46 protein-coding genes and 1 CRISPR repeat array (1 of these 47 running past the window's edge) are annotated in these 57,671 nt (G+C 35.7%); of the genes, 36 read left to right on the top strand and 10 right to left on the bottom strand.

The genetic code is table 11. The features are described 5' to 3' along the window. Positions 1-526, bottom strand: the 5' portion of a protein-coding gene (locus LACWKB10_RS03595; RefSeq protein ID WP_034978851.1) for a class II fructose-bisphosphate aldolase. 338 nt of this gene lie to the left of the window's left edge; the window shows 526 of its 864 coding nt (coding positions 1-526); the start codon lies at positions 524-526; its stop codon lies beyond the left edge, outside the window. 156 nt (positions 527-682) lie between these two features. On the opposite strand from LACWKB10_RS03595, the gene LACWKB10_RS03590 reads away from it, so the two are divergent. Further along, positions 683-1,429, top strand: a complete 747-nt coding sequence (locus LACWKB10_RS03590) for a DeoR/GlpR family DNA-binding transcription regulator (RefSeq protein WP_034978849.1) — start codon at positions 683-685, stop codon at positions 1,427-1,429. 171 nt (positions 1,430-1,600) lie between these two features. Here LACWKB10_RS03590 and LACWKB10_RS03585 read toward each other — a convergent pair whose 3' ends face one another. The 4 genes from LACWKB10_RS03585 to LACWKB10_RS03570 form a co-directional block, all read right to left on the bottom strand. Then, positions 1,601-2,404 carry an ABC transporter ATP-binding protein gene (locus LACWKB10_RS03585; protein ID WP_034978847.1) on the bottom strand — a complete coding sequence of 268 codons (804 nt, stop codon included), beginning with the start codon at positions 2,402-2,404 and terminating at the stop codon, positions 1,601-1,603. Further along, complete coding sequence (locus LACWKB10_RS03580) at positions 2,382-3,296, bottom strand: ABC transporter permease (protein WP_369792483.1); 915 nt, start codon at positions 3,294-3,296, stop codon at positions 2,382-2,384. Before LACWKB10_RS03580 ends, LACWKB10_RS03585 begins: the two co-directional genes overlap by 23 nt. 33 nt (positions 3,297-3,329) lie before the next feature. After that, positions 3,330-4,298 (bottom strand): ABC transporter substrate-binding protein, encoded by a 969-nt coding sequence (locus LACWKB10_RS03575; protein ID WP_034978844.1) that lies wholly within the window; start codon positions 4,296-4,298, stop codon positions 3,330-3,332. Between the two features lie 473 nt (positions 4,299-4,771). Continuing rightward, on the bottom strand, positions 4,772-5,695 hold the full coding sequence (locus LACWKB10_RS03570) for an ABC transporter substrate binding protein (RefSeq protein WP_369792482.1): 924 nt from the start codon (positions 5,693-5,695) through the stop codon (positions 4,772-4,774). A gap of 504 nt (positions 5,696-6,199) precedes the next feature. Between LACWKB10_RS03570 and LACWKB10_RS03565 the strand changes: the two genes are divergently transcribed. From LACWKB10_RS03565 to rpoN, 8 genes are all read left to right on the top strand, one after another. Then, complete coding sequence (locus LACWKB10_RS03565) at positions 6,200-8,761, top strand: sigma 54-interacting transcriptional regulator (RefSeq protein WP_034978840.1); 2,562 nt, start codon at positions 6,200-6,202, stop codon at positions 8,759-8,761. A gap of 128 nt (positions 8,762-8,889) precedes the next feature. Continuing rightward, positions 8,890-9,306, top strand: a complete 417-nt coding sequence (locus LACWKB10_RS03560) for a PTS sugar transporter subunit IIA (RefSeq protein ID WP_034978838.1) — start codon at positions 8,890-8,892, stop codon at positions 9,304-9,306. Positions 9,307-9,317: 11 nt separating this feature from the next. Continuing rightward, positions 9,318-9,815, top strand: coding sequence for a PTS sugar transporter subunit IIB (locus tag LACWKB10_RS03555; RefSeq protein ID WP_034978837.1), 498 nt, complete (start codon positions 9,318-9,320; stop codon positions 9,813-9,815). A gap of 10 nt (positions 9,816-9,825) precedes the next feature. Next, entirely contained in the window at positions 9,826-10,656 is an 831-nt protein-coding gene (locus LACWKB10_RS03550; RefSeq protein ID WP_034978835.1) for a PTS sugar transporter subunit IIC, read from the top strand. Further along, positions 10,653-11,480 (top strand): PTS system mannose/fructose/sorbose family transporter subunit IID, encoded by an 828-nt coding sequence (locus LACWKB10_RS03545; RefSeq protein ID WP_034978833.1) that lies wholly within the window; start codon positions 10,653-10,655, stop codon positions 11,478-11,480. The genes LACWKB10_RS03550 and LACWKB10_RS03545 overlap by 4 nt, the downstream gene beginning before the upstream one ends. A 1-nt stretch (position 11,481) precedes the next feature. Next, entirely contained in the window at positions 11,482-13,629 is a 2,148-nt protein-coding gene (locus LACWKB10_RS03540) for a hypothetical protein (protein ID WP_034978832.1), read from the top strand. Then, on the top strand, positions 13,630-14,745 hold the full coding sequence (locus tag LACWKB10_RS03535; RefSeq protein WP_052060268.1) for a glycoside hydrolase family 172 protein: 1,116 nt from the start codon (positions 13,630-13,632) through the stop codon (positions 14,743-14,745). A gap of 62 nt (positions 14,746-14,807) precedes the next feature. Continuing rightward, positions 14,808-16,079, top strand: coding sequence for an RNA polymerase factor sigma-54 (gene rpoN, locus LACWKB10_RS03530; protein ID WP_034978830.1), 1,272 nt, complete (start codon positions 14,808-14,810; stop codon positions 16,077-16,079). 61 nt (positions 16,080-16,140) lie between these two features. Here the strand turns inward: rpoN and LACWKB10_RS03525 are convergent, their stop codons facing one another. Continuing rightward, positions 16,141-17,082, bottom strand: coding sequence for an aldo/keto reductase family oxidoreductase (locus LACWKB10_RS03525; RefSeq protein WP_034978828.1), 942 nt, complete (start codon positions 17,080-17,082; stop codon positions 16,141-16,143). A 187-nt stretch (positions 17,083-17,269) separates the two neighbouring features. Between LACWKB10_RS03525 and LACWKB10_RS03520 the strand changes: the two genes are divergently transcribed. The 7 genes from LACWKB10_RS03520 to LACWKB10_RS03490 all read left to right on the top strand — a co-directional run bounded on the left by LACWKB10_RS03520 (position 17,270) and on the right by LACWKB10_RS03490 (position 28,710). Beyond that, entirely contained in the window at positions 17,270-18,178 is a 909-nt protein-coding gene (locus LACWKB10_RS03520) for an L-lactate dehydrogenase (RefSeq protein WP_034978826.1), read from the top strand. A gap of 126 nt (positions 18,179-18,304) precedes the next feature. Further along, entirely contained in the window at positions 18,305-22,495 is a 4,191-nt protein-coding gene (gene cas9, locus LACWKB10_RS03515) for a type II CRISPR RNA-guided endonuclease Cas9 (protein ID WP_034978824.1), read from the top strand. Between the two features lie 224 nt (positions 22,496-22,719). Next, positions 22,720-23,631 (top strand): type II CRISPR-associated endonuclease Cas1, encoded by a 912-nt coding sequence (cas1, locus tag LACWKB10_RS03510; RefSeq protein WP_034978823.1) that lies wholly within the window; start codon positions 22,720-22,722, stop codon positions 23,629-23,631. Beyond that, positions 23,609-23,914: a CRISPR-associated endonuclease Cas2 gene (cas2, locus tag LACWKB10_RS03505; protein ID WP_034978821.1), complete on the top strand. Its 306-nt coding sequence runs from the start codon at positions 23,609-23,611 to the stop codon at positions 23,912-23,914. The genes cas1 and cas2 overlap by 23 nt, the downstream gene beginning before the upstream one ends. Beyond that, a complete protein-coding gene (gene csn2 / locus LACWKB10_RS03500) occupies positions 23,911-24,579 on the top strand; it encodes a type II-A CRISPR-associated protein Csn2 (protein ID WP_034978819.1) in 669 nt (222 codons plus the stop codon). Before cas2 ends, csn2 begins: the two co-directional genes overlap by 4 nt. Positions 24,580-24,611: 32 nt before the next feature. Beyond that, positions 24,612-26,099: direct repeats of the CRISPR family, unit length 36 nt; unit sequence GTTTTAGGTGGTTGTTAGATCAATGATGATTAGAAC. Between the two features lie 47 nt (positions 26,100-26,146). Next, positions 26,147-27,388 (top strand): MFS transporter, encoded by a 1,242-nt coding sequence (locus LACWKB10_RS03495; protein WP_081945340.1) that lies wholly within the window; start codon positions 26,147-26,149, stop codon positions 27,386-27,388. 164 nt (positions 27,389-27,552) lie between these two features. Continuing rightward, positions 27,553-28,710, top strand: a complete 1,158-nt coding sequence (locus LACWKB10_RS03490; RefSeq protein WP_034978817.1) for an FAD-dependent thymidylate synthase — start codon at positions 27,553-27,555, stop codon at positions 28,708-28,710. Positions 28,711-28,846: 136 nt separating this feature from the next. On the opposite strand, the gene LACWKB10_RS03485 is transcribed toward LACWKB10_RS03490, so the two are convergent. Further along, positions 28,847-30,094 carry a glycosyltransferase family 2 protein gene (locus LACWKB10_RS03485; RefSeq protein ID WP_052060266.1) on the bottom strand — a complete coding sequence of 416 codons (1,248 nt, stop codon included), beginning with the start codon at positions 30,092-30,094 and terminating at the stop codon, positions 28,847-28,849. Positions 30,095-30,531: 437 nt separating this feature from the next. Then, complete coding sequence (locus tag LACWKB10_RS03480) at positions 30,532-31,446, bottom strand: proline-specific peptidase family protein (protein WP_034978815.1); 915 nt, start codon at positions 31,444-31,446, stop codon at positions 30,532-30,534. A 496-nt stretch (positions 31,447-31,942) separates the two neighbouring features. Between LACWKB10_RS03480 and LACWKB10_RS03475 the strand changes: the two genes are divergently transcribed. The 17 genes from LACWKB10_RS03475 (at position 31,943) to LACWKB10_RS03395 (ending at position 51,886) form a co-directional block, all read left to right on the top strand. Further along, on the top strand, positions 31,943-32,392 hold the full coding sequence (locus LACWKB10_RS03475) for a DUF3290 domain-containing protein (protein ID WP_034978813.1): 450 nt from the start codon (positions 31,943-31,945) through the stop codon (positions 32,390-32,392). 13 nt (positions 32,393-32,405) lie between these two features. After that, positions 32,406-33,041 (top strand): DUF421 domain-containing protein, encoded by a 636-nt coding sequence (locus LACWKB10_RS03470; RefSeq protein ID WP_198214002.1) that lies wholly within the window; start codon positions 32,406-32,408, stop codon positions 33,039-33,041. A 13-nt stretch (positions 33,042-33,054) separates the two neighbouring features. Beyond that, positions 33,055-33,876: a hypothetical protein gene (locus LACWKB10_RS03465; protein WP_034978808.1), complete on the top strand. Its 822-nt coding sequence runs from the start codon at positions 33,055-33,057 to the stop codon at positions 33,874-33,876. 9 nt (positions 33,877-33,885) lie between these two features. Continuing rightward, entirely contained in the window at positions 33,886-34,839 is a 954-nt protein-coding gene (locus LACWKB10_RS03460; protein WP_034978806.1) for an exonuclease domain-containing protein, read from the top strand. A gap of 102 nt (positions 34,840-34,941) precedes the next feature. After that, a complete protein-coding gene (locus LACWKB10_RS03455) occupies positions 34,942-35,814 on the top strand; it encodes a DNA/RNA non-specific endonuclease (RefSeq protein WP_034978804.1) in 873 nt (290 codons plus the stop codon). A gap of 327 nt (positions 35,815-36,141) precedes the next feature. After that, entirely contained in the window at positions 36,142-37,227 is a 1,086-nt protein-coding gene (locus LACWKB10_RS03450) for an ABC transporter ATP-binding protein (RefSeq protein ID WP_034978802.1), read from the top strand. Next, complete coding sequence (locus tag LACWKB10_RS03445; RefSeq protein ID WP_034978800.1) at positions 37,227-38,093, top strand: carbohydrate ABC transporter permease; 867 nt, start codon at positions 37,227-37,229, stop codon at positions 38,091-38,093. The genes LACWKB10_RS03450 and LACWKB10_RS03445 overlap by 1 nt, the downstream gene beginning before the upstream one ends. Continuing rightward, positions 38,094-38,918 carry a carbohydrate ABC transporter permease gene (locus LACWKB10_RS03440; protein WP_034978798.1) on the top strand — a complete coding sequence of 275 codons (825 nt, stop codon included), beginning with the start codon at positions 38,094-38,096 and terminating at the stop codon, positions 38,916-38,918. It abuts the gene before it with no gap. Further along, positions 38,902-40,197 carry an MBL fold metallo-hydrolase gene (locus LACWKB10_RS03435; RefSeq protein ID WP_034978796.1) on the top strand — a complete coding sequence of 432 codons (1,296 nt, stop codon included), beginning with the start codon at positions 38,902-38,904 and terminating at the stop codon, positions 40,195-40,197. The genes LACWKB10_RS03440 and LACWKB10_RS03435 overlap by 17 nt, the downstream gene beginning before the upstream one ends. Before the next feature lie 48 nt (positions 40,198-40,245). Further along, positions 40,246-41,556 (top strand): extracellular solute-binding protein, encoded by a 1,311-nt coding sequence (locus tag LACWKB10_RS03430; protein WP_034978794.1) that lies wholly within the window; start codon positions 40,246-40,248, stop codon positions 41,554-41,556. Positions 41,557-41,821: 265 nt separating this feature from the next. Next, positions 41,822-43,123, top strand: a complete 1,302-nt coding sequence (locus tag LACWKB10_RS03425) for an extracellular solute-binding protein (RefSeq protein WP_034978791.1) — start codon at positions 41,822-41,824, stop codon at positions 43,121-43,123. 135 nt (positions 43,124-43,258) lie between these two features. Beyond that, positions 43,259-44,176, top strand: coding sequence for a magnesium transporter CorA family protein (locus LACWKB10_RS03420; protein WP_034978790.1), 918 nt, complete (start codon positions 43,259-43,261; stop codon positions 44,174-44,176). Between the two features lie 14 nt (positions 44,177-44,190). Continuing rightward, positions 44,191-45,114 (top strand): serine hydrolase, encoded by a 924-nt coding sequence (locus tag LACWKB10_RS03415; RefSeq protein ID WP_034978788.1) that lies wholly within the window; start codon positions 44,191-44,193, stop codon positions 45,112-45,114. 161 nt (positions 45,115-45,275) lie between these two features. Next, on the top strand, positions 45,276-45,863 hold the full coding sequence (locus LACWKB10_RS03410) for a TetR/AcrR family transcriptional regulator (protein ID WP_034978786.1): 588 nt from the start codon (positions 45,276-45,278) through the stop codon (positions 45,861-45,863). Next, the gene (locus tag LACWKB10_RS03405) at positions 45,856-48,888 is read left to right on the top strand and encodes an MMPL family transporter (RefSeq protein WP_034978784.1); all 3,033 of its coding nucleotides are present in this window, start codon (positions 45,856-45,858) and stop codon (positions 48,886-48,888) included. The genes LACWKB10_RS03410 and LACWKB10_RS03405 overlap by 8 nt, the downstream gene beginning before the upstream one ends. Positions 48,889-49,211: 323 nt before the next feature. Then, positions 49,212-50,771 carry an ATP-binding cassette domain-containing protein gene (locus LACWKB10_RS03400; RefSeq protein ID WP_034978782.1) on the top strand — a complete coding sequence of 520 codons (1,560 nt, stop codon included), beginning with the start codon at positions 49,212-49,214 and terminating at the stop codon, positions 50,769-50,771. Positions 50,772-50,866: 95 nt separating this feature from the next. Further along, the gene (locus LACWKB10_RS03395) at positions 50,867-51,886 is read left to right on the top strand and encodes a zinc ribbon domain-containing protein (RefSeq protein WP_034978780.1); all 1,020 of its coding nucleotides are present in this window, start codon (positions 50,867-50,869) and stop codon (positions 51,884-51,886) included. An 81-nt stretch (positions 51,887-51,967) separates the two neighbouring features. Here LACWKB10_RS03395 and LACWKB10_RS03390 read toward each other — a convergent pair whose 3' ends face one another. Further along, positions 51,968-53,344, bottom strand: a complete 1,377-nt coding sequence (locus tag LACWKB10_RS03390) for an NAD-dependent succinate-semialdehyde dehydrogenase (protein WP_034978778.1) — start codon at positions 53,342-53,344, stop codon at positions 51,968-51,970. Positions 53,345-53,467: 123 nt separating this feature from the next. Further along, complete coding sequence (locus tag LACWKB10_RS03385; protein ID WP_034978776.1) at positions 53,468-54,250, bottom strand: alpha/beta hydrolase; 783 nt, start codon at positions 54,248-54,250, stop codon at positions 53,468-53,470. A gap of 196 nt (positions 54,251-54,446) precedes the next feature. On the opposite strand from LACWKB10_RS03385, the gene LACWKB10_RS03380 reads away from it, so the two are divergent. The 3 genes from LACWKB10_RS03380 (at position 54,447) to serS (ending at position 57,221) form a co-directional block, all read left to right on the top strand. Continuing rightward, complete coding sequence (locus LACWKB10_RS03380; RefSeq protein WP_034978773.1) at positions 54,447-55,052, top strand: TVP38/TMEM64 family protein; 606 nt, start codon at positions 54,447-54,449, stop codon at positions 55,050-55,052. Continuing rightward, positions 55,052-55,582, top strand: a complete 531-nt coding sequence (locus LACWKB10_RS03375) for a GNAT family N-acetyltransferase (RefSeq protein WP_034978771.1) — start codon at positions 55,052-55,054, stop codon at positions 55,580-55,582. The genes LACWKB10_RS03380 and LACWKB10_RS03375 overlap by 1 nt, the downstream gene beginning before the upstream one ends. A gap of 331 nt (positions 55,583-55,913) precedes the next feature. Beyond that, positions 55,914-57,221, top strand: a complete 1,308-nt coding sequence (serS, locus tag LACWKB10_RS03370) for a serine--tRNA ligase (protein ID WP_034978769.1) — start codon at positions 55,914-55,916, stop codon at positions 57,219-57,221. Positions 57,222-57,671 lie beyond the last annotated feature (450 nt).

The raw sequence follows: 57,671 nt of genomic DNA, 5'->3' as shown, positions 1-57,671 counted from the left end.
TAGCCATTGCGTCTATTCTGGTTTCTTCATAAAATTGTTTTGCTTCACTTACAGTAGTGTAATTGTCAGTCAAATTATTATAGTCGGGCTTTCCTTTACCGGCATCTGTTGTCATAACACCAATTTCACCTTCTACGCTTGCACCTAACGCTTGGGCAAAATCTACAATCTCTTTTGTTTTACTAATATTTTCAGCAAGAGGTTTTTTTGAAAAATCGAGCATTACAGAACTAAAACCCATTCTTAATGCCTTAATACAGGTTTGCATATCAGTACCATGATCAAGGTGAACAACAACCGGAATGCTTGAATTCTCAGCTAAATCTAAAGCTAATTTGCCACCTTCTCTTAAAGGCAAATAAGGAAAATGTGATTCAGCAATTTGCAGCACAACAGGTGATTTCTCTTCTTCAGCAGCGGCAATAATTCCTCGAGCCGTATTCATGTCCGCATAATTAAATGCACCTATTGCATATCCTTCTTTTTTTGCTTTTGGTAAAATATCATTTAAAGTTACTAAAGTCATTTTTTAACCTCCATTTTGTATTCGCTTACAAGGTTAATATTAAAGTGTTAAATAGCTTTTTCAATAGATGGTAGCTTTATTGAAAAAACGTCAAATATTTGGTGATTAATTTCCAAGTTTTGACACTTTTTAGTCATTTTGATCTGGAGGTTTATAATGAAAGATAGACAAAAATTATTATTAACAATATTAAAGGACAAAAACTTTTTGACGATTAGTGACCTTGCGAAACATATGCATTACAGTGCCAGTACTATTAGACGAGATTTAAAAGAACTTGAAAATAATGGACTCGTACAAAGAATTCATGGTGGTGCACTGGTTTTAAAACCAAATGAGATTGAAACTCCGACAACAATTAAGCAGCACCTTAATTTAAATGAAAAAAAATATATTGCTGCATTAGCTTCAGGGTATGTTGAAAACAGACAAAATATTTTTTTAGATAGCAGTAGCACGGCGAATATATTAGCTAAAAATCTTGCTGCTTTTAGCGACTTAAACATTTCAACTACTAATTTAGAAACTGCAATCTATTTAAATTTGCATACGCAAAATAAAATTAATGTAATTGGGGGGAGGATGATTGATACGTATTCCAGTAGTATGATTACTGCCAGAAATTTACGTGATTATGTTTTTGATATTTCTTTTATGTCATGTAGAGGATTTAGTTTGGAGTATGGTGTTACTGATAAGGTTGAATCCGAATCTAGTCTAAAGCATACTTTAATTGAATGCAGCAAAAAATTGGTTTTATTGATTGATAGTAATAAAATGGGTCTTATTTTTCCATATAGAGATTGTAAATTAAGTCAGATTTATGCTGTTGTAACAGATAAAAAGCCTGCTAAAAAATACAGTAAGTTGTTTGAAAAGAATAATGTTGAGGTAGTTTACTAATCTAAAATATCAATTTGTAATACTTGGTTTAGGAGACATAAACAAAAAAGCCTGCTGTTGATTTTCAATCATTAGCGGGCTTTCTTATTTTCACAATAAAACTCAATTTTCCTTTTTGATACGAAATTGCTTTAAAAAACAGTGAATATGTTTTTTAAAGTAATATTTCCTTTATGCCAGTAAAATAGCATCGTCTTCAAGCCCAGAACCAACGTGCTTTTGGAATAGTTCCATCAGTTTAGGCACCGTCAAGTTTTGTTTATCTTCACCGGCCAAGTCAATTGCCACACGACCTTGATGCAACATAATCAATCGATTACCATATTGTATAGCATCTTCCATGTTGTGGGTAACCATAAAAGCTGTTAAATGCTGTTCGGATATTAACTTTTCAGTTAATTGCATGACTGTAATCGAGGTTTGCGGATCAAGAGCCGCAGTATGTTCATCTAGTAAAATCAAGTCTGGCCTCTGCAAAGTCGCCATTAGAAGCGTAATGGCTTGTCTTTGACCACCAGAAAGAAGTCCAATTTCAGTTTCCAGACGATTTTCCAAATTTAAGTTAAGTTGTGCCAACTGTTTTTTGAAAAATTTTCTATCTTGTTTTTTAACGCCGGGGCGAAAACCGCGTCGTTGGCCTCGTTTCATGGCTAAAGCCAAATTTTCTTCAACTGTTAATCTGACCGCTGTTCCCATTTTAGGATCTTGAAATACACGACTAATATTTTTGGCTCGTTTAGTAATAGGCATTTTTGTAATATCAGTACCTTTTAAAATAATCTGACCCTCTTGAATAGGCAGCGTACCAGCAATACTATTGAGCAGGGTAGACTTACCGGCTCCGTTACTACCAATGATAGTCACAAAATCCCCGGCTTCTAAATTAAGGTCAATTCCGCGTAAAACCCGGTTTTCATTGACAGTTCCTTGTTCAAAAGTTTGATGCAAATTTTTAATTTTTAGTACTTCTGGCATTTTGCTTTCCTCCTTTAAGATTGTGTGGTAAGTGGAAATTCGGCAAAGTTAAGCACACAACTAAAACTAAAGCTGAAGCTAATTTTGCATCAGATGGTTCTACATTCATCTGGAATACCAGGGCTAAAATCAGCCTATAAATGATGGCACCTACAACTAAAGTAAGTAAACGACCACCAATTGGCAGATTCCTGATAAGTACTTCTGCAATAATAATTGAAGCCAACCCGATAACAAGAGTACCAACACCAGAGTTAAGATCGGCAAAGCCGTTATTTTGTGCTAAAAGTCCACCTGACAGGGCAATGCAGCCGTTAGAAATCATATAGCCTAAAATTTTCATTCCTTGAGTTTTGATACCATTTGCGGCACTCATTTGAGGATTGTCGCCTGTAGCTCTCATAGCCAGGCCAATTTCAGTTTTGAAAAAAACAACTAATAATAGTATAACCAAAAGTGCAATTATCAATCCCATCGCAATTACTGCATTGTTACGACTTAATCCCCAATTTTGCGCAATTGTAAAAACCGTATCTTTGCCCAGCAATGAAACATTAGCAGCGTTTTGCATTACTCTGGAAGTAATGGAGTACAAGCCAGTCATTGTAATAATTCCTGCTAGTAAGGAAGGAATACGCAATTTGGTGTTCAAAATACCAGTAACTAAGCCAGCAATCAAACCACCAACAAAGGCGGCAATAGTTGCTAAAATAGGATTAATTCCCTTAATAATGCACATCGTTGCAATGGCTCCCCCTAATGGAAAGCTGCCTTCAGCTGTCATGTCGGCTAGATCTAATATCCGAAAAGTTAAGTAAACACCGATTGCCATTAATGACCAAAGTAATCCTTGAGAAGTAGATGAAAGTAATAACTCCCAAAATGTATTCAACATAACTATTGATTCACGCTGCCTTTCTTTAATTTACTTAGGTGCTTTAATTGAAGCAGGATCAATTCCAAGTGCCTTTGCCATTTTCTTGTTAACCACCAATTTCAAATCAGTTGCCCTTTCAACAGGCATATCTTTAGGTTTAGCTTTACCGTCTAAAATCTTAGCAGCCATTTTGCCGGTTTGTTTACCAAGCGCCTCATAATCTATTCCGATTGAAGCCAAGCCTCCAGTTTTAACCTGGTCAGTTGAACCGGCTACTAGAGGGATTTTCTTTTCCTTAACAACTTTACCAATAATTGAGGAAGCAGAAGCAAATGTGTTGTCTGTTGGTACGTAAATTCCTTGTACTTTTCCAGCTAAAGTTTCAGTGACTTGCTGGACATCATTAGTAGTGTTGGCTGTCTTAATTAAAACTTTAACACCGGCTTTTTTAAGTGCTTTGACAGCTAGATCCGCTTGAATTTTAGAATTGGCCTCACCGGCATTGTACATGATGCCAATTGTTTTAGCTTTAGGCACTATTGATAATAACAATTTTATTTGTTTATCAATTGAAACCATGTCAGTAGTTCCAGTAACATTTCTGCCAGGTTTTGCATCTGAATTTACTAATTTAGCAGCTTTTAGATCAGTCACTGCAGTTACTACAATAGGAATATCTTGGGTTGCATTTGCTACGCTTTGCGCTGCCGGTGTAGCAATTCCTAAAATTAAATCTGATTTTTCATTAACTAGTTTTTCACTCATACTTTTCAGATTGTCTTGGCTATTTTGGGCATTTTGATAATCAATTTTTAGATTCTTGCCCTTAACGTAGCCATTTTCTTTCAAGCCTTCTTTGAAACCTTTGTTAGCCTCATCTAATGAGGGATGCTGTACCACTTGCAATATACCCACATGTTTGACAGTTGCTGTACTTCCTGATTTCTTGTTGCTGCAGCCACTAAGCAGCAACAGACTAGTTAAAGCCATTCCCATAATAATTTTCTTGATTCGCATTTTCGTTCCTCCGTAATCCTGCTGACCGTAAAAAATATCCACTTATTTCTAAGTGGATATACAAGAATTATTAGTAATAATCATTTGTGATTAGCCACTTAGAAGCCATGTGGCTAACCGCAATTAAAGGACTTTAGCCATCATAGATAAATTCAAAACTTGAGTCTGGTTTGAATTCATCTAGATGAACCCAAACCTTATCTAAAATAGCTAAAGTAATAACGGTTATTCAGTTGTGAGACTCGTATTAGATTACATTTCATAAAACTTTACCTCCAACCTTAATGAGAAGATTATAAAAAATAAAGAAGAAAAAGTCAAGAAATAATAAATTTAGCTTGTAAAAATAATAATATTTATGATCACTTAAAGCGAGACAAAATAAAAAGGTCACCCGTTTGAAATAAGCAGAAAAGCTTTGCGCTTTTGCTATTTATTTCACTTTTCAGTGGCCTTTTTATATCAACTTAAAATTATTTAGGTGCTTTGATTGATTTAGGATCAATTCCCAGTGCTTTTGCCATGCTCTTGTTAACAACTAATTTCATATCATGTGCTTTTTCAACCGGCATGTTAGCTGGCTTAGCTTTTCCAGATAAGATTTTTGCAGCCATTTTGCCCGTTTGTTCTCCTAATAGTTCGTAATCAATTCCGATTGAGGCCAAACCACCTGTTCTAACTTGATCAACGGAACTTGCTACCAGGGGAACTTTCTTTTCTTTGACTACTTTTCCAACTACAGAAGCAGCTGAATCGAAAGTATTATCGGTAGGAACAAAAATACCGTCAACTTTAGACGCAAGCGTTTCAGTTACTTGCTGGACATCATTAGTTGTATTTGCGGTTTTAATCAAAACTTTCACTCCTGCTTTTTTCAGTGCAGCCGTAGCTAAATCGGCCTGTATTTTAGAGTTTGATTCACCAGCGTTGTACATGATACCGATAGTTTTAGCCTTCGGAACAATTGACAGGAGCAGTTTGATCTGGCGTTTAATTGAAACCATATCTGTTGTTCCCGTAATGTTTCTGCCAGGTTTAGCATCTGAATCAACTAACTTAGCCGCTTTCAAGTCAGTTACAGCAGTAACAACAGTTGGTATTTTTTGGGTCGCATTAGCAACGCTCTGTGCAGCCGGAGTGGCAATACCCAAAATCAAATCTGATTTTTCATTAACCAGTTTTTCACTCATACTTTTCAGATTGTCTTGATTGTTTTGCGCATTCTGATAATCAATCTTGAGATTTTTGCCCTCAACAAAACCTTCTTCTTTTAGTCCCTTTTTAAAACCTTTGTATGCCTTATCTAAAGAGGGGTGCTGCACTACTTGCAACACACCGACATGTTTAACCTCAGGTGCCTTGCTGGCTTTTTTGCTGCTGCACCCTCCCAGTGCCATTAATCCGACAATACTAATTCCTGTGATCAATTTCTTAAAATGCATTTTCTGCCTCCATAAAAATACCCACTTATTTCTAAGCGGGTACACAAAAATTTTTATTGCCAAAAACGATTGAATGTGGTCAGCCACTTAGAAAGCTATGTGGCTAACCAAACTAAAAGAGTCTTAGCCATCATAGATAAATTCAAACTTGTGTTTAGTTTGAATCCACCTAGATGAACCCAAACTCTTATCTATAGTAGCTAAGATAATAACGATTATTTAGTTGAATTTCTTTTTGACTAAATTGAATCATTACCCTTACCTCCAACTTCAATAACCGAATTATAAAAAAATAAGAAATTAAAGTCAAGGCTTAATTTAATTTTATTGTTAATGTTAAAAATGGATGGCTAAAGATAAACTCTTTAAAATCTAATTTATATGGTAGTGATGATAAATAGAAAGCGCTCTGATTAATGGTTATAATACAGATAATGAAAGTAGGGGTAGTTAAAAGAAATGAGTATAGCTAAAGAGCGTGTATTAAAAGAAATTGAATTATTACCAGATGGTACAACAATTGACACGAAGGGTCTCGCCCAAAGGTTAAGTTTATCTAGATCAGTAGTTAGTCATTATCTTAACCAATTAGTTAAAGACAAGAAAATACAAAAAATTGCTGAACGACCGGTTAAGTGGTCTAAAGTTGAGGCTAAAAATCCAATTAAACATGCGTCTTTTGAGAGTGTAATTGGTAGTGACGGTTCACTGAAAAAAGCAATTGAACAGTTAAGTGCTGCAGCAGCTTATCCTCCTGATGGATTAAATGTTTTAATTACAGGTAAGTCAGGAGTAGGAAAAAGCTTTTTAGCTCGTAAATTATATTCTTATTCTAAAGAAATTGGTGTTATTGCTACTAAAGCACCTTATATAGTTTTAAATTGTGCTAATTATGCCAACAATCCTGAACTTATTTCCAGTATGCTTTTTGGCTATGTTCAAGGTGCATTTACTGGCGCCGATACTGCTAAAGATGGTTTGCTGAAAGAGGCAAATGGCGGTTATTTATTTTTGGATGAAGTGCATCGTCTCAGTAGTGAAAATCAAGAAAAGCTTTTTAGTTTTATTGACTCCGGGCAATTTTATAAAATGGGAGATAATGTACATCCGCAAAAGTCAAAAGTCAGACTGATTATGGCAACGACTGAAACGCCTGAAAATGTTCTTTTAACAACCTTTTTACGACGGATTCCCGTCAGAATAAATTTACCTGATTATATTGATCGACCCGTTGACGAACGATTGGAGCTAATTAATACATTATTTATGAGTGAAGCTCATAAAATTAATAAAAAAATTTTTGTAGATAAAGATGTGGTATCAACACTTTTACAACTAAATCATACTGGAAATATTGGATATCTTAAAAATACCATTAAAGTTTCATGTGCTGCAGCCTATCACGATTGTTATAACAGCACTACAATTACTCTTAAATTAAAAAATCTAGAACTGGAAACTTTACCTGAATTTAAAGATTATGGAGAAATAATTGTTGATCCTGATAAAAAGAAATCTTTTATACCCCAGATTAGTTTGGAACAAAAATTAACTGATATTACTGATTCTCTAAAAATTCTTGAAGATAATTATACTGATGAAAACTTGAATACATGTCGGTTAAGAGTGCAGGCAGTTAATAAATTTATTAATAAAGAGTCATTAAAATCTGGTTTACATGTTCAACACCAATACCTTTTTAAAAATATCATTGTCAAACAATATGGTTTAAATAAAACTGATTATTTAGAACCGATTATTTATTTGTTATATGTGCGTCACTTTAAACCCAATTGTGATATCTCTAAGCTGAAAGAAGTAATAACGAATTATTTGCCTCGTTCATTTCATGTAGCCAGCAAATTTTATGAAAAATTACCTGTTTTAGATTCTGAAAGTCATAAAAGCATAGCTTTAATCCTTGCATTGCTGTTAAGTGACCATGTGGATGAAAATATTCAGTTACGTGGTTTAATGGTAGCTCATGGTGAAAATACAGCCACCAGTATTCAGGCAGTTATTAACTATCTTTGTGGTAACTATATTTTTGATGCAATCGATATGCCAATTGATGCTGATATAACTACTGTGATTAAGGAGGCTAACAAGTTAATTAGTAGCTTTAACACCAACAATGGCTTCATCTTAATGATAGATATGGGTTCATTGAGCCAGCTTTATAATCAAATTAATGCCCAATTGGATGGCGATTTGCTGGTAGTTAATAATTTGACAACTTTAACTGCCTTAGACTTAGCACTTAAAATGAAACAAAATTTGCCTTTCAAGCAAATAGCGGAAAAAGCAGAAAAAGATTACAGCATTGATGTTAAGTATTATGAGGGCTTTTCCCAGTCAATGAATATTTTGGTTTCATGTATTTCTGGATTAGGAATAGCTGAAAAAATCAGTGATATCATGCGACAATATTTACCTGTAGGGATAAAGGTAATACCAATTGGTTATAATTCTTTAAAAGAAAAAATTGCTAGTAAGAAATGGTCGTATTTCAAGCAAACGCTTTTTGTATTAACTACAATTGATATCACAGAAAAAGTTGAGTTTAACCATATGAATCTATATGACATATTAGATTCCCGTGGTGAAAATAAACTCAAGAAGTGGCTCTCTCCTTATCTGACTCCAGGGCAATTGGAAAGCTTCAATAATCAATTGTTGCGTTTCTTTTCAAAGGAAGGAATTTCAGAAAGGCTTAGTTTTTTAAATCCAGATGTAGTACTTGGAGAAGTGGAAACTATTAATAGGAAATACGAAGACTATTATAATTTAAAATTAGATGGTAAAGTCAAATTGAATCTGTACATGCACATAGCGCTTATGATTGAACGCACAATGATGCGCAACACTTCAGAAGTTCCTGTTAAACCGAAGTCAGAAAAAGAAAGGAACTTTTACAAAATTACCAAAAGTATATTTCAACCTATTGAAATCAAATATAATATTAAAGTTTCTACATACGAGATGTCCCTTTTATATGAATTGTTTAAACAGTTTATTTAAAAGAGTTTAAAATTTTACTAAGAAGTGTTTATTGGCTTAAACACTTCTTTTTTTATGCTTTTAAACAGCACTTGGCATTATATTTGCTAAACACTAGTGAAATGGTAAATAACTAAAGGAGTGACAAGATGACAGATATATTGATTGCAAGTCATGGGCATTTTGCCAGTGGCTTAAAAAGCTCTATTGAAATCTTAACGGGTATGAGCAAGAAAATTAAAGTTATCGATGCCTATGTTGATAAATCAGACTATATAAAACAAATAGATGATTTTATTGCAAAGTCTAAACGACCAGCTGTAATTTTTACAGATTTAAAAGGGGGCAGTGTAAATCAAAAAGTAGTCTTAAGAGTTGCTAAGGAAAAAGATATATTTGTAGTTACTCAAACTAATCTTGCAGTTGTATTAGCAGTGATTTTAGATACCGAAAAGCTAACTAAACAACATCTACAGGATTTGATAAATCAAAGTCAAGTAGAATTGTTCCAAATTGACGATGATAACAATAGTTTGGCAAATCAAGAAGAAGAATTTTTTAAATAAGGAGAAAAAAGATGATTGCGGCATTAAGAGTAGATGAAAGACTGATTCACGGTCAGATTTCAATGTCATGGAGTAAAGCGTTAAAACTGCAGGGAATTGTGGTAGCTAACGATAAAGCGGCATCAGATGATATGCAAAAAATGATGCTCAAAATGGCAGCGCCGTCAGATATTAAGACGATCATTTCATCAGTAGACAATGCAATTAAGCTGCTTAATGATGAGCGTTCTCATAACATGCGTTTACTAGTCATTACTACCACTGTCAAGGATGCCCTTACTATTGCAGACAATGTCAATGAAAAACCGGAGCAGGTCAACATTGGTAATGCCGGTAAGATGGATGCAAAGGGTGATGAAGTCACTCTCACAAAGGAAGTACGGCTGTCACCAGAAGAGATTGAATATTTAAAGAAATTAGTAGCAGAATATCCTGATACTTATTTCCAAGGTACACCAAATATGGAAAAACATATGGGTAAAGATCTTTTAAAGAAACTAGAAAAATAGGAGGTAAAAAATGTTTTATGATGCTTTAATGACTGCTATTGCGGTTTTTGTAGGCACTGCAGGACATGAATTTTTTGGAAATGCCATGCTTAGCAGACCCATTGTAGTAGCGCCTTTACTGGGATTTTTATTAGGTGATATACACACAGGACTACTAGTAGGAGCTTCAGTTGAAACTATTTTTATGGGTGTCGTCAATATTGGTATTTCAAGCACCGCAGAGCCGGCATTAGCTGCGGCTTTGGCTACAGTGTTTACAATTCAGTCTGGAAATATGGGCGCTAATATTACACTAGCATTTCCACTAGCAGTATTAGGCTTACAGTTTTTAAACATGATTCTTTCGTTTGTAATCGGGCCTTTTGCTCCTTTATTCGCTAAATTTGCAAGAAAAGGCGAAGATAAAAAAATGGTAGCACTACACTATGGCTTATGGTTCTTACACTATGGTTTATATTCGCTGATCCCGTTTTTTGCTGTTCTTTTTGGTTCAAAGGCAGTGCAATTTGCTCTGCAGGCAATTCCAAAGTCAATTATGAATGGCCTAACAGTTGCAGGTAATTTATTACCAGCAGTCGGAATGGCAATGTTACTACTACTGTTATGGGACAACAAGCTGGCACAATATTACTTTTTAGGAGTCGTATTAATGGCTTACTTAAAATTGCCATTAATGGCTATTGCGGTCATTGCAGCTATTGTAGCTGTAGCTATTGCTGAACGTGATATGAGTGAAATAAAACTTTCTAAAAATAAGGGAGTTACTAGTTCTGTATCTGATTCAGATCAAAAGGATGAGAAAAAATCATTTAGTCAAGAAGAGGAGGACTTTTTCGCATGAAATTAACACAAGGTTTGTCTAAAGATGAAAAGAAAATGATTCGCAGTATGTTCTGGCGGTCCTCAACCATGTACATATCTGTTAACCCAGTTTTAATGGGTGGTGGCGGTTTCTGCTACTCACTAATGCCTTTCATTAATAAATATTATAAAAATGATGAAGCTGGCAGACGTAAAGCTTTGGAACGTGAAACTTCTTACTTTAGTACTACTGTACCAATGTCTACCTTTGTTATGGGTATTGCCGCTTCAATGGAAAAGGAAAACAGTAAAGAACCTGATTTCAATGCTGATTCAATTAATGCTGTTAAGACCAGCTTGATGGGACCTTTAGCTGGTATTGGCGACTCTTTATTTTGGGGAGTTTGGCGTGCAGTTTGTGCTGCTTTGGCTATTAATTTTGCTAAAAATGGCAATTTCCTCGCACCAATTATATTTTTAGTCATGTTTAATATACCTAACTACATTATTCGTTATTATGGCGGTTTCTTGGGCTATTCTTTAGGTTCAAGTTATGTTAAAAAACTTTATGAAAATGGATTAATGAATGTATTGACCAAGGCTGCAAGCATTCTAGGACTTGTAATGGTCGGTGCTATGACTGTGCAAATGGTAATTTTTAAAACTACGATTAAATGGACAATGGGTGGCAAAACGATAATGGATGTCCAATCGGTCCTTGATCAAATATTTAAAGGTTTGTTACCTGTGGCAATTACTTTAGTATGTTACAAACTTTTAAAAGACAAGAAAATCGGTGTAATCAGCCTAATTTTTGCAATTGTTGTGCTATCGATTTTGGCGTCATTAATCGGAATAGTCTAATATGAATCCTTTAATTAAAAAAATTGTCGAAGAAGCTTGGCAAACACCAGAAAACAATTTTTATAACATTACTTCCTTGAAAAACAAAGAAACAAGCACTAATAAAGACAGTTATTATGGACATTTACTTCCTGACAAGGACTTTTCAATTGATATTAGTAATCAAAAAATGCTTGCTAGCTTAGATGAAAAAGGCACTATAAAAAATATCAGCTTTTTTAGAGACTCGTATTTTACTGAAGATAAACCTGGCACTTGGGTCTCTAATAGCTTTGTTCAAGAAGAGAATATTACTTCTGAAATTGAATTTAATAACCAAAGATTTTCTTTGGCAGAGGGAACTCATACAATAAGATATGATCTTATGCATAATTTGTTTCCTAGGTATATTCATAATTTTGGCAGTTTTAAAGTTTTACAACTATTCTTACCAATCTATTTAGAGTCAGGTGCTTCTGTTAGTGGACTAATTGAAGTTTGTGCTTTGACAGGTAATGATAAAGCACATTTAATTTTCCCCAGATGTTTTAATCAAAAATTTTCCGATCGTCATAATGTAGAATTTAATTACTGTGCAGGGAAACGTACTATGCATCAAGGTATTGGTTGGGTATTTATAACTGATCCCAATGCCACATTTAATGTATCTAAAAAAGCAATGGAAAATATTATTGTTACTTCCTACGATCATATTGCGCAAAAGTATGGGCAATTGGAAATACCTGAAAAGCCACAATTGGCAGCACTAATTATTAGAAAAGCAGATAGTGCCTTAAATAGTATTTCTTGCGCTACTGATAATAAAGTTGTTGGTGCAAATTGGGGCTCAAGTCCAGTAATTAATCGTACCTGGTTGCGGGATATGTATTATGCCAGCTTGCCAACCATTTATTTTGATCACCGATTGGCTAAAAGAATTATTTTGTGGTTTTCACAATATGAAATTAAACCACAAGGTGACAAATTTGTTGGAGGGATTGAGCATTCAGTGGTAAATTCATTGAATTGTGCAAACCTGTTGTCATTTTATTTGGCACAAACAAATGATTTTGAATTTATTAGAAATAATCCTCAAGTGTGGCAACATGTTTTATATGTCGTTAACTACTTAATTGCTCATTTAGATCAAAAATACGGATTGATAAAATCACAGTGGATTTCTGATGGTTTGGCTTTAGGAGAATTTCATACTGGCACTCAAATAACTCTATGGTCGGCTATAAATAGTATCAGTAATATTTATAATAAAATTTTGAACCAACCAAAAGAGGCAAAGTATTATAAAGAAGTTGCTGATAAATTGAAGAAGAATATTGATGAATATTGCTTAGTTGAAAATAAACAAGGTAGAAAAAAATATCTTGAAGGTATAAATACAAGCAATCACAAACTAAGTGTAGATTCCAAGCAATATGAAACAGGACTGTTAAAGCAGGGACTGGACTTTCTAACCAGAGTAAATCACCACGGGCAAATTACTTTAGAATTCCATGATGGTGAAGAATCCGATACAACACTTGCACCATTTTATGGATTTTGTAACGTAATTAATAAAAATTATCTTTCTACTATGAAATTTGCTGGAAGTAAGCAAAATCCTAGTTATAGTTCATTAAGCAAAGGAATTTCATGGGGAAATCAATCAGAAGCAACTTTTCCCGGATACATTACTTTGCTAATGGGTACAGTTGATAATAGTAATGAATTTGATAAGAGACTAACTTTGCTTAATAAGCTTGCAGATTTAGATGGCAGCTGGTGGTGGTGGCCATACGAGGTTGGTCAAAGTCAGGAAGAGGTTAGTCGCTTTAATCATTGTGGTAAATGTGGTTGGAGCGATGGAACTTTTAGTGCTTTAATGATAAAAAATATATTGGGTATTCAGTTTGATGCACCAGAAAATAAATTATGGTTAAGACCACTGAAAATTACTCCTGATTTTACTTGGCAGCAATTCCCATTAGCTCAAGGATTGAAAGTAAACCTAAATTATCAAAAAAACGAAATGGAGAAAAAAATCACAGTATCTTTAACTGGATCTCTAAAGAAAGAAATAGAGGTTATTTTTCAGCCACAGAATTGTGACCATTTAATAAAGAAGAGTTTAAACACTAATAATAGTGTTCAACTTGAAGAAAGGAACGTTTAAATGTTTAGCAGTTTGACAGAGTATAATTCCTTTGCTACCAGAGCCATAACACCGGAGAATCCAACAGGAGCCAAAGGGAAAGCAGCTATGACGGCAAGCGAGCTGGGACCAAGTCGTAAGGGCAAAGCCAGCATTACTTTACCTATAAATGAAGAAATAACCATTGCCGATATTAATGGTTCTGGTGAAATAAAACATATGTGGTTTACTATTCGTGATCATACTGAACAAGGCAGTTTTATTATGCGTAATACAATTTTACGAATCTATTGGGATAATGAAACAGTTCCAGCTGTGAATTGCCCTTTGGGAGACTTCTTTTGCAATGGATTTGGGGAACGTTATGATGTTAATTCTGCACCAATTGTTGTTGCTCCCACTGGTGGCATGAACTCATATTTTGAAATGCCTTTTAAAAAACATGCACGTATAACTATCACAAACTTGTTCAAACAGGATATTAGATCATTTTTCTATACTATTAATTATGAACTGCATGATCAAGTTGATGAAGCTCATAAATTATATTTTCATGCATACTGGAATAGGGAGAGACAAACCCAAATTCAACAAGACTATGCATTGTTGCCTGAGATCTCTGATCATGGCTACTATGTTGGAACTTTCATTGCATTAACTGCTTTGGAACGATACTGGTGGGGTGAAGGAGAATTTAAATTTTATCTTGATGGAGACCATAAATACCCTACAATTACTTCTACAGGGATGGAAGATTACTTTGGTGGAGCGTGGGCTTTTCACAAGTATAATGAAGATGGTACAACATATCCTGCTACTTTTTGTACACCGTACCTTGGATTCCCTTACCATAGTAATGTAGACCATTCACGAGAACACTTCAGTACTGGTAAACCGAATTCACCTCATGCTTTTGGTAATGATGGTTTGCCGCAGAATGCTTTATACCGCTGGCATTTAGTAGATCCTATTTCTTTTGATGACGATATTCATGTTACTCTGCAACAAATTGGTAACGATGATGTGGGATTATTTGAAAGAAGTGATGACTTATCTTCAGTAGCTTATTGGTATGGTGCTAATCCAAATGGAATAACAAATAGTCTACCTGCAAGAGAAAATTTACGTCCACGATAGAAAGTTTTTTCCTATAAATATAATTTGGTATAATTGTATTTAAGTAAGAGGAGGAAAAGCCGATGACACGATTGCAAAAAATGGTATTAAAGCCAAAAGAGCAGTTAGTGACACGGCTTTTTTTGTCACCAAAATTAAAGCAGAATTTAACCGTTCTTTCCTACAGTACTCATGACTTAATAAATGCCATGAAGGAAATGAGTGCTAGTAATCCCTTTGTGACTTTGAAAGAACCTAAAGGCGAGATGCAGAATTTGGAATGGCTGCGCTCGCCTGAAACAGAGAATTTAATAGATCATTTATTGATGCAAGTGGATTTAAGCGACTGGCACAGTTGGGAAAAAAGTGCAGTCAAGGCTTTGATTTACCATCTTGATGAAGATGGCTACTTGAGAATTGATTTAGCTAAAATTGCTGAACAAACTGAGTTTACGCTTGCAAAATTATTAAGAGCAAAAAGCCTGCTTCAAAGTCTTGATCCATGTGGAATCGGGGGTGCAAATCTGGCTGAATGTCTGGCACTTCAGGCAAAACAAAAAGACAACTTTAATCCTGTAGCACTTGAAATTTTGCTTGATAATCAGTTGGAAATGCTGGCCGATCCTAAAAAATGGTCTAACTCTAGGTTTTCAATATCGGAATTAAATGATGCATTGGCCAGCATACAAACATTGAACCCGACTCCAGCCAGCGATTATATAGTTGACAGTAATGTTCAATATTTGTTACCCGATTTGATTTACAAGGTAACAGATGGACGTATAACGGTAGAAAACTTTCAAGCGCAAATACCAGAGATGGTTTTTGATGAAAAATCATATCGGGAATTAAAAGATCAGTCTACTGAAAGTAAGTATTTTTCGGAGCAAAAGCAGCGTTTTCTTGAAATGAAAAATGCGATTGAAGAGCGTCAGAAAACTATCATGAGATTGGGTAAATATGTGGGCCAGTTTCAACATGGTTTTTTAACTACAATGCAAAAGCAGAAATTAAAGCCACTTGGTTTAAAAGAAACAGCTCAGGCTTTGGGTCTGGCGCCAAGTACAATTAGCAGGGCGATTAAAGATAAATACGTCCAGTGCCAGAATAAGGTTTTCAGTTTGAAAATTCTTTTTCCGCGTAAAGTAACTACTGATTTATCCCAAGCACGCATAGAATACGACCTGCAAAAGATCATAAAAAAAGAAGATGTCCGTGCTCCCTTAAGTGATCAGCAATTAGTAGAAATTTTTGCAGCGCATGATGTGACTTTAAGTCGACGAGTGATTGCTAAATACCGTAAAAAACTCAATATACCTAATAGTTACAGTAGAAAATCCAAGTCAATTGATTAATGTTGGCAAAAAAAATCCTAACGTAAAATTGCGTTAGGATTTTTGTGTTATCAGCTAATTTTTAAGGCAAATCGTTACCAGCAGCTAGATAAATGTCATACCATTCCTGAGCAGTAAGTGAAATATCTGCTCCCTTGGCACTGTCGATGATATGAGCTGGTGTCATTGTACCGATAATAACTTGTGTATTTGCCGGATGCCTTAAAATCCATGCAGCAGCAACAGCATTTTTAGAAACACCTTTTTGATCAGCTACTTTTTGCAAGGCATCATTAACCTCCGGAAACTTAGGATTACCAATGAAATTGCCTTCAATTTGACCGTATTGGAAAGGCGACCATGCCTGAACGGTCATGTTGTGCAAGCGTGAGTAATCCAAAACGCCACGGTCATGATCAATACTCCGCTCATCAGTCATATTAGTGTGAATATTGAAATCAATTGGACCAGTGTGCATGACACTTAATTGCAGTTGATTAATTAACAGTCTTTGACTAACTCCACTCTGCAGTAAATCGACTTGCATCGGGTTGAAGTTGGAAACGCCAAAATGACGCACTTTACCGTCTCTTTGTAACTCATCGAAGGCAGCAGCAATTTCTGCAGGATCCATCAGAGCGTCTGGTCTGTGCAGCAGCAAACTGTCTAAATAATCAATTTTCATACGAGAGAGAATACCATCTACAGCATTAATCAGATATTTCTTAGAAAAATCATACCTTGTAGTCTTGTAATTTAAATCAGGATTTTCATAAATTCCAGTCTTTGATTGAATGTAAAAATCGTTGCGTTTTAAAGATGATTTTTGTAATGCTTCTCCAAAAATTTCTTCAGATTTACCGTGGCCATAAATATCGGCTGAGTCAATATAATTAATCCCAGTTTCATGGGCAGTTTCTAATGCCTTGACTGCTTCATCTACAGTCAATTTATTCATGCGCATAATTCCCAGTGCAATAGCTGAACCAGTAAAGTTAGTGTTACCAATTTTAATTTGTCTCATAATGTACCTCCTTTCTTTAGTATACGCTTTCTTAGAAGCAAAAATTTAAAAACAGGGTAGTTTTAATTTATATTTAGCAATAACGACAAAAAACCTAATATTTTTTTAAAAATAATTTTATTTTTATCATTATTTTGTATATAATAGATATTACATAATTTTGAAAAAACAAGTAGGAGGGAAAATTATGAGTAATAAAATAGGAGTTATCGGTGACGGTCACGTTGGCAGTACGGTAGCGCAGCAGTTAATATTAACAGGTTTAGTAGATGACCTCGTTATGATTGATGTTAATGAAGCAAAGGTTAGAGCAGATCAACTTGATTTTCAAGACGCGATGGCAAATTTGAAGCACCACACTACTATTACAATCAATGATTATTCCGCCCTCAAGGATGCAGACATTGTCATTAGTGCTTTTGGAAATATTGAGTTGGAAGCAGGCGGCGAGCGTTTTGCCGAGTTGAATTATAACCGTGAGAGAATTGGAGACATTGCGGAGTCAATCAAGAAGAGTGGCTTCAATGGTATTTTGGTTGCCATTACCAATCCAGTTGACGCAATTACTAATATGTACCAGGAACTAACTGGTTTACCGCGCAAACATGTCATTGGTACCGGTACTCTATTAGATACGGCTCGTATGAAGCGTGCTGTTGGTGAACGGATGAATGTAGATCCTCGTTCAGTTGAAGGTTTTAACTTGGGTGAACACGGTAATTCGCAATTTACTGCTTGGTCAACTGTTAAAGTTTTGGAAAAACCAATTACTGAAGTAGCTGAAGAAAAGCACCTTAAGCTTGAAGACTTAAACGATGAAATTAAATTCGGTGGTCAAACAGTTTATAAAGGCAAGCAATATACTAACTACGGTATTTCAGCTGCTGTAACTCGTTTGGTAGAAACCATTCAAAGTGATGCTCACACTGAAATGCCAGTTTCAAATTACCAGGAAAAATATGGTACCTACTTATCTTATCCGGCAATTGTTGGTCGCGATGGTATTGTTCAAACCGTTGAATTGACACTGACAGATGAGGAAGAAAAGAAATTACAGGCATCTGCAGAAACAATTAAAGAAAAAGCAAACAAATAGTTCTAATTTGTTTAATATAAATGATGGTCACAAAGATCATCATTTTTTTATTATATGAAAAAGATAGTGAATTATTTTGTTGTATGGGGTATTCTTATAGTAATGAAATAATTAAGGAGAAAGAATATGACGAAAAGAATAGATGATTATATTCTGGGGCTCGATATCGGGACCAACTCTTGCGGCTGGGCCGTGACTGATAAGAAAAATAACTTATTAAAGCTCAGAGGGAAAACAGCAATTGGTTCACATTTATTTGACGAAGGACACACTGCTGCTGAGCGTCGCAGTTTTAGAACTACCAGAAGACGACTTAAGCGTAGAAAATGGCGCTTAGGATTGCTGGAAGAAATATTTGCGGAACCAATGGCTAAGGTAGATCCGGGATTCTTTGTGCGCCTGCATCAATCATGGGTTTCGCCACTTGATAAAGATCGCAAAAAGTATCAGGCGATTGTGTTTCCAACTGCTAAGGAAGATCAGGCATTTTATAAACATTATGCTACAATCTATCATTTGCGTGATGAATTGATGACGCAAGACCGTCAATTTGATTTGCGGGAAATATTTTTAGCCATCCACCACATTGTTAAATATCGCGGTAATTTTTTACAAGATACTCCTGTTAAAGATTTTGAAGCTTCCAAAATTGAAGTGGGACCCATTTTATCGCATATCAACAACGCTTTTGCGGAAAAGATAGTTGAAGAGCAAGATCCTATTGAATTAAATGTCGCAAACGCTACCGATATTGAGGCTGTTATACGGGGTAAAGATGCAGAAAAGACCGTTTATAAGATGGACAAGGTCAAGAAAATTGCCAAGTTATTAACGGATTCAACTGCCAAGGAAGAAAAAAATTTAGCCAAGCAGATTGCTAATGCTATTATGGGCTACAAAACGCAATTTGAAACTATCTTAGGCAAAGAAATCGATAAAAGTGACAAGGCGCAATGGGAATTCAAACTGACTGATGGGGATGCCGATGATAAGCTTGATGCATTACTGCCAGACCTTGATGAAACTGATCAGACTATTATTGCCGAAATTAAAAAGCTGTTTAGTGCAATTACTTTAAGTACTATTGTTGATGAAAACAAGAGCTTATCACAGTCAATGGTGGCCAAATACGACAAACATCACCAAGATTATAAGTTGTTAAAAGCTTATATCGACACTTTGCAGGATCGCAGTATAGCTAAAAAGTTGCTTTTAGCCTATGATTTATACGTTAATAATCGTCATGGTCGTTTGCTGGAAGCCAAAAAAACATTTGAAGATAAAAAAAAGAAAAAAGCTTTAACCAAAGATGAATTTTATAAAATAGTTAAGGATAATCTTGACGATTCCGATCTTGCTCATGAAATACGGCAAGAAATAGCTGCAGATAACTTCATGCCTAAGCAGCGAACAAACAGTAATGGTGTAATTCCGTTTCAGCTGCATCAAATCGAACTAGATAAGATTATTGCTAATCAAAGCCAATATTATCCATTCTTAGCTGCAGAAAACCCAGTAGAAGATCACCGTAAACAAGCACCTTACAAGTTAGATGAACTGGTTAGATTCAGAGTACCTTATTATGTAGGTCCGATGATTACAGCCGATCAACAGAAAAAAACTTCCGGTAAGAGTTTTGCTTGGATGGTCAGAAAAGAAGATGGTCAGATTACGCCTTGGAATTTTGAACAAAAAGTAGACCGTCAAGAATCTGCCAACAAGTTTATTAAGCGCATGACTATTAAGGATACTTATCTTTTAGGTGAAGATGTTTTGCCAGCTAATAGTTTGCTTTATCAAAGATTTGAAGTTCTAAATGAGCTTAATAATATTAGAATCAATGGTAGTAGAATCAGCGTCGACCTTAAGCAACAAATTTTCAATGATCTTTTTGAAGAAAAGAAAACTGTCACAGAAAAATCTTTGACAAGTTATTTGAAGCAAAATCTCCATTTGCCAACTGTAGAAATTAAGGGGCTGGCGGATCCAACTAAATTTAATTCAAGTCTTGCGAGTTATTATCACCTCAAAAGCTTACATGTGTTTGATAAGGAATTAGCAGATCCACAATATCAAAAAGACTTTGAAAAAATAATTGAGTATTCATCTATTTTTGAAGATAAAAAGATCTTTCAAGATAAGTTGCATGCTGAATTTAAATGGTTAACACCTGAACAGTTTAAAGCTATTTCAACTTGGCGCTTGCAAGGCTGGGGTAGATTATCACGGAAGCTCCTTGTTGAATTGCATGATACAAATGGCCAAAACATTATGGAACAACTGTGGGATAGCCAAAAGAACTTCATGCAAATTGTGACAGAACCAGATTTTAAAGAAGCAATTGCTAAGGAAAACCAAAATGTTACTCAAGCAAATGGTGTTGAAGAGATTTTGGCTGACGCCTATACTTCTCCAGCTAACAAAAAAGCTATAAGGCAGGTCGTCAAAGTAGTAGCTGATGTTGTAAAAGCAGCAGGTGGCAAGAAACCTGCACAATTTGCGATTGAATTTACACGCGAACCTGATAAAAATCCAAAGTTGTCACATATTCGTGGCACTAAATTGCTCAAAGCATATCAGGAAACTGCTGGCGAACTAGTGGATCAGAAGTTAACGGATAGCTTAAAGGAAGCGATGACCAGTCGTAAATTGCTAAAAGATAAGTACTTTTTATACTTTATGCAGGCTGGAAGGGATGCATATACGGGGCAAAAAATTAATATTGATGAAGTATCGACAAATTATCAGATTGATCATATTTTGCCACAGTCATTTATTAAAGATGATTCCTTTGATAACAGAGTATTAACTGCTACTCCGCTAAATGCAGAAAAATCGGATGATGTACCTTATAAGCGCTTCGCCAATAATTATGTTTCAGACCTGAAGATGACAGTAGGTGAAATGTGGAAACACTGGCAGAAGGATGGCATTATTAATAAGCATAAGCTAGGTAATTTGCTACTTGATCCAGATAGATTAAATAAATATCAAAAATCTGGGTTTATTAACAGACAGTTGGTAGAAACAAGTCAAATAGTCAAATTAGTGTCAGTTATTTTGCAAAATAAATATCCAGATTCAGAAATTATTACGGTTAAAGCAGGAGATAACTCGGCTTTGCGTCAACGTCTAAACTTATATAAGAGTCGTGAAGTAAATGACTATCACCATGCCATTGATGCCTACCTCTCAATTATTTGTGGCAACTTTTTGTACCAGGTTTATCCTAAGTATCGTCCATACTTTGTTTATGGCAAGTATAAAAAGTTCAGTCAAGACCCGGACTTGCAGAAGGAAGTTATCAAACACTTCAAGGGCTTTACGTTTATGTGGCCATTATTGCAAAAGGATAATTCTGAGCGTAAAGCTCCAGAAAAAATTAAAGAAAATAATAGTGATCGAATTGTCTTTTACAAGCATCCTGATATTTTTGATAAATTACGTAAAGCATACAATTATAAGTATATGCTGGTTTCAAGAGAAACGAATACTGAAAATAGTGGCCTTTTTGATGTAACTATTTATCCACGCGGTGAACGTGACCTTGCGAAGACTAGAAAGCTGATTCCTAAAGGTAATGGACTCGATCCGAAAATTTACGGTGGCTATAGCGGTAACAGTGGTGCATATATGGTAATTGTCAAAATTGAGCAGGCAAAAAAATCTATTTATAAAGTTATTGGCGTTCCGATGCGCACTCTTGCAAGTTTAAACCAGGCTAAAAAACAAGGAAACTATCAAGGAGAACTCCACAAAGTACTTGAGCCGCAGATTATGTTTGATAACAAAGGGAAACCTAAACGTGGTGTTAAAGGCTTTAGAGTAATAAAAGATCATGTACCATTTAAGCAAGTGGTCTTAGACGGTGACAAAAAGTTTATGCTTTATTCTGATCAATATGAAGCTAATGCCAAACAACTGACGCTTTCTCAGGAGACTATGCGAATAGTGACAGACAACTTGAAAAAGGGCGAGGATCAAGATCAATTACTAGTAGAAGCATATGATGAGATTTTGCAAAAAGTTGATCAATATTTACCACTTTTTGATATGAAAGGTTTTAGAAATGGTTTGCATAAGGGTAGAGATAAATTTATTGAATTATCAACTAATGATAAGAAATCTACTTTGAGTAATATTTTAAATGGCTTACATGATAATATGGTAGAAATAAAAATGGAATATTTGGGTATAAGGACTCCATTTGGACGTTTGCAATCAAGTTCTGGTATCAATTTATCACCAGATGCAGTACTAATTTATCAGTCACCGACTGGACTTTTTGAAAAACGGGTTAAGATAGCCGATTTATAAATAAAATAGGGAATCAAAACAATCCGGTTCCCTATTTTTGTGCATAAAAAAACCTCCGCTATAGAGCTGAGGCAGGACGGTAATAAACCGCATTGAAACTTAGTATCTAAAAGATACATTGTTTGATTTTAAAATCTGGTTGTTAGATCAATAATGATTAGATCGTTGGTAGCTAACCAACAACTATAGTATAACATTTATTTTTAAAAATACAAGGAGGAAATATGGGATGGAGATCAGTAATCATCACGCAGCATGCTAAATTGACTTATTCAATGCAAATGATGATTGTACAAACTCGTGATGGAATAAATCAAATTCCTATTGAGGATATTAATTTGTTGCTTGTTTCAACTACACAGGCAGTGATCACCAGTTCACTCATTAGTAAGTTGGCACAAAATCAAACCAAAGTTATATTTGTAGATGAAAAAGATAATCCGGTGGTAGAAACAGCTGTTTATTATCCAGGAACAAGAAATATGGCTAAATTAACGCAACAATTTAATTGGGATGAGCATTTAAAAGAATTACTGTGGACAAGAATTGTTAGTCAAAAGATCAAAAATCAGATTGCAGTTTTAGATAATTATCATTTGAATAAGGAGGAAGTTCAGAGTGAACTGGATCAGTTGGAAATAAATGATGAAAGTAACCGGGAAGCAATTGCAGCGCGTAAATACTTTATGCTTTTATTTGATAAAAATTTTGTTAGGCGTGATACCAGTGCTGTTAATGCAGCTCTAGATTATGGCTATGCCATTTTGCTTTCTAGTTTTAACCGTGAAATTGCAATGAATGGCTATCTGACATATTTTGGTATTCACCACTGTTCACAGGAAAACCAGTTTAATTTGGCCTCGGATCTAATGGAACCCTTTCGACCATTTGTTGATTATTGGGTTAAGGCTCATGAAAAAATCAAAGAACTAACGCCAGATATTAAGTATGGGCTAGTTGAACTTTTAAGTTTAGAAATAAAATTTAATGGTAAAAAGACGCTTTTGACAAATGCTATTACAGTTTATGTGCGAGAATGTCTAAAATTTCTAAGTGGGGATAGTAAGGAATTGCCAGAAATGGAGATGAGTTTGACCAATGAGGTACCGAATAATGCGCTTAATGATAATGTTTGATTTGCCAACAGAAACGGCAGAAGAACGAAAAGAATATCGCCAATTTCATAAAAAGCTGATTAATGAAGGTTTTCTGATGGTCCAGTTTTCAGTATATGTTCGAGTCTGTGTTACTAGACAAACCGCTAAGTTTTTGGAAAATCGTATTAGGAAGTTTCTACCTCGAGGAGGTCTAGTCCAGTCATTAATGGTTACGGAAAAGCAATATAATGACATGCATTTTTTACTTGGCAAACCAATTGATGATGTGCGTAATACGTCAGATAGGACGGTAATTTTATGATTTTAACCTATGCGACCCATAAAAAATGGGTATTTAAAAATTCAGGAATAAAAGTTATTGGTTTGCAAAGCCCAATTGCATACCGTGATATAATTCAAGGCTTTCAAGGAAAAAACAAGATGTTAATTTGTTCAGAAGATGATTATAGTGCCCTTGAAGTAAGTAAAACTTTTGATTTTATTGGCGACCCACTACTTAGTGGAGATATCACTAAAAAATATATGCCTCATATTGTAAGTAGTTATCTAAAAAATTTAGATGAAGAAAATCGTAATAAGGTGATTAAGTCTTTTTATAATTTAGAATCAACCTTGCAGGATTCACTTTTACTTGAAGATTTACCTTTAGCAATTAATTTTGATGAAGACTTAAAAAAATTGCTTAAATTTACAGAAATTCATTTTGATGAATCAATGCTACTCAGTACATATGGTATAATAGAAACAGTTTTAAAAATTCACCAGACGTGTAATTTAAAATCAATTCCTGTTATTTGTAATGTAGCTCATTACTTGGAAGAACAGGAGTGGCAAGAGTTAGCTAGTCTTGTTACAGAAATGAATTTAATTTTGGTTGTAATTGAATTCACGACAAAAGAAAATTTGGCAATATCTAAAGACATACCTTTTTACTATATCGATAAGGATCTAATCGATTGGTACTAGCATCAAGATTAAAATCAGATTATAAAATATCGGTTTTAGGTGGTTGTTAGATCAATGATGATTAGAACTTGGTGCTTAGTAATTATGCAAACACAGCAGTTTTAGGTGGTTGTTAGATCAATGATGATTAGAACTAAACTTAAACCGTTTGCGATAATAAATGCGTTTTAGGTGGTTGTTAGATCAATGATGATTAGAACTTAAAGAATGTAAGGCAAGCCGACGGGGGCGTTTTAGGTGGTTGTTAGATCAATGATGATTAGAACTTTCATTAGGATTGTGAAAGCTGCCGTCTGGTTTTAGGTGGTTGTTAGATCAATGATGATTAGAACAGCGCAGACGCAATTAATGCCGTTGCAAACGTTTTAGGTGGTTGTTAGATCAATGATGATTAGAACCGTAGCCATTAGCTCGTGGCTGTCTCAACCGTTTTAGGTGGTTGTTAGATCAATGATGATTAGAACATAAGTATTGAAAGACAAGCTTACGGTTAAGTTTTAGGTGGTTGTTAGATCAATGATGATTAGAACTTATCTTGCTCCTTTAGATAGCAATAATTTGTTTTAGGTGGTTGTTAGATCAATGATGATTAGAACTAATTACCTTTACAGAAGGCAAAGACTATGGTTTTAGGTGGTTGTTAGATCAATGATGATTAGAACAAAATTCTACCAGGATGTTCCTTATCAAGAGTTTTAGGTGGTTGTTAGATCAATGATGATTAGAACAAACGACAACGATTAAAATGTTTCAGGACGGTTTTAGGTGGTTGTTAGATCAATGATGATTAGAACAATCAAGACTAGTTTGGGACAGGTAGGACAGTTTTAGGTGGTTGTTAGATCAATGATGATTAGAACGTCGGCAAGGACAAATATGGCAAGGCAATGGTTTTAGGTGGTTGTTAGATCAATGATGATTAGAACTAATACCAGCACAAACATTGGTAAATACTGGTTTTAGGTGGTTGTTAGATCAATGATGATTAGAACAGTTAAATCTTCATCATCATAGTCATAAATGTTTTAGGTGGTTGTTAGATCAATGATGATTAGAACGAACGATAAGCAAGGGGTTGCCTTGTTAGGGTTTTAGGTGGTTGTTAGATCAATGATGATTAGAACGAAATTGATAAAACCATTGTTCAGGGGGGAGTTTTAGGTGGTTGTTAGATCAATGATGATTAGAACTTATTGTTGTTTGACAGTGCCTTGATGAAGGTTTTAGGTGGTTGTTAGATCAATGATGATTAGAACTGCTAGGTAGACTTTTCATTCTTGAGCATGGTTTTAGGTGGTTGTTAGATCAATGATGATTAGAACATAAATGCTGGGCTGTGGGATGCGCCATTAGTTTTAGGTGGTTGTTAGATCAATGATGATTAGAACTTAAAAGGCAATGAGAAAGCAACTGATTACGTTTTAGGTGCTTGTTAGATCAATGATGATTAGAACAATAAGCAGGGAATGCATAACAATCTCAAGGTTTTAGATGATTGTTAGATCAATTAACGCTTTAATATTTTAAGAAATTGACACTAATTAAAGAAAGGCTGCTATTTGTTCAAATGCAAAACATACTAAAAAGTAACAACAACAAACTATACCTTTTGTCAGTGATCACCGATAACTTGGGCAGCTCTTTAATGTCATTTGCGTTGCCGTTGATGGTACTTGATATCACTAAAAATGGTATTCACTTATCAGTAATTTCTATTATTGAAACATTGCCTATTTTGGTTTTAGGTCTTCCGGCAGGTGCTTTAACGGATAAATTAGATGTTAAAAAGATTCTCATTTTTAGTGATTTGATTAGATTAATCAGTTATTTGGTTCTTTCGGTATCATTTGCATTCCAGCTAACCGTGAATTGCATGATTTTAATTATTTATGCGGTATCACTTGTCGTCAGCGTGACAAACACAATTAATACGGTGTCAGAAATTACTTTTGTTTCTTTTTTAGTAGAAAAGAAGGATTTTTCAGAATTAAACAGTCTGGTTTACGGCATACAATATGCAGCTAATTTTGCATTGCCTATTGTAGGCGGAATATTATATCAATATATTTCACATAGCCTTTTAATTGTTATTTGTGCAATTTTCTACCTAATTAGCCTTTTACTGGAAAAAAGTATCAACCTGAAAACTAAATTTACCGCTTTTACCGGCTTTACAGCTCTTAAATCTGCACTTAAAACGGTAAAAACAGATATAAAGGAAGGTCTGCAATATACCCTTAATCTTCGTTCTGTTTTGTATCCGTTAATATTAGCTGCACTAGTTAATATTGTGTCAGCTAATTTTGATAATGATAGCCTCATAATATTACGTACGCAATTAAAACTTTCCTCTCAAAATATTGGAATAATTTCAGCGATTGCAGCTGTCAGTGCCTTAATTGGTACTTTGGTGGTCAATTGGTTGAATAGGCACATTAAGTTTAATCTATTGTTTGTATTGCTAATTTTTGCAGGTGCTCTTTTTCGTGCCCTTTTTGCGCTGGACCAAAATGTACCAACAATGGTTTTAGCAATTGCATTTGTTTCTATAATTGAATCAATTATTAATATAAGTATCATCACGAATAGGCAACAGCAAGTTGAACAAAAATATCTTGGGCGGGTTACGAGTATCTATAAAACAGTGCTAATTGGAGTAAACTCTTTGGGCTATCTTTTAGGCGGTCTTGTTGCTAAAAAAATAGGTTCAAGATCAGGCATTGGAGTTTCAGCTATTGAACTTTTGCTAGTTACAGTAATTAGTATTTTTTTACTGGCACCTGAAATAAAGCACGATAACGAGCCTTAGCATCAAAAATTTGGGCAAAAATAGTAAAAAGCAAGAATTTATAGGCAGGTTGGGAAACTATAAATTCTTTTTTGTTTATATATGCAGGTCATTTGTTTAAAGTAACAGATAGATTAATAATGATTATAGTCTGTGACTTAATAAATTAATGAGGAGATATATAAATGACTACAGTGCACAATAATAGTTGTGAAGTTAAACCAGATTGGTCATCAGTGATTGTGGAAGAAGAGCAAATGCCCTGGTCCCAAAATGGTGCCAAGACCATCTGCGCAAGGTATAAGGATCCAGTTCTTAGAGGCTATTCTGCTGTAATTGTAAAAGATTCAATCAACAGAGAGTTTTCTGAGAATGAAAACTTAATTACACCAGACAGAGTTACAACTATGATTGTCAGGTTTCCCAGATTTATTCTTCCCGAGTGGAATACTCATCGGGTTTTCAGCAGAAACAGTGCCTCTTCCAGAGCCAGAAGCATAAAGACTACCGTCAAGCCAGTAATGGAGCAACCTGTGATTCCACTATGGACTATTAATCACAAGGGTATGACAGGGCCATTTGCTGATTCGGAAAGGGCAAAAAGATCTACTGCAAATTGGCTGCATTCCCGAGATGAAGCCGTTCTGGGTATGTTTCGACAGCTAATGAATGAAGAAGAAGTCCCCTACGATGCTGAAGCTAGTGACTGGGAAAAGTTTGCTGACAAGTATGATAAAGCATATAAAAATGATGCAGTTCCAGCTTCATGGAATGATGTCCATAAACAAGACTGCAACAGATTGATTGAACCATGGATGTGGCATGAAACTTTGGTAACGTCAACTTATTGGCAAAATTTTCTGGATTTGCGAATTGCTGCTGGCGTCCAGCCGGAAATGGAAACTATTGCAATTTTGATTAAAGCTGTTCTTAAAGCAAGTCCCAAGTATGGAACACTGAAAAAGAGAATATTGCATGTTCCCTTTATCGAGGTTGAAGAAAATGATCTGTTATCATGGGAAAGGCTTGAGCCAGTGCTTTTGCAATCGGCTTCAGAGTGTGCCAGAATTTCTTATCATGACCGTTCTAAAATGAAAAACAGAAATGGCTCAAATTTGGGCAAAAGGTTGCTTGCTGAAAAGCATATGAGTCCGTTTGAACACATAGCATGGTCAGCTAAAAGCAGTGACTGGAAAAAAGTTCCCGCATTAAAAGAAAGGATGACGGATTTACTTGAAAAGCATCCTGATTGCCCACCCGACAAGATAGCTGGTTCGCTGACTTCAAATTTTAGTGAGAGCTGGCTGCAATTTAGAAGAGTCATTGAAAATAGAGAACAGTAAGACAATTAACTATGTCTAATTACATAAAATTTGCAGAAAGCAAAAGACTAATAAATTGGGTTATCAATACACAAATTTATTAGTCTTTTTGAATGTAAATATTTAAAAATAGAAGTTAATTCCTTTTTCTGCCTTGTTAAGTATGAGAAGTTTTTGACCAGGACTGATTGCCAACTAAAATTCTTCCCAAAGCTTTATATGGAACTATGGCTAACGACCATCTGTAAAAATCGATCAAAAACAATATTTTTAGCAAATATGAAAATTTTAGCGGTTCATCAAGCTTAGCTTCGCGCCATTGCTTTAGTATTAACAATGTATTTGTCAAATATTCTATTATTAGCAAAATTGCAATAATTGAAATGCTAATCCAGGCATTCGTTTTCATGTAAAGCAGTAAAACTATAAATGAAATTGCGGAGGCTGGTGTTGTGACCATTGAAAATACTGGAATAAGCAGGAAGAGCAATACAAAAGTTTTAACCATTGAAGGAATAGATTTAGATTTAACAATCTTTTTGCTATATTTGCCTAAACATTGAAAACCGCCTTGGCACCAGCGAGTACGTTGCTTGATCAGCTTTTTATATTTTGTAACTCCCTCTTGTCCAATGCTAACGGTATTTAGGAAAGTACCACGGTAACCCTTTAATAAGCCTTTTAAGGAGAATTCGCAATCTTCCAATAATGATGATGACCAGCCAACGTTATTGGTCATTTTTAAGGTCATGAACTGACCATTGCCGGAAGCTAAAGATGAACCCCAATCAGTTCTTGCCATTTGTAGAAGAGAATTATAAATAGTGAATTCAAAATTTTGCATTGCTGCGATATTATGCTCCAGATTATAAATATTTACTCTTGTTTGAAGCAAATCACAATTAGAATGATTAAAAGCATATACGACTTGCCGTAAGTAATTTGCATCTAAGTGGCTATCAGCATCTATGACGCCAATAATAGTTTTTTCTTCAGGAAAATTCATTTTGGCAATGCGTTTGGCTGTATCCTGTAATGCTGGCCCCTTACCTTGTTGAGCATTAGGTTTTACGCGGTGTACAACTATGACATTAGGATGATAAGCATATTTTTGTAATAAAGTAGTGGTACCATCACTAGAATCATCATCGATAAAGACCAGCTTGAGTTTGATAAAACTCTCACATTGTTTTTGTAATTCCAGTAAATAAGGAATGTTTTTTCGTAAGGATTGAAATTCATTCATTGCTGGGATTAACAAGAACATAGTATCGAAATCTCGACAGCGTTCGCCGTAATTATCTTGCTTTACATTATTGCTAAATGTCAGATAAAGAGTCCAAATTAAATCAAAAATGTACGAACAGCCACCTAAAATTAAAATGATGACTATTAATAAGTTCATTTTATTTTCTCCAAGTTATTTATTCCGTATTCTAAATATATGTCAGCTTTATAATAACATGAATTGGTCTAGACGAAAAATATATTCTTTTAAAATTTATAAGTTTAAACTTTAATAAAAAAATATATACCTTTATAGGCATTGCTTTAATCACGGAAAACTTAAAATTTAAATAAGTGAAAAGTATACTAGATTATTTTTCATATAGTTTTTTATTGTTGTCAATTCATGAGTGAAGAAAAATATTTTATTGTTATTTTTAAAAAAAGGCATATTATTGTAAACTGTTATTTTATACAGGATTAAAATATAGTGAAAAATTAATTATGTTTGCAAAAAGTAATTAGCAGGTAAGCTTTTTTTAAGTGAACAAAAAAACAAGCAGTTGCCTGCTTGTTTTTCAGATGCTTTTACTTGCATAAAAATAATTGGACTTGTTATTCTCCTTTAAAAGTTCCTGCTTCAACTTGACGGATGAAGTCTGCTAAATGCTTGTAATAAACATCAGGGTTATCGACCATATGATGATGGCCACCATCAGGAGTTGTAACTAAGCGGGAATTCGGAATTTCTTTTTGCATAATTTTAGCCGTAGCGATTGGCATTGTTTCATTTTCACCAAAGGTTAACAAAGTTGGTACTTTAATATTTTTAAGTTGGTCTCTAAAGTGCCAGTCTTTTAGTTTGCCAGTAATCACGAATTCATTGTCACCCTGAAAGGCTTCATATACAGCAGAACCGCCAATATCCTTTAGATGATATAACTTAGACGGCTGTTTGCGGTCAACAAAATTAATGTTGAGAATGTTGACATCTTCTTGATAGCGGTCATTGCCATAATCGTTATTGTCTTCGCATTCATGCATGAAGTCAATTTCAGTTTGGGGCAAAACTTCTTGGCGACGACGGTTCACGGCTTTGACATAATCATCAATGTCATCCACCATTGAGGAAATAATTGCTCCTTTCAGATGTTGACCATATTTAACGGCATATTCTTGTACCAGAAGTCCGCCCCAGCTTTGACCAATCAAATAAAAATTGTCTAAACCAAGTTTTTCACGTACCTCGTCAACTTCATCCAGGAAGTATTCATATGTTAGATACTTTTTAGCAATTCCCGGATCAGAATAATCGGGTTGATCGGAATAAAGGGAACCAAGCTGATCATACATCGTTACTTGCACATCCAAGCCCTGCTTTTTTAATTGATCGGCAGTATCTTCCCAATATTCATGGTTTCCTCCGGGGCCTCCATGTAGAGCCAGTAAATGAATTTTGCCTTGACCCTGAGTGTTTGTCCATAAATGATAACCATTATCCAGCGTAATAATTTTGGTACCTGTTTTCATATTTTTCTCCTTTAATCGTTATCAACTAGTCTCTATTTTATCTCATTATAATAGAAAGAAAAACAAATCCCAAAAATGAAAATTAATTTAAGGTAATGCCTAAAATTAAGCGATTACATGTTACAATTAGTTTAGTATGTTAGATGAAGATTAAGGAGAACAAAAATGGCTGAACCCAAATGGTTAAAAGACATGGATGCTAGCGAGTATTTAAAAGAAGAGGCTTAAGCAGAAACTGAGTCAGATGCAGCAACAGGTGCTTCTCAAAACTAGAAATAAATTGAATATTAATAAGCAGTAGTTAGACAGGTTCTAACTACTTTTTTGTTATACTGATAATAGGTGAGCTTATAAACACAGTTGAAGTAAGCTTATGGGAGGAATTAAATGTTTTAGCTATATTTGGTAATAATTAAGGTAGTTAATATGAAATTTCTTAAAAAGTATTGACTACAGTAAAATAGAATAAATTGTTTTTTATAGAGGTAATTATGTCATGACTTTTTACACACTTAAATATATTGAGCAAAATCAAAATACAAGTAAAACCATTCTCTATGTACTGATTGCGGTCGCGGCTTTAACGATGATTGCTTTTACAGTTCTTTATCTCAGGCATAGATTCGATACGCGCTACCGAGACCTGGGCATTATTGCACTTTTGTTTTTACTTTTATTTATGGGAACTCAATACGAAAAATACGTGCAAACCAATGTGGTAAAATCCCAATCCGAGCAGATTGCGCCTTTTATTAAATCAGTTGCTAAAGATCATAAGGTTCCTGTTTCGGACGTCATGGTCAATTCTACAACTTTGCAAAACGGTCTAATTGTCAGAGTTGATTCCAAAGATATTGACTATCAACTGGAACTAAATGACGATAACAATTCATATTCTTTAAAGCAGGCCCATGTGATTAACCACACGGTCGACGTAAAGAATTAGGAGGAAAATAATAATGAATTATACGCAGCTTTTTATTAAATTCGTATTAGGTGTGTTAACTTTAATTTTTCAAATAAATGTGTTTGGCAAGAGCAATATTGCTCCCACAACGGCTCTGGATCAACTGCAAAACTATGTTTTGGGTGGTATTATAGGAGGCGTTATTTATAATGCCAATATTTCCGTATTACAGTTTTTGCTGGTTTTGATTGTCTGGACTTTAGTGGTCTTTATCCTAAAATTTGCCAGAGAGCACAGCAATTTTATTCGCAGTTTGATTGATGGCAAACCAATTCAAATAATTAAAAATGGTCAAGTTTTGCCTCGAAATTGTTTATCTGCTGGACTTTCAGCTAATGAATTAATGTTTAAATTGCGCAGTCAAGGAATTTATTCTGTTGATAAAGTGAAAAACTGTATTTTTGAAAAGAACGGTCAATTAACGGTAATTAAAAAAGATGAGAAGAATGTACGTTTTCCGTTAATTAATGATGGTCAAATCAACCAAGATGTGCTTGAATCTATTAATAAGGATGAAGACTGGCTAAAAGAGCAGGTCAAACAAGCTGGTTATGATGATACTGGTGATATTTTCTTAGGAGAATTTGAAGATGGCCAAGTTTCATTTACTGGTTATAATCAAAAATAGAAAAGGTAATTAAATGGAAAATTTGAATAAGGCACGACAGTTAGTGCAAAATGCTGACACTGTGATAGTGGTTGCCGGTAATGGCTTAGCTAAAACCGAAGGACTTGACCTTTTGGGTCAGGAAGATTTTGAACGTGATTTTCCCACTATTGTTCAAAAATATGATGTTCATTCAGTAGGATATGCTCTTGATGAGCACAAGCTTTCATGGGCTGAGAAATGGCAGTTATGGTCAAACCTTATTCAAAGGTATTCACTTGATTATCATCCTAGTAAAACATTGCAAAAACTTAAGCAGTTAATTGATAACAAGCAGTATTTTATTGCTACCTCAGCATTTGGTCACTTTTTTGAAACTGCCGGCTTTAATGAAAAACGCATTTTTAATGTGTTTGGCGACTGGACTAAAGCGCAGTGTTCTAGCGGCATCAATCATGGACTTAAGGATTGTCAGTCTGTCGTTCAAAAGATTGCTGGGAAAAAGCCTGATACTGGCATAGAAGAATTGGTACCAAAATGTGATGTATGTGGTCAGCCACTGGAAATACATATGCCACTTAATGAGCATTTTTATCCAGATACTGAAGCTAACACTCGTTTCCGCTGGTTTTTAACCGGTAATGAAGATAAAAATACTGTTTTTTTGGAATTAGGAGTTGACGAAACGAGCCCGCAATTACGGGAACCAATTGAACATTTGGTAGCAGAATTTCCGCAATGGTCTTATGTGGCTGCTGACTTCAAGCAGGAAGATTTATTACCGGAAATTCAAGAACGCAGCGCTGGTACAAACGCGGATGCAGCAAATTTAATCAATAATTTGGTGATGGAGTAGCTGATTTCAATGAGTATTTACGTAAAAAATGGCGTACTGCATGTTTCTGGCGTTCAAGATAAGATCCGGGGCAAGGGTCAGGAATGGCCTGACTTCATTTCCGACTACACTATGCTCGATATTGAAACTACAGGCTTAAACCCATATCGTGATCATGTAACTGAACTTGGTGCAGTTAAAGTGCGTGCTAACAAAGTGGTAGATGAGTTTAGTCAACTGGTTGTTTATCCACGGTCAAATCATGTGCCGAGTTTTATCACTAAGTTAAATGGTATTACTGAAGAACTGCTTCTTAAAGAAGGAAAACCGGTAAAAGAAGCAATGACGGCTTTTCGCAAGTTTATTGGTGACGATATTATCATTGGCTATAACGTCAATTTCGATCTCAATTTTTTGTATGATTTAGCACGAAAATTTCATTTGCCGGAGCTTAGTAACGATTATGTCGATGTGTTGCGTTTAGCTCGAGTATATTATCCGCAGCAGCACAATCGCTTGCTTGACTGCATTCAGCGCGCAGGCATTGCACAAGTAGAACAGCATCATGGTCTGGAAGATTCCCTTGATACTAAAAAAGTTTATGATGATTTTCGCCAGCATTTTACGCCAGAACTATTGCAAAAAGCACAAAGCAAACTGAAAAACATTGATTTGCTGGAGAAAGAACTGGAAGTCTGGGAATTAGGATTTCGTAATCCGGTTAATAATAAAAAGATTGCTTTTGCTCCTGAGGTGGAAATAAACGGCACTGAAGCTGCTCAAATGGTTAATAATATGAATGGCATAGCCCAAACTGGTGTCAAAGCTGATACAGATTATTTAATTATGAGTGATGATGGCTTTTTCAGTAAAAATAATCCGGAAGCATTGAAGGCAACAGAATTTAATCATGCAGGCAGCAAGATTAAGCGCTTGTCTGAAAGCTATTTTTTGAATATGCTGGATGAATGGGCCAGAAGTTAAAATTAGAGGCAAGGGATCATTGACCTTGCTTTTTTATTGTTCCTGTTGCAAACAACAGTTCGATTAGCTATACTTAATTATTATTAAAAAGGAGCAATGTGAATGGCACGCAGGAGGAGCAGACGAAAAACTAAAACAACAAATGGAGATTTTTGGGCAATAGTCATTATTATCTTGTTCTTGTTGTGGTTTGTTTCTACTAAAGGTGGCTCAGACCCAAGCGGACACCAGACAATGAACAGGATCACGCGCAGTGACCGCCAGAAAAGCAATAAAATTGATAAGGCCAAGCCTGCTGCTAAAGTATACGGTGGCTTGTCGCATGAAGACTACCAAAAACTGGCTAATTTAAACTTTAAAAGTGGAAGTTCTTCTTATATTACTGTAAATAATGACCATTCCACGTTAATCAAAAATGCCTGGCGTGTTAATCGGGTTATTTATTCTGATTTGGACAGTTTAAATCGTACATCTCATTCGAATACAGCCTTTTTACAAAAGCGCAATGTTGCTAACGATAATTTGAGGGTTCGCCAATTCGTTGAACCAACTGGTTGGCATTATAACCGCCGCAATGGCACACAAATTTATAATCGTGGACACCTCATTGCGTATTCAGTTTCTGCCGGTATTGACTTTGAAGGCAACTTCAATCCCCGCAATCATTCAGGTGATCAAAATAACCCTAAAAATTTGTTCACACAGTCTGCTTTTTCCAATCAAAGAATTCAAACAATGTTTGAAAGCCGTATCCGTGTTGCTTTGAGGCAAAATAAAAAAGTTATTTATCAAGCTACGCCGATTTTTCGAGGAGAGGAATTAATGGCACGTGGTATTAACTTGCAGGCAGTCTCAACTGACGGAGAACTTGATTTTAATGTTTATCTGTTTAACGTTCAACCGGGTTATTCCTTTAACTATAATAACGGACGAGCTAAAGTGAATCATGAGATTTTTGTGAAAGATAATTACTAACCAGTAGTTGCTGACAAAATCAGCTTTACAGAATAACCAAATGTTCGGATAAAATAATAGTTAATATATACAGAGATTAATAAGAGCGACAGTAAGATTTACTGCCGTTTTTTGCTTAAGGCAAAACTTTAAAAAGAGAACAATAAAAGTGATTTCTGGATAATAATTAGCAATTTACACAACAAATACGAATAATTAACTTAAAAGCTTGATTATGATAAGATAATTACGAATTTTAATTAAGCAAATTAGGTTGTGTTCTGACTTTTTTTATCATAAAATTAAGAGAGTAAAAATGAAAAATAAAGATTATAGTGGTGCGATTTAATGGATAACAATAAATTTGTTGAAGTGAAAAACCTGCGAAAAGTTTATGACAATGGTCATGAAGCTATAAAAAATGTCAGCTTTTCTGTTAAAAAGGGAGATTTGGTGTGTTTATTAGGGCCATCTGGCTGTGGAAAGACAACTATTTTAAATATACTGGCTGGCCTATTGAATCCCACAGAAGGAGATATTTTATTTAATGGCAAGTCGGTGGTAAAAGTTGCACCTAAGGATCGCCATATTGGCTATGTTTTTCAAAACTATGCATTATATCCTCATATGACTGTTTTGCAAAACGTAATGTTTCCGCTGATTGTAGGGGCTAACAAAAAGCCTAAAGCAGAAGCCAAAAAGATTGCCACCAAATACATGGAATTAACGCAGATTACTGAACTGGCTGATCAAAAGCCGGGCAATTTATCTGGTGGTCAGCAACAAAGGGTGGCAATTGCTCGTGCTTTGGTACAAGAACCTCAAATTCTGCTCATGGATGAACCTTTGAGCAATTTGGATGCCAGATTGCGTTTAAAGATTCGTGAGGAAATTCGTTCATTAGTCAAATCTGTTGGCATTACCACGCTTTTTGTCACTCATGACCAGGAAGAAGCATTGTCTATTGGTGATAAAATCATCCTCTTTAATGATGGTGTTATACAACAAGATGATTTAGGCCAAAACTTTTATTTAGAACCTAATAATTATTTTGTAGCCAATTTCGTCGGCAATCCAGTAATTGATAATTTTAAAATAACTAAAACTGCAAATGAATTAAAGTCAAGTCAATTTACGATAGATCTTGCTGATCTGGAGCAGTCTCGTTTTAAACGAGATTTACCAGACGGTGAGTATATCTTGTCTATTCGACCCGAAAATATTGTTCCTGACCCTGATGGTCTTTTTGAGACCACGGTGGATGATATTGAATTAATTGGACGTGAACGTATTCTGAAATTTACATTTGATAATGAGCAGATTCGTTCACTAATTAACCTTGAAACTCCAATTAAGAGAGGCGATCAAGTTAAACTTAAAATGCGATTTAATCGGGTATTTCTTTTTACACCTGAAGGAGAGCGAGTTTACTAATGAAGACAAATCAAAAGAAGGCTTGGCTTTTTTTAGCACCAACTATTATTTTTGTCACTCTGTTTAGTATTTATCCTATTTTGCGTGCATTTGGCATGAGCTTTCAGGGTGGTTCCTTAATTGACTTACACTGGAATGGTTTAAGCAATTATCAGTATATTTTCAATGATCCAGAATTTTGGCTGGCTATCAAGAATACGGTTCTCTACGCAATTATTTCAGTACCAATCGGCTTAATTATTTCAATTATGCTGGCATGGATAATTTTTGACAAGGTAAAGCATAAGTCATTCTTTGAAACAACGTTTTTCATGCCATATGTTACTTCAACAATTGCCATAGGAATTGTTTTTCGTTATATCTTTAATGGTGATTACGGGATGCTGAACTTTTTGCTTAGATGTTTGCATCTGCCAGCTCCTGACTGGATTGATGACCCAGCAATGTCTTTAACTACCATTATTCTCTTTGGTATTTGGTCGTCACTGGCTTTTAACATTGTCATATTAATGGGGGCACTGCGTAATATTGATCCGAATTTTTATACAATTGCTGATATGTATGGTGCTAGCGGTCGGGATAAGTTTTGGCGCATTACTATGCCAGAGCTGGTTCCTACTATTGCTTTCTTGCTGACAATGAATGTGATTGGAGCCTTTAAAATCTATACTTCTGTTTACGCACTCTTTAACGGGCAAGCCGGAGTGGGCAATTCGGGAACAACCGCCGTGTTCTACATTTACAATAAGTTCCAAATTGTCGGCACTCCAGGAGTTGCGATGGCTGCAACGGTAATTTTGTTCCTGATTATTCTGTTTGCGACATTCTTGCAACGGAAAATGATGAAGAAGATAGGAGAGAATTAAATGAAACGAATTCGGCTAGGAGTTTTATTCAGTTACATTATTTTATTTATCTTTGCCATCATTACTGTTTTCCCATTCATTTACATGATTTTAGGCGGTTTGATGAGCTTTCAGGAAACAACTTCTATTCCGCCAACATTAATTCCGCATCATTTTGAGTGGTCTAACTACGCCAAAGTATTCGCTCGTGCTCCTTTTGGTCGCTACTTCTTCAACACGGTTTTAACGGCCAGCATCACCACGCTTGTCAGTCTTTTTAATTCATTGCTTGGCGCTTTTGCCATGGTTAACCTGCGCTTTAAGGGCAAGGGTTTAATTCAAATGGTGCTTTTGTCATTATTAATGGTTCCTGGTGAAGCAATTATTTTTACTAATTACAATACGATTGCACATATGGGATTGCTTAACACTTATGTAGGATTGGTTTTGCCATTCTTGACTTCGATTTTCTACATGTACTATTTACAAAGTTATTTTGGTTCAATCTCAGACACGATTTATAAAGCAGCTATGATTGATGGTGCCAGCGATTGGGACTATATTTGGAAAATTTTAGTACCGATGTCAAAAGGCGGCTTGTTTACAGTTGGTCTTTTAAGTTTCATCTCTGGCTGGAATTCGTTTCTCTGGCCGTTGCTGGTTACAAATGAAGATACCATGCGTTTACTAAACAATGGTTTATCTGCCTTTGCATCCGATGCCGGTAGTGAAACGCAATTGCAACTGGCTGCTGCTACCCTGACTGTTTTACCAATTTTAATCTTGTACTTAATCTTTAGAAAACAGATTATCAAGGGGGTGGTTCGCAATGACCTTAAAGGATAGAACCACCATCACGTTTTACAATGGTTTAAATACTATTGGTGGACCAATGATTGAGGTGGCATGTCACAAATCGCACATTTTATTTGATTTGGGTGAAGTTTACCGACCTGAGCTCAATTTGCCAGACGAGAAATATCAGACTTTAGTGCAAAATGAACTGATTGGTGATGTACCAAACTTTTATGATCCCGAATTAACTGGCCAGCCACTTGATCATGACCGGTGGGAGCATGCTGCAGCTTACATGTCCCACCTGCACCTTGATCACAGCAAAGCCATGAATTTCTTGGCTCCAGAAATACCTTTGTATGCAGGGCCGATAACAGCTAAGATGCTGCCTGCTTTAAATGAAAAAGGAGACTTTCTGCTGCCGGCTGCAAATCATGAAGCAAGTTATACACGCCCAATTATCGCAGCAGAGTATCAAAAACCAATAGAAGTGGGCGATATAACGATGACGGTGTGGCCCAGCGACCACGATGCTTATGGTGCTACTGGTCTGATCGTTAAAACACCGGATTTGGCAATTGCCTATACTGGCGATATTCGTCTGCATGGGTATCATCCTGACTGGGTTAAAAAATTTTTAGCAGCAGCCAAAGACTGTGATGTTTTAATTACTGAAGCAACCGGATTTTCTTGGCCAGAAGAAAAGCATAAGGAAAATAGCGAAGAATTTACTGGTCCTAAAAATGAGGATGAATTGACTGCCAAATTTGTACAGTTGCAAAATGACAATCCCAAACGGCAAATTACTTTCAATACTTATCCCACCAACGTTGAGCGACTATTGCGCATTATTTCTGATTCACCGCGTAAAGTTGTTTTGCATGCTGCAAGAGCTCATTTGCTCAAGGAAAGTTTAAATCAAGATTTTCCTTATTATTACTTGCCAGGGGAGCAGAAATTCGTTGATCTGAAACCGGAACTAGCTGTTCATTACGATGATCTGCTAAATGATGATCACGAATTCCTCTGGCAAGCAGTTGCTGATTTCGACCACTTGCAAAAAGGTGGTTTGTATATTCACTCTAATGCAGAGCCATTAGGAGATTTTGACCCAGCATACAAGCTTTTTATGCAAAAGCTTGCTGGGCAAAATATTGAAGTTCAGGCGTTGCGTTGTTCTGGTCACGCTGACGAGCAGGAACTAAAACAAATTATTGCTTGGGTTCAACCACCAACACTTATTCCCGTGCACACATTGCATCCGGAGCTGGTGGAAAACCCTTATGGTAACAGGATTTTACCAAAACGTAACCAAACAATTGCGTTTTGATTAATCAAAAAATGTTGTTTAGTTTTTATATTTGGGAGGTTTAACCAAATGAAGTTTAGTAAAAAGTTAGCCGCTGCGTTTGCTGTTGGTTTAACTCTTGTTGGTACTGCAGCTTGTTCAAATGGCGGAAGCAATTCTAATTCTTCCTCATCTTCAAGTTCAGAAAAAATTGCCAAAGTCAAAAAGACAACCAATATTGTTTTTTGGCATGGTATGACAGGTGTGCAACAATCGACTTTGAAAAAATTGACACAGGAATTTGAAAGCAAAAATCCTAAAATCAAAGTCAAGTTGGAGAATCAAGGTGCTTATAATGACTTACAAGCCAAAATTAATTCAACTTTGCAATCGCCTAATAACTTGCCAACTATTACTCAGGCATATCCTGACTGGCTCTTTAATGCTGCCAACAAAAACATGCTGGTTGATTTAAAGCCATACATTAATAGTAAAGAAGTTGGTTGGGGCAGCAGTGAAGCTTCTAATATCAAGAGTGCACTTCTCGATGGTGCTAAGATTAATGGCAAACAATATGGTATTCCTTTTAACAAATCAATTGAAGTTTTGACTTATAACGCAGACTTGTTAAAGAAATATGGTATTAAAAAAGCCCCTGCAACAATGGATGAATTGAAGAAAGATTCACAAATCATCTACAAAAAGAGTAATCATAAAGTCGTTGGCGCTGGTTTTGACTCATTATCGAACTACTACACTTTAGGCATGAAGAACGAAGGCGTTGACTTCTCAAGTAAAATTGACTTTGCCGGCGACACTTCAAAGAAAGTTATTAATTTTTATGCAGATGGAATCAAAGATGGTTACTTCAGAGTAGCTGGTTCAGAACACTATTTATCTGGACCATTTGCTAACCAAAAGGTAGCAATGTACATTGGTACTTCTGCTGGTGAAGGCTTTGTTAAACAAGGTGTAGGCAACAAGTTCACTTACGATGTTGCACCTCGTCCGGGTAAATACACTATGTCACAAGGTACTGACATTTACATGTTCAAGCATGCTTCAGCTGACCAAAAATCTGCAGCATTTACTTACATTAAGTTCTTGACCTCAAAAGCAAGTCAACTTGAATGGGCAAATGCTACTGGTTACATTCCTGTTAACCAAAGTGCTGCTGATTCTGCTGAATACAAAGAAACTAAAAAGCTTAAATTGCCAGCCAAACTTGAAGATGCAATGGCAAACTTATACAGTGTGCCAATTATCAAAAATGCTGGTGCTGCATACGGCAATTTGAATCCAGTTATGCAAAATATTTTAGCTGCTGCTCAAAAGAAGCAAAATGTTGATGACGCTATTAAAGCGGGCAAAGCAAAATTTGATGCTGCTTGGAAGCAATAAAAACTAAATAGCAATTTTTATTAAAGAGCTTGCCTATTATGACAAGCTCTTTTTATACCCAAAATGGAACAAAATAAAGGTCATCTGGAAAATGTTCGGAATGTAGCTAACTATAATGACAAATAAAGTAAAATATACAAATAAAGCCGAATTTTTGTGTCTAAATTTATTGTAATCTTGCATTATTTGCTATACAATAAATGAGTATTAATGCTCAAACTATCACTATTGAGCACTTAAAAAATTTTGGAGGAAAAAAGATATCATGAATTTCGGTAAAAAGCTGGCAGCTGTTGCGGCAGCCGGCTTGGCATTAATTGGAACTGCAGCTTGTTCAAAAAGCAACAGTTCATCATCCTCAAGTTCTAAAATACCAAAAGTAACTCAAAAAACTACAGTTGTTTTTTGGCATGGGATGCAGGGTTCTCAGGAAAAAACACTGAAAAGTTTAGTTCAGGATTTTGAAAATAAAAATCCTAAAATAAAAATCAAGCTTGAACAACAGGGTGATTACGATAACTTGCAGTCAAAAATAACTTCGACTCTGCAATCACCTAAAAATTTACCAACAATCACTCAGGCTTACCCGGGTTGGCTTGAAAGTGCTGCTAAAAATAAGATGTTGGTTGACCTTAAACCATACATTAATGACAAAAATGTAGGCTGGGGCAGTGCCTCAGCATCTGGTATTAAGGAAGACATGCTAAATGGTGCGCAAATTAAGGGCACCCAATACGGTATTCCTTTTAACAAGTCAATTGAAGTTTTAATTTATAACCCAAAGATGTTTAAGGAATATGGCATTACCAAAGTTCCTGCAACAATGGTCGAGGTTAAGAAGGCTGCACAGACTATTTATCAAAAGAGTAACCATCAAGTAGTTGGTGCAGGCTTTGATGATCTTGATAACTACTACGTTTTGGGTATGAAAAACCAAGGTGAAAATTTCTCCAGTAAAATTGACTTTACTGGTGCTAAATCCAGAAAGTTGCTCAATTACTTTATCGACGGGGAAAAAGCAGGTTACTTTAGAATGCCAGGTTCTGATAAATACTTGTACATTCCGTTTACTAACAAAAAATTGGCAATGTTTGTTACATCTTCATCAACTGAAACATGGATCAAACAGGCAGCTAAGAAAGGCTTCAACTATGAAGTTGCAGCTCGGCCAAGCAAATATACAATGTCACAGGGAACCGACATTTATATGTTCAGCCATGCCAGTGCGATGCAGAAAGCTGCTGCTTTCAAATTTATGAAATATCTTTCTTCTAAAGATAGTCAAATTAAGTGGGCTAAAGAAACCGGCTATATTCCGGTTAGTGATAGTGCCACAAAGTCTGATGAATATAAGTCGAATAAAGACTTTAAACTGCCTGCCAAATTGGAAGACATTCTTAATGCCAATTCACTTTACAGTGTTCCTGTAATTAAGGACTCTAGTGCTACATTTAGTCAATTAACCCCAATTATGCAGTCAATCTTATCTGCCGCACAAAAGAACCGTAATGTTGAAAAAGCCATTACAACAGGTAAAAATAAATTTGATGCCGCTTGGAAACAATAGAAATGTGATAAAAATTAAAAAAACAGGTCTTGACCTGTTTTTTTATTTGTCGTTTTTCTCTTCAATGGTAAGATAATATTGGCATATAAAAGCTGGTAGCTACGCCAGCTAAATACAGTGGCCAGGGGTGAAAACGTGATCAAAGAACAAAAGTTTCCAGTAGAAACTAATTATAAATGGTATGATATCAGCAATTTGAGTGAAGAAGACAGTAATAAGCTGCAAATAGATTTTCATTTTACTCCTGACATGATTACCTATATTTCAGACCGACATGAACGACCCCACTATGATTATGATACGCATACGCATATCAATTTGCTGGTTTATGATGTACCTATTTGGCCAACTAAAACCATCAAGCATTTTACAGCCCATCCAGTAACTTTTTTAATATCTGGGCAAAACATCTTTACCTTTCATACTCAATCGACCAGCTATGTGTTTGATGAGTTTAATGATGCTGCTACGAGAAGAGAGCTATCAATGGCACAGGATGTTACTGAACTTTTAATGAAGTTTTTACTATATTCATCGCAGTATTTCCAGCGAGCTGTTACTCAGCTTGATGCGGAACGCAATAGTTTAGATCAAAAACTTTCTGGTGACATTAATAACAAGGACTTAGTAGAGCTGTCCAATATTGAGAAAAGTCTGGTGTATTTGTCTAGCTCAATTCAGACCAACCTAATGATGTTGCACAGTTTAAAAATGTCTCAGTTGAACTTCACAAAGCCTGGACGTGAACGACTGGATGATGTTTTAATTGAATCAAATCAATCTGCAGAAATGGTAAAAATTTCGCAACAGGTAACCCAAACTTTGTCTGCAACTTCTAATAACATGATGAACAATAATCTAAATGATACGATGAAGTTCCTTACAGTCTGGTCTTTGGTTTTAACCATTCCCACAATTTTAACCGGCTTTTATGGTATGAACGTCAGCCTCCCGGTTGGACACAGCTCGTCTGACTGGATTGCTATTACTGTAATAACGATCTTTTTGATGGTATGGTTGATTGTGCTAATGAAACGACATCACTTCTTTTAAACTGAGGCAAATAAATGAAAAATAAAGTTTTGATAGGCTCATTAATCACAGCACTTATTGCTTTTATGCTCTATTCTGTCAATCTTAAAAAAGTAGAGAACAGCAGCCTGAAAATTGTGGGTCAAGGACAGGAACAAGTTGTCAAAAATAAAAAAGGAAAAAACTCTGCCCGTGAACCAAAAGTTGCGACTGTGGAGTATCCAAATCACATTAAAATTGCTTCCGGCAGTGAGAAAAAATGGGCAGAAAAAATTGTACAGGTGATGGGAAAGGATCAGAGCTATCAAGTTTGTGTTCAAGATCTCAATAATAATAAATTTGCCCGTGTTTCTAACACTAGCCAAAGACATGGTGTAAATACTATTAGTCGCTTATTTTTACTTGTTGCTTTAACTTATCAAGAACAACAAGGGAAGTTAAATATAAATAAAGCTGTCAAAATTAAAAAAGCAGATCACGTTAAAGGTGAAAAGGTACTTCAAAAAGGAATTGCATATAATGCAACTTATTTGAAGCAATTAATGATGCAAGGTGACAAAACTGCGGCCAACGCTTTGTTGCGCGTAGTTAAGCCTGCAAAAGTCAACTCAATTATCAGAAGAACTGGCGCTGAAGATACCGCCATTAAAGGAAAATTTTCAGCTAAACCAGCAGGTTATACTACTGCAAATGATTTGAATAAAATTATGGTGAGTCTATACCATGATCAGATTTTAAGCAGACAATATTCCAATCAAGTTTTAGGAGCACTGAATGCTAACAAAACTAAGCCTAAGATTATCCGTAATAGCAAGGGCTTAATTTATGCTATTGGGGATAGTAAAGCCAATGTTGCACTTGTCCAGTCTAATGGTAATGCTTATTGCATCAGCGTTTGGAGCAATAATGACCATGAATTTGTTAAACTGGGAAAGGCAGTCAACAGCTTTTTTAAATAACATTTTTGACGTATACTTTACCAAATCTTAAATTTTTGGCCCTAATAAAATCCATGTTTTAGGGCTTTTTTATTAATATAAAATAATTTACAGCATGTAGATTGTATTCTTCATGTTGTAGTGATATATTATTCAGTATGCTGTCAGAAGGAGGGGTGAAATTGGTTAGAAAAAGAAACCTTGATTTGGATAAGGTGATTGCGAAGGCGACGGAGCTGATTGGACGAAAGGGACTTTCCGCGACCACTCTGCCGAACCTAGCAAAAGAGTTAGGCGTTCGTTCACAGTCACTTTACCATTATGTTTCAGGTCGAAAGCAATTGTTGTCGCTTGTCGGTGCAAGCAGAATTAAAATTTTAGGTAAAAAATTAGTTGATAATTTGATCGGAATTTCGGGTGAAGAGGCTTTACTTAAATTTGCGGATATTGTCCGTAACTTTATTTTGGACGATCCTGCATTAATTAGTATTCTCTACCATCTGAACGAATACCAAAAAGACGATGCTATTACTCAGGAAATTTTAAAGATAATAGCTTTGGCTGATAAACTAAATTTGAAAAGTGACAGCACGGTTTCGCTCCATTCCTTAATTGGGGCAGTACTAGGATACGTTTTTTTAGATGTATCTGATTCTTTTAAAGAAGAAACTAGTGAAGAGGCTGACCAAGGTTATCATGAATTAATTATTCAATTGGTTCAGCCTAAGAAATTATTGCAAAAAAATAGAAAGGAAAATCAGAGTGCATAAACTAGTAAAAAATCATATTTTCTCGTTAATTGCATGGATTTTAATTTTAATCATTTCTGTTGTGGCTTTGCCGGACGTTACAGGGTTAACCCGTGAGCACTCAAATATTTCCTTACCGTCTGACGTTCAAAGTGAAGTTGCAAAATCAATCCAAAATGATTGGGGTCCTAAACAAAAAAATACCTATCAGATTGCAGTGGTCTTTAATAAGCAAAAAGGCAAACTGACTTCTGATGATAAGAATGCCATTAATGAAACTATTGACAGATTGAAAAATGATCAGGATCAATACGGCATTAAAATGATTTTAGGCCCAGATGATAATATTGCTACTAAGAAAAAGCTGCAGTCAAAGGATAATACAACCTGGATAATGCAGTTGAATGTGGCTAAAAAGCACGGACCGGTTAATGATGTTGAGTCTGAGTTGAATAAAGCAGTCAAAACTGCCGGCATCAGAACTTACGTTACTGGTGCTGATGTTTTACAAAATGCTTTCTCAAATGCTATTCAAGAGGGAATTAAGAAAACAGAAGTAATTACCGTTATCTTTATTTTCATCGTGTTAGTGATTGTCTTCAGGTCACCAATTGTGCCCCTGATTTCATTGCTGACTGTAGGGGTTTCCTTTATTACATCGTTTGCGATTGTTACTAACTTAGTTAAATACCAGAACTTCCCGTTTTCTAACTTTACACAAGTCTTTATGATTATCGTGTTGTTTGGTATCGGAACAGACTATAACATCCTCTTGTATGACAAGTTCAAAGAAGACCTCGGTAAAGGAATGAATCGCTATGAGGCGATGAATAGTGCTTTAAAAGTCGCTGGTAAAACCATTCTGTATTCCGGTTCTTCAATATTAATTGGATTTTCGGCACTAAGTTTAGCTAACTTTTCAATTTATCGCTCAGCAGTTGGTGTTGCTGTCGGCGTAGCTGTTTTATTAATAGTGCTGCTGACACTCAATCCTTTCTTCATGGCTGTTTTGGGAGAAAAAATGTTCTGGCCAGTGAAGAAGTTTACCGGTGAGCATGAAGATAAATTATGGCATGGTATTTCCAAAGCGACACTTGCTCACCCAATTATTTACTTAATTGTATTAGCTGTGGTTGTGCTTCCTTTTGGTCTTATGTATACTGGTCACTTGAATTATGATGACACTGATGAGATTGATAATAGTGCTTCAGCTAAAGCAGGGATGCTCGTTGTCGAAGATCACTTTTCAAAAGGGATGGCTGAACCTTCAACACTTTATATTAAGAGTAACCATAAACTTGATAATGAAGCAGATTTGCGGTTAATTGATCAATTAACCAGACAACTCCAGGCATCTGGAGATGTGGCTTTTGTCACTTCTGTAACTCAGCCTTATGGTGAAAGCATTGATCAGCTTTACGTCAATAACCAGTTAAATACTGTCAACCAAGGTGTTGATCAAGCACGTGCAGGTTTAGGTAAATTGAGTAAGGCAAGCAAAAAAGTTACTGCGGGTGCAAGTCAGTTGGCTGATGGAACAAGCCAGTTGCAAAATGGTACTAGTCAACTCCAAGATGGCGCAAGCAAATTGCAAGCTGGTACTGGTAAGCTGCAAAATGGTGCCAGCCGTTTGCAAAATGGTACTGGTCAACTACAAGGTGGTGCAAGTCGTCTGCAGAGCGGAACCCAGCAAATGACCAGTGGCCTTAACCAGTTGAATTCTCAATTGGCAAGTGGCAGTGCTGGTATCGCAAATGCGCAGAAAAATACTAAGGCTGCTTTAGAAAAGAGCTATAAAGCTAACCTATCAAAGAGTATTAATAGTATACCCGGTTTAACTCAGCAACAGAAGTTGGCTGCCATGCAAGCTGCTGGTGCTGCTTTAGAAAAATCATGGGCAGAAGCCTCTGCTTCAATGCCAGATGTATCTGGCCAAATGGGTCAGCTTCAATCTGGTGTCGGCAGATTGACTACTGCTTCTGGTCAATTAAATAGTGGTGCTTCTACTCTAAATGGCGGCATTGGTCAACTTAATTCCAGTGCAGGTCAATTAAGCTCAGGTATTGGTCAAGTTAATTCCAGTACTGGTCAATTAAGCTCAGGCATTGGCCAATTGAATTCCAGTGTTGGTCAGCTAAATACTGGGGCAGGGAAATTGGCTTCAAGTACACCTAAGATTACCAATGGGGTAGATGAAGTTAATAGTGGACTTGGTCAAGGTGCAGCTTATCTTAATGGTTTAGCTAGTTCCTCAGCCGCAGATACTTTCTATATTCCGAAGGAATTTATTAAAAACGATACTTTCCAAACCTCAATTAAAAATTACCTGAGTCCTGATAAGAAGTCAGCAATGCTTATGATTGTCTTTAAGTCAAATCCAAGTAGTCTTAAAGCAACCAAGAAGGCGCAGGATCTGAGTTTGATGGCTAAGAAGTCCTTAGCAGGAACCAGGCTCAAAAAGGCTACAGTAGCAATGGGCGGAGAGAGTTCTAACATTGCTGACATCAAAGATATTGCCAACAGAGACTTTATTAGAACTGCTGCCATAATGTTGATTGGTATTGGAATTGCCCTCATTTTTGTAACTCGTTCACTTTTACAACCAGTTTATATCTTGGGTACTCTTTTGATTGCCTACTTCTGTTCATTATCAATTACAGAATGGGTAGTAAAAGCTGCATTAGGCAAATCTATGCTGACCTGGAACACACCGTTCTTTGGCTTCATCATGTTAATTGCCCTGGGCGTTGACTACAGTATCTTCTTAATGACCCGCTATCGTGAACTTGAAGACGGTAAGCCAAGTCAAAGAATGCTCAAAGCCTGTGGCATTATCGGCACAGTTGTAGTTTCAGCTGCTATCATTTTAGGTGGTACTTTCGCTGCGCTAATCCCTTCAGGGATTCCAACTCTGATTGAAGTGGCCTTGGCAGTGATTATTGGACTGATAATCTTGGTCTTTATTATGCCAATCACTTTGTCTGCTGCTGTCAAGTTGACCTATGAAGGTGTCCATTGGCACAAGAATAAGCGTGCTAAAAATTAATTGAACTTAATTAAAAGGTTGAAATTCTCATTTAGAGAGTTTCAGCTTTTTTGTTAGTGAAATATGTTTTCTGACAGGTTTACAAAATTTGATTTATTATAGTATAATATTTTTAATTAAATTTTAAGTAGAAAGTAAGGAATACTGGAATGTCAAGACAAGTAAATAATCAGTAAGCTCTCGTTAAAGTTTTAAATAATTAACCACTTTTTTAATTTTGAACCTAACGTAGAGCGCATCACTTTAGCAGATAGAGTAATTTTTGCAATTCAATGAATTGCAGCTTATTTAGTGTATTATGTGTACACGTTGAGGTTTTATAAGTGGAATTAATTAAAATAGATTATTTACAAATTGGCGTGGCAGCTTCTAAACTGCTGACTGTCTCAAATTTGAGCATCAATGCTGGGCAAAAAATTGGCTTAATTGGCAACAATGGTGCCGGTAAAACAACTTTAATGCAAATACTTGCTCAAGAAAAATTAACAGATTCATTTACTATTAAAGGTACGGTTGCCAGCAATTGTAATTTTGCTTATGTTTCACAATTGCTTGATGCTGGGGATAAGAGCGGTGGACAAAGGGAAAAATTGGCTCTCAATAATGCCGTTACCCAATTAAAAAATATGCCTAACGGTTTGCTGCTTTTGGACGAACCCACTTCTAATTTGGATATTACCCAGCAACAATGGTTAATAAAGTTAATAAGTAAAAGCAAAATTGCCTGTTTAATTATTAGTCATGACCAGAATTTTTTGAACAAAGTTTGTGATTCAATCTGGTATATTCAAAATAAAGAAGTACACAATTTCTCAGGGACTTATGAAGAGTTTCGCAGCTTTAGCGAAGATCAGCGAAAACGGGCAGAAACGACTTATGAGCAAAAGAAAAAGCACCTTGATCAGTTAAAGAGAAGTTATAATCTGCATTTTAATAAGGCCAGAACTTTCTCTCACAACAAAAAGGGACTTTCTTCATCTGATTGGCGGTCAAAGTCAATGGGAAAACAAAAAACTGTAAATAATGTTATAAGAGCAAGTAAGAATCTTGCTAACCGCATCAATAAGGAAAAAGCAGAAATAAAGAAGCCACAAATGCATCATGCGATTACCTTAAAAAATGGCAACAATGCAATAACTGATTTATCGATTTCTCCTAAAAGCAAGGCATTAAGGCTGGAGAAACAGCAGGTTAATGCATATGGTCAAGAGTTGTTTAGCATTACTCAGGAAGCAAATCTTACTTATAGCTCAAAAGTAGTTTTAACTGGGCAAAACGGTGTTGGCAAGACTGTTTTTCTGAAAAAAATCAAGAATAGACAGTTAACCGGTTTTTATAATTCTAAATTGAAAATAGGTTATTTTAACCAGAATATTATTACTAGCCAAACTGATAAAACCCTGCTAGATTCTCTTTTTGCTACCAGTATATTTGATGATAGTTCGACTATGCAGGTTTTAGGTGATCTACATTTACGTCAATACGGACAGCATAAAATAAGTGATCTTAGTGGTGGGCAGCTCGTGTGTTTCAACTTAGCTAAGATACTTACAGGTCAATATAATTTATTGCTGCTGGATGAACCGACTAACTTTTTAGATATTGCATCGGTTAATGCCTTAGCCGAATTTGTCACTGCTTATCCCTTTGCCATGATTCTCGTATCGCACGATCGGGCATTTATCAAGCAACTTGAAGCTGTAAAATGGCAAATTAAGGACAGATGCTTAATAACTTCCGCATCCCAAAAGAAAAGGTCTAGAAAAAGCAATGATAATGAATTAGAATTGCTCAAGTTCAAGCTTGATCAATTAATGCTTGATTCCCAGACTTCAATTTCTGAAATAAAGCGGGTTAAGGAGCAAATTCAAAATTTACAATAAAAAGCTGTATTAAAATAGTGATAAAGAGTTTTCCTTATCGCTATTTTTGTTTTATGATTAAGCTATTAATAATTATTGATTAAAGGAAGTTTCTTATGACTACTTGTCCAAACTGTGGCCGTCCCATTAACGATGCGGATGTTACCTGTCCTAACTGCCATTTTGATTTACAAAAATACCGTGAGACCTTTTTCACTGACCAACATCAAAAGGCAAACTATGAAGATGAAGAAGCCGGTAAAAAAATAGCCAGTCGCAAGGTATACCGGCAAGAATTTTATCCGAAAAAGCAAAATTCGGTTATCGAGCGAATGCTGCAATGGATTCATGTTAATAGTATGATTGTTTTTCTATTGGGAATTGCTTTACTAATTCTCATGAGTTTTTCCCGCAGCTTTGGTTGGATTTGCTTTTTTGCATTGCTTGTCTGGCTTTACATTGTTTGCAGTCGTCAAGAAAAAATTGATCGTTATACCGTGGATGAGCGCTTAACACAAAAAATTAATCAATTGGGTTCTAACATGTTCAATGATGTGGCTGAATCGAAAGAAAAAGTTAAATCGAAAAGCAGATTAGCCCAGAAGGGTATAAAATATAAAGAAAATGTTCAGGTAAAGAAGCATTTTACCTATGTGCAGCTTCTAGTTGTTTTGGTGGCAGTAATAAACCTGATAGTTTTATTTACTGGATCTGGTGCATCTGTTTTAGACATGACTTACGGGCAAAAAATGTCAATTACCAGGGTTGTCTTCGGACTTGCTGGCAGACTTTTTTCTTCAAATGCCACACTGCTTTCAGGTGTCTTACTTTGCGTAATATGGTTAATAATTGTTTTGATTCCGCTATTTATCATTTATCACACGTTGAGAGATACTAAAAAAAGCAGGTTGATCGCATTTTTACTTTCTTTGATTGAAACTATTTTTCTAATTTACATTATTTATAGAATGTCTAATAGTACACTGTCTAATCATGGTATTTTACACAGCATTACCAGTCAACTGCTTTTATACGCAGTTTCAATTGGCGCTTCAACTTATTTCTTAATTTTAGCTAGCGTGATGACGACTGGACTGACAGGGTATAATTTATTTCGTCACCGGCAAAAGCAATAATAAAAATAAAAAGCTGATAGATCAACGTTCTTATTTAGTGACGCAGTTTATCAGCTTTTTAATTTATATCTTAAAGATAAGTTATTTGGTTGGCATTGAAATTACTAAGTGCTGGTTTACGAATGCCATCAAACCTAAATCACTAAGTTCACGGCCATAGCCAGACTTCTTGATACCACCGAATGGTAATTCACCGGAACTAATCCATGTGCCGTTGATTACGCTCATACCAGTTTCAATTTGTGCAGCTACATTTTGAGCACGTTTAATGTTGGAACTGATAACAGAGGAACCCAAACCATAACTAGAATCGTTTGCTAAAGCAATAGCGGCGTCTTCATCTTCGACTTCGTAAACAGTAGCAACTGGACCAAAGAATTCCTGGTCAAATGCCGGATTATCACGATCAACATTGGTTAGAATAGTTGGACGGAAGAATGCACCATCTGAATCAATTTCAGGATATTGGTAGAAAATTTTTGCTCCTCCCACAAGGGCACTATCTAATTGTTTAGTTAGTTTTTCCTTTGCGTTCTGTGAATTCATTGGCGGCAAGGTAGTACTTGGGTCAAGTGGATCTCCAGGCTTCAAACTAGAAAAGACCTCTTTTAATTCATGCAATGTTTCTTCGTAGCGAGACTTAACAACAATAATGCGTTTGGAAGAAGTACATACCTGTCCGTCATTATAAGTTCTGGCTGAACTAAGCGCCTGCTTTAAGACTTCAGGATCAGCGTCATCAAGAATAATGAACGCATCATTACCACCAAGCTCCATAGTAGATTTCTTCAGGTTTTTACCAGCGTTTTCAGCAACTGAAGAACCACCGCGCTCTGAACCAGTCAATGCTACGCCCTGAATTCTAGGATCGGCAATCATTTGATCAAGTTGGTCATAGCTTGGATACATATTAATCAAACTTCCCTCAGGAGCACCTGCTTGTTTAATAATTTTAGCAATCAAAGCTGCAGAGCCTGGAACATTGTGGGCATGCTTCAAAATAATAGGATTACCAACAATAAAGTTTGGAGCAAATACCCTGATTACTTGATAAAGAGGAAAATTCCATGGCTCACAGGCCATGATTACGCCAGTTGCCTGCTTTAAGTAATATGCATCGCCTAATTTGGAATCAATTGGTTCTGGTTTTAACAATTCAGGACCTTTGTCGGCAAAGTAATCGCAAATAGATACACAAAGATCGACTTCACCTTCAGATTCTCCAATCATTTTACCCATCTCATGAGTCATGATTTCTGCCATTTCTTTTTTATGCTCGCGTAAACCGTCTGCAACTTTGTGTAATGTTGCTGTTCGGGTTTCAGGGCCTTCATTACGCCACTTGTGGTAAAGTGCATCAGTCAAGTTTAAAGCGTCTTCAATTTGTTCAGCTGTAGGATTGTCATAGCTGGCAAAAGTTTCATTAGTATATGGATTAATAGATTGATATTTAGCCATAATATTATCTCCTTAAATTTTAATCAGGATAGATTTTTCTCAAAATCAATATAAACCGTTTTCATTAATCATTATAGCACATATAGAATATTTTACTAATAATTAGTAAGTAAAAATAAAGATTTATTTTATTGCATTTAAAAGATAAGTTAATGATTCCTCTAAATACTGAGCAGCATAAGTCATTGCATGCCGATTACCCGCTATTAGTTTAAGGTCTACAGCGTGATTATTTTGAGCCAAAAAGTCAATAAAATTAAGTAAATATCTAATAGGTGCCAACTCGTCTGCAGAATTGATCATTAATAATTGTTGTAGATTGCTGTAATCATATGAATCTGCGTCAATCCTTTTTAACACCATTTCATCTTCAGAGCCTGCATATGCTAAAGTAAAATATTTATAAAAAGCGTTGTTAATATCATGTTGGTTTCTCAAGCCTAGTTCTTTGTGACCATCAACTGCAGGCGTGACGTTCTGGTGGTCTTTCATCCAAGCAGAATAACTGACAGGAGCAGACCATGTCACTGTTGGGAAACCATACTTGCCTGCAATATTTAGTGCCATGGTGCCACCACTGCTGGCACCAATTTGAGTAATGTCAACTTTTTTATTAATTACATAATCGCTTTGCATTAGCCATTTAACAAAGTTAATACTGTCTTGGTGTGCGGCTGGAAAAGTATGCTGTGGAGCAAGAGAATAGTTAGGTGCAAAAACAGTAAAACCTTTATCAGAAATTTTTTGACATAAGTCTTTAATACTGTTTTTATCTCCCCGAAACCAGCCACCACCATGCCAAAACAGCAATATTTTGTCACCAAAACCGACTTTGTCCGGCTTATAAATATCTGCTTTAAGTTTTCTTTGTTCATCATAAGTGACATCATTGATAATTTCTGCCATCCGATTTTCCTCCCAAAAATTGTATTTTTAATATCTATTATAATGTAATTAAAGGTCGGTTTTTGCTAAAAACCCAATTAGTTTTTACTTTAAGAAAAAATAATTAAAAAATTTTAATTATTATTATTTAATGACTTAAAAAGTAATCAGTATGCTTATTTTTTGGTAAAATTAGGCTTAACATTGGAGGTAAGCTATGCATCTGTCTGCTAAAGCTAGTCGAAGACTGATTAATATCTTGACCGTTGTCAGCGGGATAATTATCATTTTATTATGTATATATTGGTATAGATTGGGAATATTTACCAGTCAAGCCAAAATGAAAGCATATTTGGCTGACAAGAAAATAATCGGACCGATTATTTTTGTTTTGATTCAGATAATTCAGGTTGTTATTCCTATTATTCCTGGTGGCGTTTCACTTTTGGGTGGAGTTATTTTCTTTGGACCTGTAGCTGGTTTTATTTACAACTACGTGGGAATTTGTATTGGATCAATTATTGACTTCTTTTTAGCACGTTTTTACGGCAGACCTTTTATTCTTCATATTGTCTCTGAAAAAACTCTTGATAAATATATGAAGTGGACTAAAAACCAGCGGAAATTCAACTGGTTTTTTGCAATCTGCATTGTGGCTCCAATGGCACCCGATGATGTTTTATGTCTTTTGGCAGGTTTAACTGATATGAAGTTTTGGACCTATTTTTGGATTATCATATTGGGTAAACCCTGGACTATTGCAGCATACAGTTTTGCACTGGAATTTGGCATGGACTGGCTGCTTAGATTGACTGGTCATTAATGGACAGCCGAATTTATTTGCGTCCTTTTAAACTATCGGATGCACCTACTTTGCTAAAATGGGGACAAGACCAATATTATCGGCGTTTAGCTGGTTTCGAACATTATCACAATCTGGCGGAAGCTGAGGTTGCTGCAGGAAAGTATGCCGCAAGAAAGTATAGTTATGCAATTTGTCTTAAAAATACCCAGCAATTAATTGGCTTAGCTGAACTATATAATAGAGGGACAAGCGAAGAAGAATTATTACATACCAAGGAAATTGGTTTTTTACTTGATAAAAAATTTTCTGGTCAAGGTTATATGACTGAAGCCTTAAATTTACTTTTAAATTATGCATTTAAAAAGCTCAATCAATCTGAAATTTGGGCCGGAACTTTTAAAAATAATTTTCGCTCACAAAGTTTACTTACTCGACTTGGCTTTAAATACATTTATTCAGTTGATATGAGTATGGTAAGTACACTATTTCAATATCAGGAAGATTATTTTTTGCTGAAAAAGGCAGACTGGCTTAAAAGAGAAAAGTGATTTAAATTTGAGAAAATATTTTTTTAAAAATAATTATAAAAACATTAAATATTGTTTGCTAAAAAAAGCATAATAGCTTAAAATAATATCCAAACACGGAATCCTCAGACTGATTCAGAGAGTTCGCATCTTGGTGCAAGCGAATAGATGTCGTTTCCAGATTCCATTAATGTGGGTAATTAATAATTACACGGCACGCGGCATCGTTATCGCCGATTTAATGAAGTGCAGCTAAGTATTAGCTGAAACTGGGTGGTACCGCGAAGCCATGTATGAGCCAATTCGTCCCAATCTTGTGGGATGAGTTGGCTTTTTTTGTGGAGGTAAAAAGATGCTGGATATAAAGGTGATTCGCGAGAATCTTGACTGGGCCAAGGATAAGCTTGGCAGACGAGGCGTTAAGCCGGAAGAGCTTGATGAACTGGTTAAAATTGATGCCGATCGGCGTGAAGAATTGAATCGCAGTGAGCAGCTAAAAGCTGAACGCAATACAGTTTCAAAGAAAATTGCGGAAATTAAAAGAAACAAAGAAGATGCTTCTGCTGCAGTTCAAAAAATGCGTGAAGTAGGACAGGAAATTAAGGAACTTGATGATAAAGTTGCTGAATTGACTGAAAAGCAAGATTACATCTTGTTAAGACTGCCTAATTTCCCGGACGATTCTGATCCAATCGGACCTGATGAAAGCTATAATGAAGAAATTCGCAAGTGGCATGAACCAACTAAGTTAGCCTTTAAGCCTAAGGCACACTGGGATATTGGTACTGATCTTGATATTTTGGATTGGGACAGAGGAGCTAAAGTTTCTGGTGCTCGTTTTGTCTATTATAAAGGTGCTGGTGCTTTACTTGAGCGGGCTGTTTTTAACTTTTTCTTAGATGAAAACACTAAAGAAGGCTACACCGAAATAATTCCGCCATATTTAGTTAACGATGAATCAATGCAGGGCACTGGACAATTTCCTAAATTCCGGGAAGATGTGTACACCATTGTCGATAACGACAATCCTGACAAGCCTCGTGATTTAACTTTGATTCCTACTGCTGAAGTTCCGCTTGTTAACTATTTCCGTGACGAAATTATTCATTGCGATAAGCTGCCAATCAATGTAACTGCATTGTCCCCAGCATTTAGAAGTGAAGCTGGTTCGGCTGGTCGTGATACTCGCGGATTGATTAGAATGCATGAGTTTAGAAAAGTTGAAATGGTTAAAATTTGCAAGCAGGAAGATTCTTGGGATGAATTAGAGAAACTGACTCATAATGCTGAGCACTTGTTGCAAAAACTTGACTTGCCATATCATGTGGTAGCTTTGTCTACTGGGGATGCCAGCTTTACCAGTGCTAAAACTTATGATTTGGAAGTTTGGATGCCGGCTCAAGATAAGTATCGTGAAATTTCCAGTTGCTCAAATTGTACTGACTTTCAAGCTCGTCGTGCGCAAATTCGCTATCGTGATGATGATGGCAAACTGCATTTAGCTCATACTCTCAATGGCTCCGGATTAGCTGTCGGTAGAACTGTTGCCGCAATTTTAGAAAATTATCAAAATGAAGATGGAACAGTTACCGTACCAGAAGTTTTGGTTCCTTATATGAATGGAATGACAAAGATTACTAAGGAAGAAACTTTGATTTAATGAGTAGCACTTTGCTATGATTTCGCAGGTTGAATAAACTTGCGAAATTTTTTTATCTAAATTTTTGTTAATAGAAGTGTCAAAAATGACTAAATTACGAATAATTGCTTAATTGGTCTAGTCTAAAAATCAAAAAAATGGTCTGACAGGTATTAGTGAAAACTAATTTGAAATCAATTTTACTTAAATAACGAACAAAATGATTAATTTGACGAATGAATACAAAAAGAGTAAGGTATTACTTGTGTCTGAGCAAGTTATGACAAATAACAAGTTCAACATATATCGAGCAAAAGCAGTTGACAAAAGCGAGCTGTTTTAGTAAGATAATAAACGCTGTCAGGGAAGACGGCGAAAAGGTACCAGAAAAAAGTGCTTGACAAAAGGGACTGAATCTGGGAAAATAAAAAAGCTGTTTTAAAGAAGCAGCAGGTAGTACCTTGAAAACTG

The sequence above is a fragment of the Lactobacillus sp. wkB10 genome, from assembly GCF_000760615.1.
Taxonomy (GTDB): domain Bacteria; phylum Bacillota; class Bacilli; order Lactobacillales; family Lactobacillaceae; genus Lactobacillus; species Lactobacillus huangpiensis.
Note: the sequence above shows the minus strand (reverse complement) of the source record. Positions and strands in the feature narration are given on the sequence as shown.

What these genes read in the sequence shown, in the direction of transcription:
- LACWKB10_RS03560 (WP_034978838.1), top strand. Translation starts at nt 8,890, where the DNA reads ATGACAGATATATTGATTGCAAGTCATGGGCATTTTGCCAGTGGCTTA.
- cas1 (WP_034978823.1), top strand. Translation starts at nt 22,720, where the DNA reads ATGGGATGGAGATCAGTAATCATCACGCAGCATGCTAAATTGACTTAT.
- LACWKB10_RS03455 (WP_034978804.1), top strand. Translation starts at nt 34,942, where the DNA reads ATGGCACGCAGGAGGAGCAGACGAAAAACTAAAACAACAAATGGAGAT.
- LACWKB10_RS03520 (WP_034978826.1), top strand. Translation starts at nt 17,270, where the DNA reads ATGAGTAATAAAATAGGAGTTATCGGTGACGGTCACGTTGGCAGTACG.
- serS (WP_034978769.1), top strand. Translation starts at nt 55,914, where the DNA reads ATGCTGGATATAAAGGTGATTCGCGAGAATCTTGACTGGGCCAAGGAT.
- LACWKB10_RS03490 (WP_034978817.1), top strand. Translation starts at nt 27,553, where the DNA reads ATGACTACAGTGCACAATAATAGTTGTGAAGTTAAACCAGATTGGTCA.
- csn2 (WP_034978819.1), top strand. Translation starts at nt 23,911, where the DNA reads ATGATTTTAACCTATGCGACCCATAAAAAATGGGTATTTAAAAATTCA.
- LACWKB10_RS03475 (WP_034978813.1), top strand. Translation starts at nt 31,943, where the DNA reads ATGACTTTTTACACACTTAAATATATTGAGCAAAATCAAAATACAAGT.
- LACWKB10_RS03425 (WP_034978791.1), top strand. Translation starts at nt 41,822, where the DNA reads ATGAATTTCGGTAAAAAGCTGGCAGCTGTTGCGGCAGCCGGCTTGGCA.
- LACWKB10_RS03395 (WP_034978780.1), top strand. Translation starts at nt 50,867, where the DNA reads ATGACTACTTGTCCAAACTGTGGCCGTCCCATTAACGATGCGGATGTT.
- LACWKB10_RS03540 (WP_034978832.1), top strand. Translation starts at nt 11,482, where the DNA reads ATGAATCCTTTAATTAAAAAAATTGTCGAAGAAGCTTGGCAAACACCA.
- LACWKB10_RS03575 (WP_034978844.1), bottom strand. Translation starts at nt 4,298, where the DNA reads ATGCGAATCAAGAAAATTATTATGGGAATGGCTTTAACTAGTCTGTTG.
- LACWKB10_RS03470 (WP_198214002.1), top strand. Translation starts at nt 32,406, where the DNA reads ATGAATTATACGCAGCTTTTTATTAAATTCGTATTAGGTGTGTTAACT.
- LACWKB10_RS03415 (WP_034978788.1), top strand. Translation starts at nt 44,191, where the DNA reads ATGAAAAATAAAGTTTTGATAGGCTCATTAATCACAGCACTTATTGCT.
- LACWKB10_RS03585 (WP_034978847.1), bottom strand. Translation starts at nt 2,404, where the DNA reads ATGCCAGAAGTACTAAAAATTAAAAATTTGCATCAAACTTTTGAACAA.
- cas9 (WP_034978824.1), top strand. Translation starts at nt 18,305, where the DNA reads ATGACGAAAAGAATAGATGATTATATTCTGGGGCTCGATATCGGGACC.
- LACWKB10_RS03435 (WP_034978796.1), top strand. Translation starts at nt 38,902, where the DNA reads ATGACCTTAAAGGATAGAACCACCATCACGTTTTACAATGGTTTAAAT.
- LACWKB10_RS03570 (WP_369792482.1), bottom strand. Translation starts at nt 5,695, where the DNA reads ATGGCACTGGGAGGGTGCAGCAGCAAAAAAGCCAGCAAGGCACCTGAG.
- LACWKB10_RS03465 (WP_034978808.1), top strand. Translation starts at nt 33,055, where the DNA reads ATGGAAAATTTGAATAAGGCACGACAGTTAGTGCAAAATGCTGACACT.
- LACWKB10_RS03375 (WP_034978771.1), top strand. Translation starts at nt 55,052, where the DNA reads ATGGACAGCCGAATTTATTTGCGTCCTTTTAAACTATCGGATGCACCT.
- LACWKB10_RS03565 (WP_034978840.1), top strand. Translation starts at nt 6,200, where the DNA reads ATGAGTATAGCTAAAGAGCGTGTATTAAAAGAAATTGAATTATTACCA.
- LACWKB10_RS03555 (WP_034978837.1), top strand. Translation starts at nt 9,318, where the DNA reads ATGATTGCGGCATTAAGAGTAGATGAAAGACTGATTCACGGTCAGATT.
- LACWKB10_RS03445 (WP_034978800.1), top strand. Translation starts at nt 37,227, where the DNA reads ATGAAGACAAATCAAAAGAAGGCTTGGCTTTTTTTAGCACCAACTATT.
- cas2 (WP_034978821.1), top strand. Translation starts at nt 23,609, where the DNA reads ATGCGCTTAATGATAATGTTTGATTTGCCAACAGAAACGGCAGAAGAA.
- LACWKB10_RS03450 (WP_034978802.1), top strand. Translation starts at nt 36,142, where the DNA reads ATGGATAACAATAAATTTGTTGAAGTGAAAAACCTGCGAAAAGTTTAT.
- LACWKB10_RS03485 (WP_052060266.1), bottom strand. Translation starts at nt 30,094, where the DNA reads ATGAACTTATTAATAGTCATCATTTTAATTTTAGGTGGCTGTTCGTAC.
- LACWKB10_RS03440 (WP_034978798.1), top strand. Translation starts at nt 38,094, where the DNA reads ATGAAACGAATTCGGCTAGGAGTTTTATTCAGTTACATTATTTTATTT.
- LACWKB10_RS03480 (WP_034978815.1), bottom strand. Translation starts at nt 31,446, where the DNA reads ATGAAAACAGGTACCAAAATTATTACGCTGGATAATGGTTATCATTTA.
- LACWKB10_RS03380 (WP_034978773.1), top strand. Translation starts at nt 54,447, where the DNA reads ATGCATCTGTCTGCTAAAGCTAGTCGAAGACTGATTAATATCTTGACC.
- rpoN (WP_034978830.1), top strand. Translation starts at nt 14,808, where the DNA reads ATGACACGATTGCAAAAAATGGTATTAAAGCCAAAAGAGCAGTTAGTG.
- LACWKB10_RS03590 (WP_034978849.1), top strand. Translation starts at nt 683, where the DNA reads ATGAAAGATAGACAAAAATTATTATTAACAATATTAAAGGACAAAAAC.
- LACWKB10_RS03525 (WP_034978828.1), bottom strand. Translation starts at nt 17,082, where the DNA reads ATGAGACAAATTAAAATTGGTAACACTAACTTTACTGGTTCAGCTATT.
- LACWKB10_RS03495 (WP_081945340.1), top strand. Translation starts at nt 26,147, where the DNA reads ATGCAAAACATACTAAAAAGTAACAACAACAAACTATACCTTTTGTCA.
- LACWKB10_RS03390 (WP_034978778.1), bottom strand. Translation starts at nt 53,344, where the DNA reads ATGGCTAAATATCAATCTATTAATCCATATACTAATGAAACTTTTGCC.
- LACWKB10_RS03535 (WP_052060268.1), top strand. Translation starts at nt 13,630, where the DNA reads ATGTTTAGCAGTTTGACAGAGTATAATTCCTTTGCTACCAGAGCCATA.
- LACWKB10_RS03550 (WP_034978835.1), top strand. Translation starts at nt 9,826, where the DNA reads ATGTTTTATGATGCTTTAATGACTGCTATTGCGGTTTTTGTAGGCACT.
- LACWKB10_RS03460 (WP_034978806.1), top strand. Translation starts at nt 33,886, where the DNA reads ATGAGTATTTACGTAAAAAATGGCGTACTGCATGTTTCTGGCGTTCAA.
- LACWKB10_RS03385 (WP_034978776.1), bottom strand. Translation starts at nt 54,250, where the DNA reads ATGGCAGAAATTATCAATGATGTCACTTATGATGAACAAAGAAAACTT.
- LACWKB10_RS03430 (WP_034978794.1), top strand. Translation starts at nt 40,246, where the DNA reads ATGAAGTTTAGTAAAAAGTTAGCCGCTGCGTTTGCTGTTGGTTTAACT.
- LACWKB10_RS03545 (WP_034978833.1), top strand. Translation starts at nt 10,653, where the DNA reads ATGAAATTAACACAAGGTTTGTCTAAAGATGAAAAGAAAATGATTCGC.